This is a genomic window from Microvirga flocculans ATCC BAA-817 (assembly GCF_000518665.1).
GTDB classification, from domain to species: domain Bacteria; phylum Pseudomonadota; class Alphaproteobacteria; order Rhizobiales; family Beijerinckiaceae; genus Microvirga; species Microvirga flocculans.
The window spans coordinates 169554-227224 of record NZ_JAEA01000009.1 but is presented as its reverse complement, the minus strand read 5'-3'; the positions used below and the strand labels follow the sequence as shown (position 1 = coordinate 227224).

47 protein-coding genes, 2 pseudogenes and 1 riboswitch (2 of these 50 cut by a window edge) are annotated in these 57671 nt (G+C 62.4%); of the genes and pseudogenes, 18 read left to right on the top strand and 31 right to left on the bottom strand.

Features of this window, described 5'->3' with window-relative positions:
• The 11 genes from fliF to flgB all read right to left on the bottom strand — a co-directional run.
• On the bottom strand, nucleotides 1-169 hold the 5' portion of the coding sequence (gene fliF, locus L879_RS0112155) for a flagellar basal-body MS-ring/collar protein FliF (protein ID WP_027316342.1). It extends 1481 nt beyond the left edge of the window; 169 of the gene's 1650 nt are visible here — the first part of the coding sequence; the start codon lies at nucleotides 167-169; its stop codon lies off the left edge, out of view.
• Between the two features lie 124 nt (nucleotides 170-293).
• A complete protein-coding gene (gene fliP, locus L879_RS0112150; RefSeq protein ID WP_027316341.1) occupies nucleotides 294-1031 on the bottom strand; it encodes a flagellar type III secretion system pore protein FliP in 738 nt (245 codons plus the stop codon).
• 60 nt (nucleotides 1032-1091) lie between these two features.
• Nucleotides 1092-1601, bottom strand: coding sequence for a flagellar basal body-associated FliL family protein (locus tag L879_RS0112145; protein ID WP_035459433.1), 510 nt, complete (start codon nucleotides 1599-1601; stop codon nucleotides 1092-1094).
• 23 nt (nucleotides 1602-1624) lie between these two features.
• On the bottom strand, nucleotides 1625-2323 hold the full coding sequence (flgH, locus tag L879_RS0112140) for a flagellar basal body L-ring protein FlgH (protein WP_027316339.1): 699 nt from the start codon (nucleotides 2321-2323) through the stop codon (nucleotides 1625-1627).
• A complete protein-coding gene (locus L879_RS0112135; protein ID WP_210163819.1) occupies nucleotides 2320-2820 on the bottom strand; it encodes a MotE family protein in 501 nt (166 codons plus the stop codon). The genes flgH and L879_RS0112135 overlap by 4 nt, the downstream gene beginning before the upstream one ends.
• Before the next feature lie 11 nt (nucleotides 2821-2831).
• Nucleotides 2832-3929, bottom strand: a complete 1098-nt coding sequence (flgI, locus tag L879_RS0112130) for a flagellar basal body P-ring protein FlgI (protein ID WP_027316337.1) — start codon at nucleotides 3927-3929, stop codon at nucleotides 2832-2834.
• Complete coding sequence (gene flgA / locus L879_RS0112125; RefSeq protein ID WP_027316336.1) at nucleotides 3929-4393, bottom strand: flagellar basal body P-ring formation chaperone FlgA; 465 nt, start codon at nucleotides 4391-4393, stop codon at nucleotides 3929-3931. Before flgA ends, flgI begins: the two co-directional genes overlap by 1 nt.
• A gap of 24 nt (nucleotides 4394-4417) precedes the next feature.
• Entirely contained in the window at nucleotides 4418-5206 is a 789-nt protein-coding gene (flgG, locus tag L879_RS0112120) for a flagellar basal-body rod protein FlgG (protein ID WP_027316335.1), read from the bottom strand.
• A 12-nt stretch (nucleotides 5207-5218) separates the two neighbouring features.
• On the bottom strand, nucleotides 5219-5548 hold the full coding sequence (gene fliE, locus L879_RS0112115; RefSeq protein WP_027316334.1) for a flagellar hook-basal body complex protein FliE: 330 nt from the start codon (nucleotides 5546-5548) through the stop codon (nucleotides 5219-5221).
• A 1-nt stretch (nucleotide 5549) separates the two neighbouring features.
• Nucleotides 5550-5966: a flagellar basal body rod protein FlgC gene (flgC, locus tag L879_RS0112110; RefSeq protein WP_027316333.1), complete on the bottom strand. Its 417-nt coding sequence runs from the start codon at nucleotides 5964-5966 to the stop codon at nucleotides 5550-5552.
• On the bottom strand, nucleotides 5963-6352 hold the full coding sequence (gene flgB, locus L879_RS0112105) for a flagellar basal body rod protein FlgB (RefSeq protein WP_027316332.1): 390 nt from the start codon (nucleotides 6350-6352) through the stop codon (nucleotides 5963-5965). The genes flgC and flgB overlap by 4 nt, the downstream gene beginning before the upstream one ends.
• A gap of 408 nt (nucleotides 6353-6760) precedes the next feature.
• Between flgB and L879_RS24285 the strand changes: the two are divergent.
• The 4 genes and pseudogenes from L879_RS24285 to L879_RS21505 form a co-directional block, all read left to right on the top strand.
• A pseudogene (locus L879_RS24285) lies at nucleotides 6761-7921 on the top strand (PAS domain-containing protein); the annotation flags it as partial.
• 15 nt (nucleotides 7922-7936) lie between these two features.
• On the top strand, nucleotides 7937-9496 hold the full coding sequence (locus L879_RS24280; protein ID WP_035459489.1) for a PAS domain-containing sensor histidine kinase: 1560 nt from the start codon (nucleotides 7937-7939) through the stop codon (nucleotides 9494-9496).
• Entirely contained in the window at nucleotides 9465-10085 is a 621-nt protein-coding gene (gene fixJ / locus L879_RS0112095; RefSeq protein WP_027316331.1) for a response regulator FixJ, read from the top strand. The genes L879_RS24280 and fixJ overlap by 32 nt, the downstream gene beginning before the upstream one ends.
• Before the next feature lie 95 nt (nucleotides 10086-10180).
• Nucleotides 10181-12898 (top strand): heparinase II/III domain-containing protein, encoded by a 2718-nt coding sequence (locus L879_RS21505; protein ID WP_161634663.1) that lies wholly within the window; start codon nucleotides 10181-10183, stop codon nucleotides 12896-12898.
• Between the two features lie 21 nt (nucleotides 12899-12919).
• Here the strand turns inward: L879_RS21505 and L879_RS0112080 are convergent, their stop codons facing one another.
• From L879_RS0112080 to L879_RS0112060, 5 genes are all read right to left on the bottom strand, one after another.
• A complete protein-coding gene (locus L879_RS0112080; RefSeq protein ID WP_035459485.1) occupies nucleotides 12920-13621 on the bottom strand; it encodes a protein phosphatase CheZ in 702 nt (233 codons plus the stop codon).
• A 19-nt stretch (nucleotides 13622-13640) separates the two neighbouring features.
• Entirely contained in the window at nucleotides 13641-14024 is a 384-nt protein-coding gene (locus L879_RS0112075; protein ID WP_027316329.1) for a response regulator, read from the bottom strand.
• A 49-nt stretch (nucleotides 14025-14073) separates the two neighbouring features.
• Complete coding sequence (locus L879_RS0112070) at nucleotides 14074-14562, bottom strand: chemotaxis protein CheW (RefSeq protein WP_027316328.1); 489 nt, start codon at nucleotides 14560-14562, stop codon at nucleotides 14074-14076.
• A gap of 2 nt (nucleotides 14563-14564) precedes the next feature.
• Nucleotides 14565-17366, bottom strand: coding sequence for a hybrid sensor histidine kinase/response regulator (locus L879_RS0112065; protein WP_027316327.1), 2802 nt, complete (start codon nucleotides 17364-17366; stop codon nucleotides 14565-14567).
• Between the two features lie 712 nt (nucleotides 17367-18078).
• A complete protein-coding gene (locus tag L879_RS0112060) occupies nucleotides 18079-18765 on the bottom strand; it encodes a response regulator transcription factor (protein WP_027316326.1) in 687 nt (228 codons plus the stop codon).
• A gap of 904 nt (nucleotides 18766-19669) precedes the next feature.
• Here L879_RS0112060 and L879_RS24485 point away from each other — a divergent pair.
• The 4 genes from L879_RS24485 to L879_RS0112040 all read left to right on the top strand — a co-directional run bounded on the left by L879_RS24485 (nucleotide 19670) and on the right by L879_RS0112040 (nucleotide 25852).
• Nucleotides 19670-22669 carry a bifunctional diguanylate cyclase/phosphodiesterase gene (locus L879_RS24485; RefSeq protein WP_035459431.1) on the top strand — a complete coding sequence of 1000 codons (3000 nt, stop codon included), beginning with the start codon at nucleotides 19670-19672 and terminating at the stop codon, nucleotides 22667-22669.
• Between the two features lie 283 nt (nucleotides 22670-22952).
• Entirely contained in the window at nucleotides 22953-24539 is a 1587-nt protein-coding gene (locus tag L879_RS22830) for a S8 family serine peptidase (RefSeq protein ID WP_084020956.1), read from the top strand.
• 111 nt (nucleotides 24540-24650) lie between these two features.
• Nucleotides 24651-25526, top strand: coding sequence for an aldose 1-epimerase family protein (locus L879_RS0112045; protein WP_027316325.1), 876 nt, complete (start codon nucleotides 24651-24653; stop codon nucleotides 25524-25526).
• An 89-nt stretch (nucleotides 25527-25615) separates the two neighbouring features.
• Nucleotides 25616-25852, top strand: a complete 237-nt coding sequence (locus tag L879_RS0112040) for a hypothetical protein (RefSeq protein WP_027316324.1) — start codon at nucleotides 25616-25618, stop codon at nucleotides 25850-25852.
• A 37-nt stretch (nucleotides 25853-25889) separates the two neighbouring features.
• Here the strand turns inward: L879_RS0112040 and L879_RS0112035 are convergent, their stop codons facing one another.
• Nucleotides 25890-26105, bottom strand: a complete 216-nt coding sequence (locus tag L879_RS0112035) for a hypothetical protein (protein WP_027316323.1) — start codon at nucleotides 26103-26105, stop codon at nucleotides 25890-25892.
• A 206-nt stretch (nucleotides 26106-26311) separates the two neighbouring features.
• Here L879_RS0112035 and L879_RS0112030 point away from each other — a divergent pair, with 206 nt between their 5' ends.
• A complete protein-coding gene (locus L879_RS0112030) occupies nucleotides 26312-27499 on the top strand; it encodes a YihY/virulence factor BrkB family protein (RefSeq protein WP_027316322.1) in 1188 nt (395 codons plus the stop codon).
• Nucleotides 27500-27613: 114 nt separating this feature from the next.
• On the opposite strand, the gene L879_RS0112025 is transcribed toward L879_RS0112030, so the two are convergent.
• The 4 genes from L879_RS0112025 to L879_RS0112010 all read right to left on the bottom strand — a co-directional run bounded on the left by L879_RS0112025 (nucleotide 27614) and on the right by L879_RS0112010 (nucleotide 33001).
• The gene (locus tag L879_RS0112025) at nucleotides 27614-28075 is read right to left on the bottom strand and encodes a hypothetical protein (RefSeq protein ID WP_027316321.1); all 462 of its coding nucleotides are present in this window, start codon (nucleotides 28073-28075) and stop codon (nucleotides 27614-27616) included.
• Nucleotides 28076-28176: 101 nt separating this feature from the next.
• Nucleotides 28177-29721: a SpoVR family protein gene (locus L879_RS0112020; RefSeq protein WP_027316320.1), complete on the bottom strand. Its 1545-nt coding sequence runs from the start codon at nucleotides 29719-29721 to the stop codon at nucleotides 28177-28179.
• Nucleotides 29718-31025, bottom strand: coding sequence for a YeaH/YhbH family protein (locus tag L879_RS0112015; RefSeq protein ID WP_027316319.1), 1308 nt, complete (start codon nucleotides 31023-31025; stop codon nucleotides 29718-29720). The genes L879_RS0112020 and L879_RS0112015 overlap by 4 nt, the downstream gene beginning before the upstream one ends.
• A 29-nt stretch (nucleotides 31026-31054) precedes the next feature.
• The gene (locus L879_RS0112010) at nucleotides 31055-33001 is read right to left on the bottom strand and encodes a PrkA family serine protein kinase (protein ID WP_027316318.1); all 1947 of its coding nucleotides are present in this window, start codon (nucleotides 32999-33001) and stop codon (nucleotides 31055-31057) included.
• 560 nt (nucleotides 33002-33561) lie between these two features.
• Between L879_RS0112010 and L879_RS0112005 the strand changes: the two genes are divergently transcribed.
• Nucleotides 33562-34626 (top strand): NAD(P)-dependent alcohol dehydrogenase, encoded by a 1065-nt coding sequence (locus tag L879_RS0112005; RefSeq protein ID WP_027316317.1) that lies wholly within the window; start codon nucleotides 33562-33564, stop codon nucleotides 34624-34626.
• Nucleotides 34627-34722: 96 nt separating this feature from the next.
• Here L879_RS0112005 and L879_RS0112000 read toward each other — a convergent pair whose 3' ends face one another.
• Nucleotides 34723-36438 (bottom strand): catalase, encoded by a 1716-nt coding sequence (locus tag L879_RS0112000; protein ID WP_027316316.1) that lies wholly within the window; start codon nucleotides 36436-36438, stop codon nucleotides 34723-34725.
• A gap of 484 nt (nucleotides 36439-36922) precedes the next feature.
• Here L879_RS0112000 and L879_RS0111995 point away from each other — a divergent pair, with 484 nt between their 5' ends.
• Nucleotides 36923-37744 carry a class I SAM-dependent methyltransferase gene (locus tag L879_RS0111995; RefSeq protein ID WP_027316315.1) on the top strand — a complete coding sequence of 274 codons (822 nt, stop codon included), beginning with the start codon at nucleotides 36923-36925 and terminating at the stop codon, nucleotides 37742-37744.
• Nucleotides 37745-37879: 135 nt separating this feature from the next.
• Here L879_RS0111995 and L879_RS0111990 read toward each other — a convergent pair whose 3' ends face one another.
• Nucleotides 37880-38179, bottom strand: coding sequence for an HlyU family transcriptional regulator (locus L879_RS0111990; RefSeq protein ID WP_027316314.1), 300 nt, complete (start codon nucleotides 38177-38179; stop codon nucleotides 37880-37882).
• Nucleotides 38180-38398: 219 nt separating this feature from the next.
• Between L879_RS0111990 and L879_RS0111985 the strand changes: the two genes are divergently transcribed.
• Complete coding sequence (locus tag L879_RS0111985; protein ID WP_027316313.1) at nucleotides 38399-39247, top strand: lytic transglycosylase domain-containing protein; 849 nt, start codon at nucleotides 38399-38401, stop codon at nucleotides 39245-39247.
• A gap of 218 nt (nucleotides 39248-39465) precedes the next feature.
• Here L879_RS0111985 and L879_RS21485 read toward each other — a convergent pair whose 3' ends face one another.
• The 3 genes from L879_RS21485 to L879_RS0111970 form a co-directional block, all read right to left on the bottom strand.
• The gene (locus L879_RS21485) at nucleotides 39466-40182 is read right to left on the bottom strand and encodes a CYTH domain-containing protein (RefSeq protein ID WP_051435264.1); all 717 of its coding nucleotides are present in this window, start codon (nucleotides 40180-40182) and stop codon (nucleotides 39466-39468) included.
• A 466-nt stretch (nucleotides 40183-40648) separates the two neighbouring features.
• Nucleotides 40649-42097, bottom strand: a complete 1449-nt coding sequence (locus L879_RS0111975) for an aldehyde dehydrogenase family protein (RefSeq protein WP_027316312.1) — start codon at nucleotides 42095-42097, stop codon at nucleotides 40649-40651.
• 2 nt (nucleotides 42098-42099) lie between these two features.
• Nucleotides 42100-43296: a fumarylacetoacetate hydrolase family protein gene (locus L879_RS0111970; protein WP_027316311.1), complete on the bottom strand. Its 1197-nt coding sequence runs from the start codon at nucleotides 43294-43296 to the stop codon at nucleotides 42100-42102.
• A gap of 315 nt (nucleotides 43297-43611) precedes the next feature.
• Between L879_RS0111970 and L879_RS24000 the strand changes: the two genes are divergently transcribed.
• Genes L879_RS24000 through chrA form a run of 3 tightly spaced genes read left to right on the top strand, consistent with a single transcriptional unit; the run spans nucleotide 43612 to nucleotide 46080 of the window.
• On the top strand, nucleotides 43612-43842 hold the full coding sequence (locus tag L879_RS24000) for a hypothetical protein (RefSeq protein ID WP_154664194.1): 231 nt from the start codon (nucleotides 43612-43614) through the stop codon (nucleotides 43840-43842).
• A 53-nt stretch (nucleotides 43843-43895) separates the two neighbouring features.
• Nucleotides 43896-44684, top strand: coding sequence for an LOG family protein (locus L879_RS0111965; protein ID WP_027316310.1), 789 nt, complete (start codon nucleotides 43896-43898; stop codon nucleotides 44682-44684).
• A 4-nt stretch (nucleotides 44685-44688) separates the two neighbouring features.
• Nucleotides 44689-46080, top strand: a complete 1392-nt coding sequence (chrA, locus tag L879_RS0111960) for a chromate efflux transporter (protein ID WP_027316309.1) — start codon at nucleotides 44689-44691, stop codon at nucleotides 46078-46080.
• 43 nt (nucleotides 46081-46123) lie between these two features.
• On the opposite strand, the gene L879_RS0111955 is transcribed toward chrA, so the two are convergent.
• The 5 genes and pseudogenes from L879_RS0111955 to L879_RS0111935 form a co-directional block, all read right to left on the bottom strand.
• A complete protein-coding gene (locus tag L879_RS0111955; protein ID WP_027316308.1) occupies nucleotides 46124-46903 on the bottom strand; it encodes an SDR family oxidoreductase in 780 nt (259 codons plus the stop codon).
• Nucleotides 46904-46920: 17 nt separating this feature from the next.
• On the bottom strand, nucleotides 46921-47844 hold the full coding sequence (locus L879_RS0111950; RefSeq protein WP_035459429.1) for a dihydrodipicolinate synthase family protein: 924 nt from the start codon (nucleotides 47842-47844) through the stop codon (nucleotides 46921-46923).
• Nucleotides 47845-47988: 144 nt separating this feature from the next.
• Nucleotides 47989-48159: pseudogene (locus tag L879_RS23995) on the bottom strand (plasmid stabilization protein); the annotation flags it as partial.
• Nucleotides 48160-48263: 104 nt separating this feature from the next.
• A complete protein-coding gene (gene ppc / locus L879_RS0111940) occupies nucleotides 48264-51050 on the bottom strand; it encodes a phosphoenolpyruvate carboxylase (RefSeq protein WP_027316305.1) in 2787 nt (928 codons plus the stop codon).
• Between the two features lie 92 nt (nucleotides 51051-51142).
• Nucleotides 51143-52453: an Hsp70 family protein gene (locus tag L879_RS0111935; RefSeq protein ID WP_027316304.1), complete on the bottom strand. Its 1311-nt coding sequence runs from the start codon at nucleotides 52451-52453 to the stop codon at nucleotides 51143-51145.
• A 184-nt stretch (nucleotides 52454-52637) separates the two neighbouring features.
• Here L879_RS0111935 and L879_RS0111930 point away from each other — a divergent pair, with 184 nt between their 5' ends.
• The 3 genes from L879_RS0111930 to L879_RS21480 all read left to right on the top strand — a co-directional run.
• Nucleotides 52638-54986: a Tex family protein gene (locus tag L879_RS0111930; RefSeq protein ID WP_027316303.1), complete on the top strand. Its 2349-nt coding sequence runs from the start codon at nucleotides 52638-52640 to the stop codon at nucleotides 54984-54986.
• A gap of 78 nt (nucleotides 54987-55064) precedes the next feature.
• Nucleotides 55065-55171, top strand: a riboswitch (TPP riboswitch).
• Between the two features lie 70 nt (nucleotides 55172-55241).
• Nucleotides 55242-56246 (top strand): thiamine ABC transporter substrate binding subunit, encoded by a 1005-nt coding sequence (thiB, locus tag L879_RS0111925; protein ID WP_027316302.1) that lies wholly within the window; start codon nucleotides 55242-55244, stop codon nucleotides 56244-56246.
• Nucleotides 56247-56252: 6 nt separating this feature from the next.
• Nucleotides 56253-57671, top strand: the 5' portion of a protein-coding gene (locus tag L879_RS21480) for an ABC transporter permease subunit (protein WP_035459427.1). 159 nt of this gene lie beyond the right edge of the window; 1419 of the gene's 1578 nt are visible here — the first part of the coding sequence; the start codon lies at nucleotides 56253-56255; its stop codon lies beyond the right edge, outside the window.

Sequence of the window (57671 nt, the reverse complement as noted above, 5' to 3'; positions counted from 1 at the left end):
GGTCGAGGCCCGTATAGAGGGTCTCCTGGGCGGGCCTGCTGAGGTAATAGGCGCCGATGCCGACCGACAGGAACACGGCAAGGCCGATCGCGGCCAGGGCCGCCAGGCGGCGAGCGCCCAGGAGCATCAGGCTATTCCACAGTCTTTCGGCATGTTGACGACCAGGCATAGGGAATCTCGATACTGGTGAGTGTTGTCGAGATCACTTTTGCGTCGTCAACCTTGTGCGAAGGTTGCTGCCTCCTCGCGGGAGGCGCAAATTCCTGCGCCGGGCCTTCCCGCCCGAGCCGGGCTCAGAAGTAGGAGCGCACGAGGCCGCTCACCAGGATGTTCCAGCCGTCGATCAGGACGAAGAAGAGAATCTTGAAGGGCAAGGCCAGGACGGTGGGCGGCATCATCATCATGCCCATCGACATCACCAGCGTCGCCACGATCATGTCGATAACGAGGAACGGCAGCGCGATGAGGAAACCGATTTCGAATCCGCGCCTCAGCTCGGAGATCATGAAGGCCGGGATCAGGATCCGCAGGTCGATCTTCTCGCCTTCGGCAGGCTTCGGATAGTTCACGGCGGCCAGATCGCTGAACATCTGCAGATCCTTGGGCCTCACATGGGTGAGCATGAATTCGCGGAACGGCTCCGTCGTCTTGGTGAAGGCCTCGGCCTCCGAGATGCGGTTCTCGGTCAGGGGCCGGACGCCCTCGTTCCAGGCCCGGTCGAAGGTCGGCCCCATGACGAAGAACGTCATGAACAGGGACAGGCTGATGAGGAAGAGGTTGGCGGGCGTGCTCTGAAGCCCCAGTCCCGAACGCAGGAAGGAGAAGGCCACGACGAATCGGGTGAAGCTCGTCACCATGATCAGGAGGCCCGGCGCCAGCGACAGGACGGTCAGAAGAACGACGAGCTGGATCATCCGGCCGCTGACGGCTCCGTCTCCCGGCGGCAGCAGGGCGTCGAGGCTCGGCACCTGGGCATGGGCGGCCGACGCCAGAAGGAGAAATGCACCGGAAAGAATGAGACGAAGACGCATCGATGAAAAGCTTTCGGACGATAAAGAGGCAAGGATCCCGTTGGTGCGTGAAATGTCCGCCTACTGAACGACCAGCGTTTCGAGGACCAGTTCCTGGATAACGCCGTTCGAGCGCAGCCTGACACGCTCGTTGAGATCCTCGCGCAGGTGAAGCAGGCCGCTCGGCCCCTGGATCTGCGCGAGCGACATGGTGCGGATATAGGCCAGGATGTCCTGCCGCGTCTCCCCGGCCATGACATCCGCGTTCTGGTCGTCGCCCCGCTTGTAGACGATGGAGGCTTCCACCCTGACCCAGTCGCTTTCGGAGCCTGCCAGATTGGTCACCACCGGAGCGAGCTTCTTGATCGCCAGATTTCCCGTATAGGGGCTGGCGGTCTCGGTCTTCTCGTTGGCAGCCTTATACTTCTCCTCGACGCGCTTCTCGATTCCGGAGACCATCACGAGACCGAATCCTCCGCCGATCGCGGCGGAGAGCATCGTCAGGACGCCGAGGGTCATAAGCCAGCGCCATGATCCTTCACGGTTCGAGCCACGCTCGGAGGGAGCCGGCAATTCCAGAGCCTTGGCCATGACTCGTCATCCATCTCATGCGCCTAGAAAGGCGTGATCACGTCATAAATCTGCTGCCCGTAGGCAGGCTGCTGAACTTCCATGAGACGGCCGCGGCCGCCATAGGAAACCCTAGCCTCGGCGATCTTGTCGTAGCTGATCGTGTTTCTCGGCGAGATGTCGCGGGGGCGCACGATGCCGGCGATGTTGAGCACGCGCAGCTCGTAGTTCACGCGCACCTCCTGCGAGCCGCTGATCACCACGTTGCCGTTGGGCAGGACCTCGTTGACGACCGCCGCCACCGAGAGGCGCAGCTTCTCCGAACGGTCGATCGTTCCCTGCCCCGCCGACGAGGAGGACGAGGAGAGACCTGCATCGCCCGTGCCGTCGGCATCCCATCCCTGGAAGGAGAAGGCATAATCGAGGGCGCCGCGAATGGACGACTTCCTGGACCGGTCGCTCGCATTGTCAAACTCGGCCTTGTCGTCGATCTGGATATTGACCGTCACGATGTCCCCGACCTGCCGGGCGCGGGGGCTCGTGAAGAGATCTGCGCTGGCATTGCTCCAGGTGGAGTTCGCCGCGGCATAGTGCGTGCCCTTGAACAGATGAGGAAGCGGCTCGCGCTCCACGGCGACGCCCGCACCGACGGGCGTCATGACCGGCTCGCGGCCGATTTCCTCGGGCCTTGTCGCGCAGGCCGCCAGGAAGCCAACACAGGCAATCGCGATGAGGTGCTTCAATTTTGCCTCACAGGGTTCTTCTCGCGCCTGGGCGCATCGGTAATGACATTGGCGAGCTGGGCCGCCCTCGCGGGTTCCATCTCGTTCAGCACGGCGCTGGCGATCCGGGGATTGAGCTTGGCGATGACGGCCGCGGCGATCTCGTCGTCCATGTTGGTGAGCTGGAGCGCCGCCGCATCCGGACGCATGCGCGAGTAGATCAGCACGATGGTCTCGTCCGCCTTCTCGAGCACCTCGTTGCGGCGACGGAGCCACTCTTCGTATTCGGCCCGCTTGGCTTCCAGGACCTTCAGGCGGCTCTCGATTTCCTTCTCCATGTCGGCGAGCGCCTGCTTCTGCAAGGCGAAGCGGGCATCGGAGGCCGCATCGGCGATATTGGCGCAGAACTGGTTGCCTTTCGCAGCGGCTCCGTTCTCCTGCGCCTGAGCGGGAACATGGAACATGGCCGCCAGGAGCAGGCCCGCAGCGCCTGCGCTGCGCCGAATATCCTTGGTCACGAGACGATGGATCATTGGATCACCAGTTCGGCTTGGAGGGCTCCCGCCGTCTTCACCGCCTGCAGGATGGCGATGACGTCGGACGGCTTGAGGCCCATCTGGTTCAGCCCCTTCACGAGCGTCTGCAGATCGGCGCCCCTGACGATGGCGAGAGGCACTCTTTCCTCGGCGGCCGTCACCTGCGTGCGGGGCACGACGACGGTCTGGCCGAAAGAGAACGGATCGGGTTGGGAAACTTCCGGCGTCTCGGTCACGCGGATCGTGAGGGCGCCGTGCGTGATGGCCACCGTCGAGATCTGCACGTTCTTGCCGATGACGACCGTGCCGGTTCGCTGGTCGATGACGATGCGGGCCGGCGTATCCGGCCGTATTTCGAGATCGCCGAGCTCCGCGATGAACCGGGTCGCCGCAATGTTCTTCGGCTTTTGCAGCACCACCGTGCGGTAGTCGCGGGGAGAAGCGACGCGCACGCCGTATCTCTGCTGGGCATACTGATTGATGGCATCCGTGATCAGCGTCGCGGTCTTGTAATCCGGGTTCTTGAGCTCGAAGGCCAGCGGGCCGACGGCGCCGAAGCCGCCCTGGACTTCGCGTTCGATGAGGGCACCGTTCGGAATGCGGCCCGCCGTCGCGACGCCGGACGTCAGCGTCTCGGCTTGTCCTTGCGCGGAAAAGCCGGAGACGACGATGGCGCCCTGCGCGACCGCGTAAACCTGACCGTCGCCGCCCTGCAGGGCGGTCAGCATCAGCGTTCCGCCTTTGAGCGAGGTCGCGTCGCCCATGGACGTCACGGTCACGTCGATGCGCGATCCCGTGCCGACGAAGGGAGGAAGATCGGCCGTCACGATGACGGCCGCGACGTTGCGCGTGCGCAGGTTGATGTCGCGCACGTTCACGCCCATGCGGTCGAGCATGGATTGCAGCGACTGTTCCGTAAATTGGGAGTTGCGCAGCGTGTCGCCGGTTCCCTGGAGACCCATGACGAGGCCGTAGCCGATGAGCTGGTTGTCGCGCACGCCCTGCACGGCGGCGACGTCCTTGATCCGGGTCGCGGCCTGCGCCTGCGCGGCGAAGATGACGGAGAGGAGAAGAACGACGATGCGCAGCATTAATAGACCCCGATCCGGATCCGCCCATCGGCCTGAACGCGACCCGTGATGATCCGGCCGCTGTCGACGTTCTTGACCTGGACCGTCTCTCCCATGGTGCCGGACTGGAGAGGAATGCCGACACCCATGATCGACAGGCCGCCCTCCTCGAACAGGATCTGCGTCTGAACGCCGCGCGTAACGAGCTTGGGATCGTCGACGGCGTTGAGCGGAATCGGCTCGCCGGGAAGCAGGGTGCGGCGCGCCATCTTTCCCGCAAGAACCCGGGGCGATTCCACGACCGCGGTGCGATAGCGGTAGTTCTCGGGGAACGCCCTGTCCTTGAGCATCGATTCGGTGATGGTATCGCCTGGATAGATCGTGACGGACGGAACCGGGAGAATGCGCTCCTCGGCCGCGGCATCCCGCAGGAATGCCCCGGAGACGAGCAAAGCCGTCAGAGCGATGTGAAAGATGGTCTTCATGAAATCTTCGCCCGGTTCCCAGATTTAGCGGATACCCTTGGAGACGGTTCCCGCCATGTCGTCCGCCGCCTGGATCACCTTGGAGTTCATCTCGAAGGCGCGCTGCGCGGAGATCAGGTTCGTGATCTCCTTGATCGGATCGACGTTGGATGCTTCGAGATATCCCTGATGGATCTTGCCGTAGCCCGGATCGGACGGCATGCCGACAGCGGGAGCGCCGGAAGCCAGGGTCTCGCGATAATAGTTGCCGCCGATCGGCTCGAGCCCCGCATCGTTGGCGAAGTTCGCAAGGGTCAGCTGCCCCAGATTCTGCGGCTGGGCTTGGCCGTCGATCTTGGCGAAGACCTCGCCCGATTCGTTGATCGTCACATCGATGGTATTCGGCGGGATGATGATCGGCGGCGTGAGCGTATAGCCGTCGAGGGTGACGAGCTGCCCGTCGCCGTTCTTGTTGAAGGAACCCGCGCGCGTATAGACGATCTCGCCGCTCGGCGCGTTCACCTGGAACCATCCGCGGCCGTTGAGTGCGAGATCGAACTGATTCGAGGTACTCGCAAGCGACCCCTGCCGGTGCAGATTGCGGATTGCGGCCGTGCGAACGCCGAGACCCAGCATCGCGCCCTCCGGAACCGGGCTGGAGCCCGCCTGGTTGGGAATGGCCTGAGAACGCTCGGTCTGATAGAGAAGATCCGTGAACTCGGCCCGCGCGCCCTTGAAAGCGGTGGTGTTCACGTTCGAGATGTTGTTGGCAATCACTTCGACGTTCAGCTGCTGGGCATTCATGCCGGTAGCAGCAATCGCAAGCGCTCTCATCGTTCGTCCCCTTTAAATCGCCATCCGGGCGATTTCCTGATAGGCCGCAACCACCTTGTCGCGGATCGCAATGGCCGTCTGGAGCGTCTGCTCGGCGGACATGACGGCTTCGACGACCTGCTGCACCGAGGCCCTGCCTTGAATTCCGGCAATCGACGCCGCTTCGCCGGCCTTCAGCGTGTCGACAGCGCTCGTCGCCATCTGAGCCATCATGTCGGTGAAGCTCGTCTGGGTGACACCCGTTACGCCGACACCTCCCGGCTGGACGCCGAATGCCGGAGCGGCGGCGACCGCCGCGGGGCGGTCGATCATCGAGGTGATGGAGGAGACTGCACTGACCATATCAGGTCCTCATGAGGTCGATGGTTGCGGAGATCATGGCCCTGGCCTGCTTCATCATCTGCAGGTTGGCCTGATAGGAACGGTTGGCCTCGCGCATGTCGGCCATTTCAATCAGCATGTTGACGTTCGGCTTCTTGACCATGCCGTTCTCGTCGGCCGCAGGATTGCCTGGATCGAACTCGACGGGGAAGGGAACCTCATCCTGCCCCACATCCTTGACGGAAACCGAGGCTGCGCCGAGAGCGCGGTCGAGCTCTGCCTTGAACGTGATCGTCTTGCGCGTGTAGGGATCCGATCCGGGCGTGCGCCCTGTCGAATTCGCGTTGGCGACGTTCTCGGAGATGATTCGCAGGCGCGCGGACTGAGCCTCCAGGCCTGCACTCGAAAGCTTGCCGGAAGCAATGAGGGGGTCGATCATGACGAGGTCCTTACGCTGGCCAGCAGCATGCGGTGGAAGGTCTTGACGATGCTCGTGTTGAGCGAATGCTGCCGGTTGACTTCACCGGCCTTGATGAGTTCCTGCTCGAGGCTGACCGAGTTCTTCGAGTAGACCGTGTCCCAGCTGTCGGCCTTCTTAACCTTCGAGGCCTCGGCGCGGCTGGGCGATAACCCGATGTGACCGCTATTTGTGGCGGTCATGGTCAGCTTCGTCTTGTCGAGAACGTCGGCGAAGGGCTCAACGTCCCTGGCGCGGTAGCCGGGCGTGTTGGCATTGGCGACGTTTCCGGAAATCGTGGTTTGACGAGCGGCAAGCCATTGCGCCTGTCGCGATGCCAGGTCGAACAGATAGACGGGAGCCGTCACAGGTGCCTCCGAGCAAACATGGTAAAGAGGCATTTAACCCTCCAACCTTGCACGAGGCTGACGTGCCTGTCGTCCGCTGGGTATCGCGCAGCGGGCCCCAAGAACTCCACGCTGCTTCAGCGGGAGGCATTCGATCCTCGCGAGAGGCGTTTCATCCTAACGGCCGGAGAACCTGAAACGACGTTCCTCGGCTGCGCTTCGTTTTATGAATCAATATATCGTTTATAGAAGAGAGCTGCTTTGTCGAAGCGCGATCCAGTGCCGCTGTATCGCAGCCGTTCGACTAAGTTTCATCTCCCCTTTGCGGCATTTATTGTTACTGAGGAGCCAATCGGTATTGCGGGCAGCCGCATTCCTTTGTCATTACATGAAATCCTGCAGACGACGCAGCTTTTTGGGTTGGGGGCAATGACTCATTCTTCTGCGTTCGGGAATCGATGTGACAGTCCCGGCATTCCTTCCGGTGTCGAGGCAGATCGCATTCTCCACGCCGTTTCCGACTTTGCGCTGGTGACGCTCGACCCGGCTGGAAACATTGTATCCTGGAATGTCGGGGCGAGCCTCATCTACGGCTGGCGCGAGGACGAAGTCATCGGCCGCCATTTCTCACTGCTTTATTCCCTCGATTCACGCCCCGTCGAGAAAACCCGGCAGCATCTGATCGCCGCATCCGAAAGCGACCACGTCGAAGATCAGGTTCACTGCGCCACCCGCAATGGGAATTCTCTCTTGTGCCGTGTGACGATTGACGCGGTGCGCAACGAATCGGGAGCACTGAGCAGCTTTATCCTCGCCGCCCGCGACATCAGCCGCTTCATCGCAGCGGAGGCGGCGCTGCGGACCCAGGAGTCACGGTACCGGGCACTGATCGAAGCGAGCGCGGCCACGGTCTGGCGCGCGTCGCCTGACGGCTCCATCATCGAGGGATCCTCGACATGGGAGAAGTTCTGCAGTCAGGCCTTGGGCAGCTTCAAGGACGCCGACTGGCTGGAGGCAGTCCATCCCGACGACCGCGAGCGCGTGACATCCGACTGGCTAGAGACGCTGGCCTCCGAGCGGCCCAGCACGAGCGAATACCGCGTCCGCGCACCGAACGGCGATTACCGATGGGTTCTGGAAAGGGCAGTTCCTTTTCGTGGCCAGGACGGCACGATGCAGGAATGGGTCGGCACCGTCACCGACATCCACGAGCAGAAGTCGGCTGCCGAGCGGCTGCGCCGCAGCGAGGAGCAATACCGCGCGCTGATCGAGGCCAGCGCCGCCATCGTCTGGCGCGCGCGCGCGGACGGGTTCATCACGAAGGTCTGGGGCTGGGAATCCTTCAGCGGCCATTCCGCGACGACCTATATCGGCTTCAGCTTCCTGGACTCCGTCCATCCGGAAGACCGCGAGCAGGTCATCGCGCAATGGCAGCTCATCCGCGCCTCCGAAGAAACGGGCATGTTCGAGTACCGGATCCGGCGTGCAGATGGTCGCTATCGCTGGGTGCTGGCCCGCGCGGTACCCCTTCTGAACGAGAGCGGCGCGGTCCAGGAATGGGTCGGAACCATCACGGATATTCACGATCAGCGGCAGGCGGAGATCATGCTCCGCGACAGCGAGGAGCGCCTGCGCCTCGCCATCGAAACGACCGCTCTCGGCATCTGGGATCAGGATCTCGTCAGCGGGCATCGCCAATGGATGCCCGAAGCCCGCGAGATTCTGGGGCTCCAAGGCGATGTTCCCGTAACGCAGGAACTCGTTCTCAGCCGCGTCCATCCTGACGACCGCAAACGGGTGGCGCTGACATTCTATGCCGACGAGCCGGGCGGGAACCTGACCTACAGTTGCACCTTCCGGGTCGTCCGCCCCGATACCGGCGACGAGCGTTGGGTCACGGCTATCGGCCGAACCATGCTCGACGAGCGTGGACAGCCCATCCGCAAGATCGGAACCGTTCAGGATATCACGCAGAGGAAGCTGGCGGAGAACGCCCTGCGCTCCAGCGAGGAGCGCCTGCGCACGAGCGAGGCGCATCTGCGGTCGATCCTGGAAACCGTGCCGGACGCGATGATCGTGGCCGATGAGAACGGCATCGTGCGCTATTTCAGCGCCACGGCCGTGCGGATGTTCGGCTACGATCCCGAGGAGATCATCGGCTCGAACGTCGTGGTCCTGATGCCCCTGCCTTACCAGGAGCAGCACGACGACTACATCCGGCGCTATCGGGATACGGGCGAGCGGCGCATCATCGGCTCGGGCCGCGTCGCCATGGCCCAGCGCAAGGACGGCTCGACCTTTCCGATGGAAGTGCAGGTCGGCGAAATGGAATCCGACGGCGAACGCTTCTTCACGGCCTTCATCCGCGATCTGACCGAACGCCAGCGCACGGAAACGCGGATGCAGGAGCTGCAATCCGAGCTCACCTACATGTCGCGCTTCACGGCTTTGGGCGAGATGGGATCGGCCCTCGCCCATGAAATCAACCAGCCGCTGACGGCGATCACAAGCTACCTCAAGGGCTGCAACATGATTCTCACGCATATGAACGATGAGAATCTTTCCCTCGTCCGGCATGCGGTCAACGAAGCGGCAGAGGAGGCTTTGCGCGCGGGCGAGGTCATCCGGCAATTGCGGGAATTCGTAGCCCGCGGCGGGAGCGAACCGCAGATCGAAGGCCTTCAGCGGCTCATCGAAGAGGCCAGCGCCCTGGCCCTTGTCGGCGCCAAGGAGAAGGACGTCAAGGTCGAGTTCAATTTTCCCTCTGACTGCCCGTTCGTTCTCGTCAACCGCGTCCAGATCCAGCAGGTGCTGCTCAATCTGATCCGGAATGCGGTCGAAGCCATGCAGGACGCGAGCCGACGCGATCTGACGATCCGCGCGAATGTCATCGACGAGGATGGCATGGTTGAGGTGAGCGTTCAGGATACCGGATCGGGGATTCATCCGGAGGTCTTGAAGAACCTTTTCAAGCCGTTTACCACGACGAAACAGAGCGGGATGGGAGTTGGTCTATCGATCTGCCGGACGATTGTTGAATCGCACGGCGGCAAGATCTGGGCGGAATCTATTCCCGGCGAAGGAACAACGTTCCATTTCACCCTCAGAATTGTCGATAAAGAGGACATGGCCAGTGTCGAACACGCCGATCGTGCATGTGGTTGATGATGATCTCGGAGTGCGAAAGGCCCTCTCCTTTCTTCTTGTGTCGGCTGGACTGAACGTTCGTCTCTATGACTCCGCAAAAGCCTTTCTCGACGAGGTGAGCGATCCCGGCAGATGTTGTATCGTAACGGATGTGCGCATGCCCGGCATCGACGGGCTGGAGTTCATCCGTCGCCTGCATGCGCGTGGGTTCAACGTTCCCGTCATCGTCATGACCGGGCATGCGGACATTCCCCTCGCAGTGGAGGCGATGAAGGCCGGCGCGATCGACTTCCTCGAAAAGCCGTTTCGGGAGGACCGTTTTCTCGAAGTGGTGCGCTTCGCCCTGGTCTGCGATGAGAAAAGTGTCCTCAAGAACCAGGAATTGCTGCGCACGCAGGCGCGTCTGCAATCGCTCTCTCAACGCGAGCGCCAGGTTCTCGACGGTCTCGTGGCCGGCAAGGCCAACAAGGTAATCGCCCATGAGCTGAACATCAGCATCAGAACCGTGGAGATCCACCGCTCCAACGTCATGGCCAAGATGGAAGCAAAAAGCCTCTCGGAATTGATCCGCATGGCGTTGTTCCTCGAAGTCGTCAGCGGCAGCTGATCGGCACCTTGACGGACAAGACCGAAGAGATGGGGCACAGGGCCTTCTCGGACGCAGCCCCCTCGCACTTCCTTTCCACAATCCCCGGTAACTCCATGGCCGATGTCAGACTCATTCTTCCGGTTCCCGCCGAACAGGGCGCCGAGACATTGCCCGAGACCGCTCAGCGGCACTATGCCGTGTCGAACCAGAACCGGTGGTCGCGCACATCCTTCACGTTCAGGGATCTGACCGGCGACACATGGTGCGAGTTGACTTTCCAGCTTTCATGGAACCCGGAGGAGAAGAGCAGGCTTGTGCACGACTTCGCCGTCATCGGCGTCGATTTCATGACCGAGGACGGATCGAGCATCGACTTCAGCCATGTCCCGGGACTGTCGAAGACCGCCATCGATCCCCACAGCATCCCTGTTCCCGGTCCCGGCTCCTTCGATACGGGACGCGACCTTCACTGCGCCGTCGTTCGCTGCAGTTTTCTGGTTCCGTCTCCGGCGCGGCAGATCGGGGTGACGATCCGAAGCTGGCGCAATTCGCATCCTTTCACGGTCATCGATCCGCAGCTGAAGCAGCGTGCCGCAGGCCAACTGCACCCGACCTTGGAAGAGCCGGATGCCGCGCACGCCGGTTCACGGCGGGCCTGGTTGCCCTTGAACACCGAGCCTGCCTGGTTCCGTTATGGCGTCGTTCCCGGCCAGCCTCTTCTCGTCAGAGGGCAATTGATCAATGCCGGCTCGGAAGGCGGCGCGTTCGCGCGCGTTCTCTTCCGCGATGCCAAGGGCGCGCTTCTTCCCCCGCCCGATGGAATTCCCGTCTCGCCCGCGCTTGGCGCTTTCATCGATATTCCCGTGCACCGGCAGACCCGGCGCTTCACGCTCGAACTTCCCGCGCCTTCGCAAGCCGCAACGGTCGAGGTCGGATTTCAGGTCTGGCGGGACGAGAGCTTCTTGGAACTGGTGACGCCGCTCGAAGTGTCCCTCGGCGCGGATCTTCTGCTCGAGAACATTTTGGGCGAGCATCTCATGGGCGCCCGCGATTTCCTGAGCGAAGCGCTCGCTCGCCTCGAGGAAAGTCCAAGCGCAACCGTGCGCCAGCCGAAAGACCTGATCGATGATGGATCCCTCGCCGCGCTGTTTACCTATCACGACAAGCTGAGGGCTCTGCAGCGCGGCGATGCCTCGGCGATTGCCGGCAGCGCGCTGATCCTCGGCGGCCAACGGCCATGGACCTTGCCCGAAGCGCCCGAATGGACGGAAGATCCGTTTCGCTCCACGGCGTGGCGCATGGAGTACCAATCGCTTTGCTGGCTTATGGATCTTGCCGGCAGCGTGGAATCCGGCGGTCTTCAACGTGCGACGGAGCTTGCGGTTTCCTGGTCACGGGCGAACCCTTGGGGCCAGCCCAGGGACGCTCTCAGCGCCTATCCATCGCTGACGGCAGCACGCGCGGAGGTGTTCCTGAATCTCCTCGCCCTCAACGTGTCACAGAAGGGCGGAGCTGATATCGGAAAGCAGGAGACGCTCCTTGCCGAGGCCGTTCGCCATGGCTTCGCGCTGGCGGAAATTCTTGGCCAGAATCTCTTCTCGCTTTCCATCATCCAGATCCGCACCGCCTGCGCCCTGCTATCCCTGGCCCGCGCCGTTCCGCTCTTCCCGCTTGCGGGACATTGGGAATCCGTCGCGCTCCATCAGCTCCGCAATGCCTTCGAGCAGTCGATCGCAGCCGATGGTTCTTCGACAGAGCCATCCTTTCATGTCCGTCTCGAGATCGTGTCGCTCGGAATCATCCTGGCTCAACACCTTGAAAGCACGGAAGAGGCGCAGGAGTTGAGAAATCTCCTCATTCCGCGCCTCACCCAATGCCTCCGGCTCGCCGTCGCCGTCACGGATCCGGCGGGCATGCTGCCCGCCTTCGGCGACACGCTTCACCTGCACCATGCATCGTGGCTGCGGCGGCTCATATCGATTCATGGCCGGTGGCTGTTGGCCGACCGTGCCCTTGCGGAGGAACTGTCCTACCCGACAGGCCCGCGGATGTTTGTGTCCGGGAGCGCAGGGGTCGCCGCTTTCCGCAATTACGAGCGCAAGCCCGGCTGGAGCTATCTCTGCACCTCATTCCATGAGCAAGGCTTTGAAAACGGTCACCGTGACTGCACATCGTTCGTGTACACGGCTCAAGGCGTGGAATGGATCGTTGACGCAGGAGGCTCAAGCCTGCATGAGGCCGGTCCCGTGCGACACTATCTTCTCTCGTCGCGGGCGCACAATGCCGCCCTGCCGGATGGCAGGGAGCAATCGGCGGGCCAAGGATGGATCGAGGCCAGTCTTTCCCTCGACGAGGCGAGCATTGTCCGCATCGGGACGAATGTTCACGGCCCGGACTACGATCACGCCCGGATCTTCGTGTGCCTGAAGGATCTGAGCGCCATCGGCGTCTTCGACAGTTTCAAGTCACACCGTCCGGAACTGACGGTGGAAGGATTGCTGCATTTCAAGGACGATATTGCCGTCGCCCTGGCCAATGCGCAGCTCGCGGTCGGCTTCCATAAACGGGAGCGGCTGCGCATGGCCCCCTATGCGCTCGCCGGCCAGTTCAACGGGCTGGAGCTGCAGAACGGCCACAGCGACCGCCCCGGAGCCCTGGACGGCTTTGTTTTCGACCGCGCGGACGAGCTTCACCCCGCCAATGTCCTGCGCTATCGATTTTCCGGCTCAGGCCATGTTTGCGGCGGGATCATCCTCGGCCTCACCCTGCAAGCGCAGAACCGGATCCTCGAGCTCATCGCCTCGCAGGAAGTCAAGGATCTCCTCGTCTGACGTCGTTGCCGTCATCGGCGCTCAACCGAAGAGCGCATCGATGTCGGCCTGCGAGGTTACGCCTGAATCCGAGGCGAGTGCCGGGCCATTGAGCAGCGCCTCCTCTCCCTTCGGTTTCGCCGCGTCGAGGGTATCGATATCCTTGAAGCTCTCAAGCCCGCCCCAGATATCGATCATGTGATGAACGCGCTCTTCCACGAAGCGCATGGCGTTCACCACCTTGCTGATCCGCTGACCTGTAATATCCTGGAAATTGCAGGCCTCGAAGATGCAGATGACCTGATCCAGAATCTCACGTGCGATTTCCTGGTCGCCCCCGGACAAGCGCGAGGAGAGATTGCTCGACAACTCGTCGACCTTCTCAGCCGCCGCCAGGATGGCATTGGTCGCACTTTCCGTTCCGATGACGATAGCGCCGAGCTCGTCCGTCACGCGGGTCAGCTCCTGCCCCTGAGCGCCCGCATAGCGGAGGGTCGCAATTTCCTTCTTAGTCCGTTCGATGGCTTCGTAGATGGAATCGAGCTCCACCTTGAGGCGGAGAGCCTCCTGCATGTCGCGCCGGTGCTCTTCGAGCAGTGAGGTCGACAGTTCCCGTGCCGGAACGATGGATTCCTTGATGGCTCCGAGCATGTTCATGATCTCGGAATGCCGCTCAAGCACTCCATCGTCATCCAGAGGAGAACCTAGGCTTGCCTCGATGCGATAATTCTTGCGTGGCTGCATGGCCTGCACTCGTATTCCGTCACGCGCCGATGACGGCGCTGATCTTCGACCGCAAGGTCTCGGCGTTGAAGGGCTTCACGATGTAGTTGTTGACGCCCGCCTGCTTGGCGGCGACCACGTTCTCGGTCTTCGCCTCGGCCGTTACCATGATGAAAGGCAATGCGCTCAGCTCCGCGTCCGCGCGCACATGCTGAAGGAGCTCGAAGCCGGTCATCGGGGCCATGTTCCAATCGGAGATCACGAGCCCGTACTTCCTGTTGCGCAGCTTCTCCAGGGCCGCCTGCCCGTCGGAGGCGTCGTCCACATCGGTGAATCCGATCTGCTTCAGGAGGTTTCGGAGAATCCTGATCATCGTCTGATAATCATCGACGACGAGAACAGGGATGGAGAGATCTAAGCTCACAGGATCATATCCTCATCAACCGCGGGAGATTGTCTTCGCCGAACCGGAATTAGGCCGCCTCACGGCCGCTCTCGAAGGCGAGAACCGCATCGACGTCGAGCACGATCAGAAGCTTGTCCCGCAGCTGATGAACACCCTGGGACAGGCCGACCCATCCGCGATCCATGTGGACCGGATTGGGCTGCATCTCATCGGGGTCGAGTTTCAGCACTTCTCCGACCTCGTCCACGAGAAGGCCATAAGCCTCGCCGTGGTTCTCGAGGCCCACCGCCATTCTCCGCTCCGAATCCCGCAGGTCTTCCAGCCCCAATCTCCGGCGAAGCGAGACAGCCGTCACCACCCGACCGCGCAGGTTCAGGAGACCTGCGATCTCGGGCGGCGCGAGTGGGACGGTCGTCATCTCGCTGACGACGAAGACATCGTGCACGCGGTTGATGGGGAGCCCCAGCAACTGCCCCGCCACAGTGACGGTCACGAATTCCATTTGCCTGGACACGGTCTTTGCCGTTGCTGGCGCATTCGTATCGAGCATCTTCATGATTATGCAGCCTCCTCCAACGAGCCGCTCAACTCAGCCAGTGCAGAGAGCAGGCCACGACGGTCGATCTTGGACACGACTTCCGCAATCTGCAGCTTTCTCGCCAAGGCCATCTGCTGCTGGTCCAGCTTCACGGTCATCCCGATGACGGGGGTTGCGCTGTGCTGGGGATCGGCCCGCAGGGACGCGACGAGCGCAAAGCCGGAATGGCCGGAGAGTTCGAGATCGGTGATCACGATGTCGACCTGCAGGCCGTTGGACAGGAGACGGACGGCGTCCTGCGCGGTCGTGGCCGTATGGACGCGGTAGCCCGATGCCTTGAGAACCGGAACCAGCATGTCCCGGAAGAAGGCGGAGCTGTCGACGAGAAGCAGGGTCTTCTCCTGCCTTCCCTTATGGTCCTTGCGGGACCATGTCTCGAGAACCATCGGCAGGTAATGCGCGACGTTGACGATCTCCGTCGTCCGCCCGCGCACGACGGCCGAGCCGACCAGGTCCGAGCGCTCGGCCAGGAGCTCGACATCCAGCTTGTCCTCGACGATGTCGACGATTTCCGCCACGGCGAGTCCCATGGAGACATCACCATCGGAGAAGACCAGCAGCGATTGCATACCCTGGCGCTTGATCGCCAGCTCATCGTCGCAGGAGACCAGCGGCATGAGGCGTCCGCGATACTGGACGACCGGCCGACCGCTCGACCACTCGATCGTCGAAGCATCTATCTCCTCAAGGCGCGTGACGAGGGACAGCGGAACGGCCTTCAGGCTTTCGCCGCCGCCGCGGAAGACGAGAAGGCTGGTCATCTCGTCCGCCGCCACGAATGCCTGCTCCTGTCCCGAATCGGTCTGGAACTCGTTGCTGTCCGCGCCCGAGCCGACCATGCGCGCAAGCCCGTTCGGATCGACGATCAACACGACGGCGCCGTCGCCCAAGATCGTGTTTCCCGAAAAGAGTTGAATATGCTTCAGCTTGGAGGACATCGGCTTGACGACGATTTCCTCCGTATGGAAGACGCCATCCACCAGGATACCGAACCGTTGATGCGCAACCTGGGTCACGACGACGAAACCGTGATCGACATCCTCGTCCCTGCTCAGGCCCATGACCTTCGACAGGGGCACGATCGGCAGCAGCCGGTCGCGCAGACGCAGGATCGGCGTTCCATTGATGCGCTCGATGGAATGCTCGGAGGACGGCGCCACCCTCACGAGTTCGGAGACGGCCACCTGCGGGATCGCAAATCGCTGATCCTTGGAGGAGACGATCAGCGCTGCGACGATGGCCAGGGTAAGCGGAATCTTGATCGTGAACGTGGTGCCGCGCCCCTGCTCGGAACGGATATCGACGGTTCCGCCGATCAATTCGATATTCGTCTTGACGACGTCCATTCCGACGCCGCGGCCGGAGACGGAGGTGACCTTGGCCGCGGTCGAGAAACCGGGATGGAAGATGAACTTCGCCACCTGAGCGTCGCTCATCTTGTCCACCTCCGCATCGCTGGCGACGCCGCGCTCGACGGCCTTCTTGCGGATGGCCGCGAGGTTCAGGCCCTTGCCGTCATCGGCGATCTCGATGGTGATCGAGCCGCCCTCGTGATAGGCGTTGAGACGGATCGTTCCCTTCTCGGGCTTTCCGGCCGCCTTCCGCTCGGCCGGGCTTTCGATGCCGTGGTCGGCCGAGTTCCGGACCATGTGGGTGAGAGGATCCTTGATGACCTCCAGCACCTGCCGGTCTAGCTCCGTGTCGGCGCCCTGCATCACGAGCTCGATCTTCTTGGAGAGCTCGTTGGACAGATCGCGCACCACGCGAGGCAATTTCTGCCATGCGTTGCCGATGGGCTGCATGCGGGTCTTCATGACCCCGTCCTGCAGCTCCGCGGTCACCTGCGACAGGCGCTGCAGCGGAACCTTGTAACCGTGATCCTCGGAGCTTCTGCGAGCGATTTCGAGCAGCTGGTTCCGGGTCAGCACGAGTTCGGACACCATCGTCATCAGGTGTTCGAGCGTGTCGACATTGACGCGAATGGTCTGCACCTTGCCGGCGATTCCCTCTCCATTCTCTTGTGTCTCGGAGGACTCGGCGCTTTTCTTGGCAGGCGCAGCGCTGACCGCAGGTGGAGGCGCGCTTGCTTTGGCAGGAGCGGCCGCAGGTTTCTCGATGACGAGGGGGGCAGGCCCTGGCGCCTCGCGAAAGGCGCGCTCCAGCTCGTCGAGGGAAACCTCTCCGGGCTTCAAGGGTCGCTCGAGAACCTGATAGGTCAATGTGCCCATGGTGGAAGCCTTCTCAGGCCCCGGAGCTTCCTGGAACGCACGCTCTAGCTCATCGAGGGAAACTTCGCCCGGTCTCAGCTCGCGCTCCAGAACCTGATAAACCACGGTGCCCGAGGTTTGCGGCTGCGGCGCGGGCGCGGCCGCTTCAGGGGCCGGCGCCTCCTGAGACGCCATGCGCTCGAGCATCGCGATGAGGTCGGTGTCGGAGCCTTCGGGCTCGGCGCCCTGGCGCTCGAGCTCGCCGAGGATCTCCTTGATCCGGTCGAGGGTCGACAGAATCAGGGAGACCGCAGGGGTCGTGACCGGCATCCCATCGCGGAATTTGCCCATCAGGGTTTCCGCAGCATGGGCGAGCGCCTCGAGACGCGGCAGGCCGAGAAAGCCGCAGGTTCCCTTGATAGTGTGCACCAAGCGGAAGATGTTGCTGAGGATCGCCTCGTTATTAGGGTCCTGCTCGAAGCGGACCATTTCCACGTCGACCGTTTCGAGATGCTCGTTGGTCTCAGTCAGAAACTCAAGAAGAAGGTCGTCCATTGCCGTAACTCAACACTCACTTGGGGGCCGCCCCAAGGCGTCCGCGATGGGACACCTCGAGTTAGGTGACTCATGCGGCCTTCATGCCGGCAGTTAAGCGCTGAACCTCATGTCCATGCTTGAGAATCGTGGAGCGGCGTTGCGTTCGGCTTTCGATGCCCGGGCTGATCCTTTCGGCTTCACCGCTCCGCAGCCTACAGCCGTCGGACCGGTAGCCTCTGACCTTTTCCCGATACGTCTCGCTCGCTTCGTCGAACTTGCCTGGACTGCAAGAGCGACTTGCCCCTCGATATCTCAACAGGTTGAAAGCGCGAAATGACGGGGTCAGCCCCCTCGCCTTCAGCGGCTTCAACTCTGACTTCATAGAAGCTTACGTTACGGTTCCCTGCAATAAAGTTAACGCGCAGGGAGATTCGGGATCCATTTCTTTGCGTGGGGGCTTTGAACCGGAAGTCTTCGTCGCAACATTGCTGCATCGAGAAGAAGGCCGTCAGGACGGTCGGCGTCGTGCTGTCGCTGAATGTTTTTTGCTTGTCTTCTCGCCGCGACGAAAAGCGGCATCCTGCTTGCAATCTCGAACCGGGCATCTCTGTTCGGAAAGCCGCATCGGATCGACAGTTGACGGCCGGGACCTTTCACGATCCCGGCTATCGCGCATGGACGATGATGCCGACGCTGCGGAGCGACCAACGATCATGCTCCTCGTCAGAGGTCAGGACGTTGCGCCCACATAGGAGTAGCCGATATATCTTTTCGCATCGATCGGGTCATATCCGAGACGCTGCCGCAGCTTCTTGCGCAACTTGCTGATATGTCCTTCGACGACGCTGTCCTCGACATCCTCGCTGTAGATTCCATAGACCGCATCGAAGATCTGCTTCTTCGTCAGGCGATGTCCTCTCTTGCGGACAAGATATTCGAGGATATGCCGCTCACGGCGCGGAAGCGAGAGAGGAAGGCCGTCGATCTCGGGATCGCGGCCATCGAAGAAGACCTTGAGCCTGTCGGTGTCGTTCTGGATCTTCTTGCCTGAATTTGCATTCACACGCCGCCAGATCGCCTGCGAGCGAGCCAGGATCTCCCGCACATGGACCGGCTTGCGAACCACATCGTCGAACTTCGCGGTGAAGAGTTCCAGCGTTTCCTCAAGCGACCGAACATCGCTCAAGGCAATGATGGGCGCCTTGGAATAACGCCGGATGCTCTCGGCGGAATGAACCCGTTCTTCGAAGCTGCCCAGCACGAACCCCTGCACCGCCTCGAGATCCGATTCCGAGGCCGTCTCAAGCCACTCGTTGAATTCATCAGCATACAAGCCAAGGGAGGATATGCCTTCACGCTTGAAACTCGCAACATATCCGGACGTAACCATCTGCCGGTCATCGACGACGATATACATTTATTCTGCCCCGCCTTAGTAATTAAGCGCGTTTTGTAATTTATTGCTTGCCGCTTTCATTACTTTACTTAACTCGAACTCTTTTTTGCGGCTGAATCAAAAGCTATATTTCGCTGCCGCTTCGGACAATACGTAAATAAAGGGAGTCCGTTGCTGCTTATGGTTAATGGGCTTTAACGAAGCTTAACCAAACGTTTCAGGATCAAAGTAGGATCTTACCGCGGGGATCTGGGGAGCGGTGGCGCCGCCTAACACACTGACAGGGAAAGCGTCTTTCGGCCGCCCTCGCCAAGATCGGTCCGCCGCGTGAGACGGCATCGGACGATCGAAACGAAGTTACTACGTAGTTCCCGCAATCGACGCGATACGTAGAACCACTTACGGCGCGAGAAAGGTTTCGTTCATCAGCCGGATCCACGGCGGGAGAATCGCTCATGAGGCTTGGCGCTAGCTGGCGTGCCATTTTCGAGAAGCGCAGCAGATGATCCTTCCTTTCGATTCCACTTCCGAAGCCGATCGACTGCAAAGAAACCGGAAGGCATGGTCCCGCACGACGGCAGCTCAAGCGCGGACACCGTTGTCAGCGCAACGGCGCTCTTCCCGGCATCCGCTCTGCAATTAACCGGGGACTCACCGTGAGCGTCCGGCGCGTCTTGACCGACGGGACACTCGCCAGTACCTCAACGGGCGATTATGGTTCAAGACATTGCGGACAATAGGCCGTTGAGCATTATGGCGCGCCCTTCATGGGGCTTGCATGACGCATTGCCATTTTTCCGGTTTGAGCCCGGATACATCACCCACAACGGATCGCGCCATCGTCGAGACATGACGTTCCTCCATGAGGCGCTTCACATCCGTCGCTTTCCCACCTGATGCGCGCTTCCACAGAGGCAATTCCTGCATGAGAGAGAATCCTGGCCACGGCAATCTCCCGGAATGGAAGGAGATTGATCGCCTCGCAGCGCTCGAGACTTTCGGGATTCTGGATACGGAACCGGAGATCGAGTTCGATAATATTGCGGAAATCGCCGCCCAGATCTGCCACACGCCGATAGCCTTCATCTCGTTCATCGACGAGAACCGGCAATGGCTCAAGGCGAAGATCGGCTTGGAAGAAACGGAAAGGCCGCGCAGCGCTTCGATCTGCAATCACGCCATCCAGCAATCCGACCTGTTCGTCATCCCCGATCTCAACAAGGATCATCGCTTCCAGGAGATCATGCGCGACGAGACCATGTCATCCCTGTCATTCTACGCAGGGGCTCCCTTGAAAACCAAGGATGGGCTTCCTCTCGGAATGCTTTGCGTGCTCGACCATCATCACCGGCCGGAGGGCTTGAGCGAACAGCAGAAAAAAGCGCTCGCGGCCCTGGCTCGAACCGTCATGTGCCAGCTTGAGCTGAAGCTCGCCAACAGAACCGTTGCGGAAAGCGAGGAATTCACGCGGCGCCTGCTTGCGAGCTCGGACGACTGCATTCAGGTTTTCGACCTCAAGGGCCGCCTTCGCTTCATGAGCCAGGGCGGCATTCGCGCCCTTGAAATCCCAGACTTCAGCACGCTGGAAGGATGTCATTGGTCCGGGATCTGGAGCGACATAGCGGAACCGGATATCCGCGAGGCGATCGAAATCGCCAAATCCGGAGGCACGGGGCGCTTTCAGGGACCATGCACAACCGTCACCGGCAAACGAAAATGGTGGGACACCATCGTCACGCCGATCATGAACCGGGATGGAACGCCGCAAGGCCTTCTGTGCATCTCGCGCGACATCACGGAGCTTCGCCAGGCGGAGGATGACCTGCGCAACAGTGAAAAGCGCCTGCGCACGCTCATCGATGCCATGCCCCTCTCGATCCAGGCGCCGCAGATCGTCTGGTTCAGCGATGCAAGCGGTCGGCTCACATACTGCAACGATGTCTGGTACGAGTATATAGGCCTCCGCTCGGGCGACAATCTGTCAGAAGGCTGGGAAGCCGTCATCCATCCGCTTCATCGGGAGCGGACTTTGACGCTCTGGACTCAGTCCCTCGAAGCCGGCCGCTCGTTCGAGATCGAGATCCCGCTGCGCCGGGCCTCCGACGGAATGTATCGTTGGTTCATTCTGCGCGGCCAGCCCATCAAGAACGAGCACGGCAAGATCGACCAGTGGTTCGGTATCGCCGTCGACATTCATGAGCGCAAGCAATCCGAGCAGGCCTTGCGAGAGAGTGAGGAGCGGCTTCAGCTCGCGTTGAAGGCCGCCCACATGATCGCCTGGGAATTCAATCCGCAAACGGGAACGACCACGCGCTCCGCGAATGCCCTCGCGCTCCTCGGCATCACGCCCGGATGCGATGAAAGCTTCATGACGGGTATCCATCCTGACGACCATCGGAAGGTCGAGAATTTTCTGCAGCGGATCCGGACGGATGGAGCCGATTCCGTGGAGTGCCGTTATGTCCTGCCAAGCGGTGAAGTGCGCTGGCTGCGCGCCCGCGCGGAGCAGGCCGGCCCCGACAGGATCGTGGGCGTCACCTTCGACATCAGCGAGCAGAAGGAGGCCGAGGAAGAAATCTGGCGCTCGGCCAATCACGATGCCCTGACAGGACTTCCCAACCGGAACCTCTTTCAGCGCCGACTTGAGGCGGCTCTTGAGAAGGCTGAGCAAGACGGGACGAGCGTCAGCCTTCTTTCCATCGACCTGGACGATTTCAAGGACATCAACGACACCTTGGGTCATGATGCAGGCGATGCCGTGCTGCAGGAAACGGCGCGCCGCCTTTCCAAGCTCGTCCGCGACTGCGACACCGTGGCCCGCATCGGCGGCGATGAATTCGCTGTGCTCGTCATCGACCCCATGAAGCTGGAAGATGCCGCTCATCTCGGTTCGCTCATCGCAGAATCCCTGCGTCAACCCTTGACGCATCGAAGGCGCACGCTCATCAGCCGTGTGAGCATCGGCATCGCTGCCTTTCCCAATCATGACAGAAAGCCGGCCGAACTGGTCAAGGACGCCGATATCGCGATGTATCAGGCGAAAGCAGAGGGCCGGAACCGGGTGGTCACCTACTCGCCTGAAATGCGCAAGCCCATCGAACATCGCGTATCCTTGAGCAGGGGCATCCGCGAGGCTATTGCCAAGGGCGAAATCGTCCCCTTCTACCAACCGAAGGTGAGCCTCGCGACAGGAGAGGTTATCGGCCTCGAAGCTTTGGCGCGCTGGATTCACCCGAGCAAGGGAATCCTGACGCCTGGTTTCTTCGGCGCCGTCTTCGAGGACCATGAAGTCGCAGCATCGATCGGAAAGCTCTTGACGTCAAAGGTCGCGGCCGATGTCCGCCAATGGATCGACCAAGGCCTTTCCATAGGACGCATCGCGCTGAATCTGTCCCCTGCCGAATTCAGCCAGGAAGGAATCGTCGACAACATGTTGTCGGCCTTCGACAGGTTCACGGTTCCATCGGCGCTCTTCGAGGTCGAGGTCACTGAAACCGTTCTTCTCGGGAAGAACTCCGATAACGTTTCCTCCGCTCTCGCGGCGCTCAGGAATCATGGCGTTCAGATCGCCCTTGACGATTTCGGGACAGGTTATGCTTCGCTGACTCATTTGAAGCAATTTCCCGTCGATCACATCAAAATCGATCAGAGTTTCGTCAGCGATCTCGAGCACGACCCGGATGACGAGGCGATCATCGCAACCGTGATCCGGCTCGGAAAGAGCCTGAACCTTCAGGTGACGGCGGAGGGGGTCGAAACCCATGGGCAAGCGCGCCGTCTTCGCGAATTGGGCTGCGATCATGCCCAAGGCTATCTCTATGCGAGGCCCATGGCAGCATCGCAGGTCTCGGAACTGCTGAGCCGTTGGAATGCCATGCTCGTCAAGCCTCGGACTGAGCGAAGCTCGAAGGCCAGAGCCGGGTAGTTCCTCGGAGCCGATTCCGTTGAGCGGAATCGGCTCCTTGTCTTCATGATTCCGCATGTCTTACGGCGCTCTAGCGAATCTTTGCCGAGGAATGTTCCGCGCTTGGTTTCATCTCTGTCCGCGCCGCCTCCTTGAGAGAGCATTTCCTGTGACACAGACATTCTTACGTTGAGCAAATTTTCCCGCTCTCTGAAGTATAGTTGACAGATCGAAAGCGTCGTTCACTATCAACCATCCCATCATTGTTGCGTATCTTCAGCGCGACCCGTCGGCAGGACACGTCATGACGCATGGGATTCAATTGAACGACATCAATTTTTCATCCGGCATTCCAACCAGCAAAGTCATTACACAGCAATCCTGGTCGACATGGAGCGCAGTCGCGCGAGGAACGGGAGCGAACCCGTCAAGCAGCTCTGCTGCGCATGATCTGATCCGTCTCGACTCGGTTCGCGGCAATCCGCTTTATGCCGGCATCGATGGAGCTGGAACGACGGTGGTCGTGATCGATACCGGAGCGGATCTCGACCACCCGGCCTACGGTCCCGATGCGGATGGAAACGGCATCGCCGACCGTATTCTGTTTCAGTATGATTTCAACGAAGAAAACGATGCGGATGCCAGCGACGGGCACGGACACGGCACCCATGTCATGGGCATCGTAGGATCGCAAAATCCCACTTATCCAGGCATCGCGCCGGGGGTCAATTTCATCGTTCTGAAGATCGGAAGCGACACTGACGGCAGCGCTCCGATCGTGGACATGGAAGAGGCTTGGCAGTGGGTCGTCGAGAACGGTTCCGCCTATAACATCGTTGCCGTGAACATGTCCTTCGGCATCAGCAACACATACTATGACAGCGAGGTTTTTAATGAGCTGTCGGATGAAATCCAAACTCTCGCCGAAGCAGGGATCGCTTCGGTCATCGCGGCGGGCAACGACTACGACCATGCGCCAGGCGTAAACTACCTGTCGGCCTCTCCTTATGCATGGTCCATTGCATCGACGCTCAGCACCGAGAATGCATTCTCGGCCTTCAGCCAGCGGTCGACAACAATGTCCGATCTTGCCGCGCCTGGATCGAACATCATGTCATCGACGCTCGACGGTAACTACGGTATGATGAGCGGAACGAGCATGGCAACACCCATGGTCAGCGGCCTCGTCGCCCTGGCTCAGGATCTGTCGCAGGAAATCACAGGGGGGCAAAAGATACCGGTGATGGTCCTGCTGGACCTGATGCGTGCAGCCGGCGTTCCGATTGTGGACGATATCGCCGCCGTGCCCCGGATCGATGCCTTGAACACCCTCGACGCGATCGTGGCCTTTTACCGGAAAAGCACGAACGGCGACGATACGATTTGGGGCTGGCGCGGAAACGATGTCCTGTTCGGCTTGAACGGTCAGGATATCATCAGAGGGCATGACGGCAACGATACGCTCAATGGCGGCACAGGCATCGACGTTCTGGAGGGCGATGCAGGTGCCGACAGGATTTTCGGCGGCACGGGAAAGGACATTCTGCGAGGCGATCAGGGGAAGGATGCCTTCGTCTTCAACACGAGCCTGAACCGCACCAGCAATGTCGACCGGATCGTCGATTTCAGTGTCGCCGACGATTCGCTCTATCTGGACAATGCGGTCTTCAGGAAAACGGGCACCGGGAGCATGTCTCATCCCAAGCCCATCGCCAGCGACATGTTCACCAGCGGCAAGAACGCTCGCGATGCCGAGGACAGGATCGTCTACGACAAGGCCAAAGGCGCTCTCTATTACGATGCGGACGGGACGGGATCGTCCCGGCAGGTTCTGTTCGCGACGGTCTCGAAAAACCTCAAGATGTCCTACCACGATGTCTTCATCGTCTGAATCCGGATCGCCGAATATGTCCGGAGGCTTCCTGTCGATAATGGCCACGTTTCCATCTGGTGCGGCCGGATCCACGTGCTAGGGTCGGGGCTTCAGGCAAGGAAACGATCCATGACGATTGCCATCGCCGGCCCGCGCCTGCAGGCCGAGATCTCGGAGAACGGTGCCGAGCTCGTTCGACTGCGGGACGCGCAGGGCCGGGATCTGCTCTGGGACGGCGACCCTGCCTTCTGGACAGGGCGGTCGCCGCTCCTCTTTCCCATTGTGGGTCAGGTGAGAAACAACCGGATCCGCGTAGGGGGCTCCGAGTACGAATTGTTCCGGCACGGCTTTGCCAGGACATCGCGTTTCGAGGCGGTCGAAGCCGGTCCCTCGCAATGCCGCCTGCGTCTGATCTCCGATGAAGCGACGCTCAGGCGCTACCCGTTTCCGTTCAGGCTCGATGTCGCCTATCGCATCGCGGAGGAGACCCTGACGATGACGGCCTCGGTGACCAATACGGGTAACACCGACATGCCCGTCTCATTCGGCTTTCACCCGGCCTTCCGCTGGCCCCTGCCCTATGGCGCCGCGCGCGAGGCGCACGAGATCCGGTTCGAGCGGGAGGAAGGGGCCCCCATCCGGCGGCCCCTGGAGGGCTTGATCGGCAGACAACCTCTTCCCAGTCCGGTGCAGGGAAGAGCGCTTCGCCTGAATGACAGCCTGTTCGCAGCCGACGCTCTCGTTTTCGACCGTCTCGAAAGCCGCTCGGTGACTTATGGCGCTCCCGGCAGCGGTTCCATCCGCGTCGATTTTCCGTGCATGACTCATCTCGGAATATGGACGAAGCCAGGGGCCGGCTTCATCTGCATCGAACCTTGGCAGGGTTATGCGGATCCGGAGGACTTCGACGGCGAGTTTTCCGAAAAGCCCGGCCTCGTACTGATCCAACCCGGCATCGAACGGGACTTCGGCATGAGCGTAACCGTGAACGGCGCAGCCCTTTAAGACCGCGCCCTGCCTCAAACAACGTGGAACGAAACCAGCTCAAGCTGGTTCCTCCTGCTCAGTTCGCCTTTGCTGAATGGAGCAGAGCCATGACGTCGCACAAATTCAAGATCGGGGACCGCGTTTGCCTGACCGGCCCGGCGAATACGAACACCGTCGAGGTTTTTCTCAACAGGATGACGCCCTTCGGCGCCACGAGGCCACAGGACATTTGGGAAGTCACACGCCTGCTTCCCGCCGACATTCACGGCTTTCAGTATCACATTCGGGGCAGCCAGCCAGGCCCGGCGCGCCTTGCCCGGGAAGAGCAGCTCCAGCCCGCCTGAGGCCCATCCGGCCTCGACCGGCAATTCGGGCAGCCGGTCAGCCTGCCTTGCGCATGAGCTCTTCGGAGTGCAGCCCGGCTTGGACGGAATCTGACTGCCTGCGACGGAAATCATGCAGCTCCTGCCTCACCGTCTCGAGAACCGGATTGAAAGTGGGCCCGTGCTCCTTCGCAATCTCGACGAGAACATCGATCGCGCGAAGCAAGCGCTCCTCGGTCACCGGTTCCCACTTGCGCCCTGCCCATTCGTTCATCTCAGATCCTCTCCGAAGGTAGAGGCCGAAGACTGATCCAACATCCTTGCTTCCCGGTTAAGGTGAATGGTTAACGATTTCCAACCATGGGACCAAGCCCTTGCGGCATCGGCCTTCCGGCAACGGGAACCGCTACCTTATCCGCTTGTTGACGGATGAGCCGCGCCTTTCCGGCGGGCGCACGAACCATGAGGACAGGTCTGAACATGGCGAACAACCCTGCTGTGCCGCGATCCGGAGCGCCGCAATCCCCCTCGGTCGCAACGACCATGTGGGCCGTCGTGCTGGGCTGGGCGCTCGTGCGGCTCGTGGCGGGAGGCGAGCGCCCCACGAACCCGCATGCGGGTCGCCGGACCGTGCCGAGCCCGTCCCATGGAGCTGAACGGCCCGGCGAGACCGGACCGGGCTTTTCCGAGAAACAGCACGCGCCGCCCGAAGCCGCCGCCGAGAAAGGACGCGGACGAAGCGCCAATACTCCCGCCGAGATTCCCGCGAGGGGATGGAAGGACATTCTCTGGCGCACTTATGAGGAATTCGGCAAAGATCGCATCATGTCGGTCGCCGCCGGCGTGACCTATTATGCGCTGCTCGCAGTTTTTCCCGCTATCGCCGCGCTCGTTTCCATCTACGGCCTCTTTGCCGATCCCGCCGCGATCCAGGATCATCTCGTCACCCTTTCCGGCGTGTTGCCGGGTGGCGCGCTCGATATCATCCGCGAGCAGATCGTCCGCATCGCCTCACAGGGAAGAGGCGCTCTCGGCTTCGGCTTCATCTTCGGTCTAGGCCTGTCGCTCTGGAGCGCCAATGCCGGCATCAAGGCCGTCTTCGATGCGCTCAACATCGTCTATGACGAGGAGGAGAAGAGAAGCTTCGTCATGTTGAACCTGCTGTCTCTCTCCTTCACCCTGGGCGCGATCCTCTTCATTCTGTCCGCGCTTGCAGCGATCATCGTTCTTCCGATTCTCTTCACCTTCATCGGCCTGGGGACTGGAACCGAACGGATGCTCGCCATCCTCCGCTGGCCGGTTCTGCTGATCGGCGTGGTGCTCGGACTTTCCCTGGTTTACCGCTTCGGTCCGAGCCGCGACAAAGCCGAATGGCGCTGGGTCACCCCGGGCGGCATCGTGGCTGCCCTTCTGTGGCTCGCCGTCTCGATGCTCTTCTCATGGTATGTCGGGAATTTCGGCAGCTACAACGAGACCTATGGTTCTCTTGGCGCCGTGATCGGCTTCATGACCTGGATCTGGCTTTCATCCATCATCGTTCTTCTGGGAGCCGAGATCAACGCCGAGATGGAACACCAGACGGCCAAGGATACGACGGAAGGTCCCCATCAGCCGATGGGCGCACGCGGCGCCCGGATGGCGGATACGATCGGCGTTGCGAAGGGCTAGAAAGGTCTGGCGAACCGGATCCGGTTCGCGACATTCCGACGGGTGCGTGACAATGGGCATGCGAGCTCTTCTGTCCACCTGATGGGCAGAAGAGCCCAACATCGAGGTTTCCGCTCAGCTCAGCAGGTAAAATACGGCCGGCGCGGCCATGAGCAAGCCTGCGGTCGTCATCATCATGAGCCGATGGTCCGGGTTTGCGATCCGGTGAACTTTCCGGGCGGTCGTCCCGGCCTCCATGCTCCAGCCGTTCATGCAGGAGCAGAGAAGGCGGTGAGAGGCTCCCTCGGAGAGCTCGAAGAACTCCATGGCATCCCCGAGCGTATCCCCTTTGAGTCCTGCGGACCGCAGGACCGGGTCCTCGAAAGCGACCGTGATCGGCGATTCATCGGACCTCAATTCCGGGCGCTTGTCCTTCGGAACGAACTCGATCTCGCCCAGAGAGCGCAGGCGCCGTTTCGGCTGGCGCTCCAACACTTCGGCCCAGCGCTCGAGGCGTTCACGGCGGGACAGGAAACCTTGCTTGAACTCATGCACCTCAGCGACGCTACGCAGCTTCTCTACAGGCTTGTGTTCCATAGGTATTCTCCTGCAAGGGAGCCGACCCTGACATCCAGGGCCGAGCCCAGGGAAACCTATGATCGCCTGAGTCCCTGGCTTTTTTGCGTCAAACCGTCCCGTCAGAAAAGAGTTTCATGCGGGTGGGCGACGTGCTCCTGGAAGATCGCGCCGGTTGCGGGATCGACCTCCTTGAGCACCACTGCATAGCCCCAGAGATTGGCGACCATCTGAAGAACGCGCTGGGCGTCGTCCTTGTGGAGCATGGTCCGGTTGAGCACATGGTGATGAAGAATCAGACGCCGGTCTCCGGCAAGATCGACATCGATTACCTGAATATCAGGATCGCTCCAGCCGACATCGTAATGCCGGGACAGCGAACGCCGCAGGCGACGATAGCCACGTTCATCATGAATGGCCTCGACCATGAGCTCCGGCCTGTCCGGATCGTCCACGAGATGGAACATGCGCCATTGCCGGATCAGGTGCGGGCTTAAGTATTGCGAGATGAAGCTCTCGTCACGGTAGTTCGCCCACACGTCGCGCAGCACCGCCATGGCATCGCCGCTTCCTGCGATGGCGGGAAACCACTCCCGGTCCTCATCCGTCGGCCTCGTGCAGATGCGCTCGATATCCTGCATCATTCCGAATCCGAGCGCGTAGGGATTGATGCCGCCGTAATGCGGATCGTCGAATTCCGGCTGCCGGGTCACATTGGTGTGGGACTGCAGGAACTCGAGGAAAGCACCGTCGCTGATCTGCCCCTTCTCGTGCAGCCGGGTCATGATGCGGTAATGGCAATAGGTGGCGCAGCCCTCGTTCATGACTTTCGTCTGGCGCTGGGGATAGAAATACTGCGCGATCTGACGGACGATGCGCAGGATTTCGCGCTGCCAGGGCTGAAGGCGCGGCGCCGACTTCTCGAGAAAGTAAAGGATGTTCTCCTGCGGCAGCTCCAGGAGGGCGCGGCGGCGTTCCTCACTCAGCTGCGGCTTCGCGGCGGTTCCCTTGGTCGGTACCGTGCGCCAAAGATCATTGAAGGTCTGCTCCTGGTGGCGATGGCGCTCCTGCTCGCGGCGCTCCTCCGAGCGCAGGTCGGGGCGCTTCTTGCGCGGATAGCGGTGCACTCCGTGCGACATCATGGCATGCGCCGCATCGAGCACGCGCTCCACGGCGGCATGGCCATAGCGCTCCTCGCAGCGTGTGACATAGCCCTTCGCGAATTCGAGATAATCCAGGATCCCGTCCGCGTCGGTCCATTCCTTGAAGAGGTAGTTGTTCTTGAAGAAATGGTTATGACCGAAAGCCGCGTGCGCGATCACGAGCGTCTGCATCGTCGCCGTGTTTTCCTCCATGATATAGGAGATGCACGGGTTGGAATTGATGACGATCTCGTAGGCCAGGCCCATGAGCCCCTGCCGGTAGCTCGACTCGTGCAGGGCGAAGTGCTTGCCGAAGGACCAGTGCTTGTAGAACAGCGGCATGCCGATGGACGCATAGGCATCGAGCATCTGCTCGGCAGTGATGACCTCGATCTGGTTCGGATAAACATCGAGCCCCAGCTCGCCTACGGCAATGGCCTCGACGGCATCGTAGACGCGCTGGATGGTGCCGAAGTCCCAGTCGGCGCCGTGGAAGATCAGATTGTCCTGTTCGATCGCGCTCATGGCACCCTTGCAATTGCCTCCGCATCGCGCCGGCGGAAAAGCTCACGGAAGACGGGATAGATTTCCCTTCGGTGGTTGACCTTGCGCATGGCGAGGTTGGCGCCGTGTTCGATCAGGCTTTCGTAGGTCTGCCAGAGAGATGTCTTGTGATTGATGAAGCCCGTCTGCATGCGGTCGCTGTCGCTGCCGACTTCGAGATAGGCATAGTACTGGCAGATCGGCAGGATTACATCCCGCAGCAGAGCGGCGCTGGTGGTTCCGTCATTCGGGGAATTGTCGCCGTCGGAAGCCTGCGCGGCATAGATGTTCCAGCTGTCGGGCGAATAGCGCTCCCCGACGATCCGCTGCATCTCCCGCAAGGCCGATGAGACGACCGTGCCGCCGGTTTCCGGGCTGTTGAAGAAGGTCTCCTCGTCCACCTCCTTCGCCTCATGCGTGTGGCGGATGAAGACGATCTCCACATGCTTGTAGCGCCGCGTCAGGAAGATGTAGAGCAGCATGTAGAAACGCTTGGCGAGATCCTTCATGTGCTCCGTCATGGATCCCGACACATCCATCAGGCAGAACATGACCGCCTGGGCGACGGGCCGGGACACGGGCTCGAAGCGGCGATAGCGCAGGTCGATGGGATCGATATAGGGAAAGCGCCTGGTTCTGTGCTTCAGCCGGTCGAGCTCCTCGCGCAGGGCGGCGAGACGCCCGGATTCTCCACCCCTCTCCTCGAGGCGATCGATCTCCTCCTGGAGGCGCAGCAGCTCCTGCGGTTTCGGACGCCGCAGGGCGATGCGCCGTGACAGGGCGTTCCTCATGGAGCGCAGCAGAGCGAGGTTCACGGGCGATCCGGTGACAGTGTAGCCCGCTCGGCGCATGCCCTGCGTCTCGACCGTCGCGACGCGCCTTTTGGCGAGGTCAGGGAGTTCCAGATCGTCCAGAAAGAGATCGAGAAACTCGTCGCGGGTCAGGGCGAAGCGGAAATCGTCCTCCCCCTCCCCGCTGTCGCCCCCGGAGGAGCCGGAGCCTGCGCCGCCAGGAGGCCTGTCGATGGTGTCTCCCTCCACAAAGCGCTTGTTGCCGGGGAGAATGTGGTCATGTACGCCGCCCTCGCCGGAGCGGCGGAAGCTGGGCTCGCGAACACCGTCGGCCGGGATCGAGACCTCTCCGCCTCTGTCGAGATCGGTGATGTCCCGGTCTCCTGCCGTCTGGCGCACGGCCCGCTGAATCTGCGCCTTGGCGCGGCGCAGAAAACGTTGGCGGTTGGCCAGACTCTTGCCTCCTGGATTGAGGCGCCGGTCGATGATGTACATAGGAACGCCTGATCTGCCTCCGTCTTCTGTCAGCCCGCCTGCTTCACCCGCATGTACCATTCCACGAGGCGCCGAACCTGGCGCTCGGTATAACCGCGCTCCATCATCCGTGCCACGAACTCGCCGTGCTTCTTCTCGGTCTCGCTGTCCTTCTTGGAGCCGAAGCTGATGACGGGCAGAAGCTCCTCGACCTGGGAGAACATCCGGCGCTCGATCACGTCGCGGATCTTCTCGTAACTCGTCCAGGACGGGTTGCGACCGTTGTTGCCGGCCCGCGCGCGCAGGGAGAACTTGACCACTTCGTTGCGGAAGTCCTTCGGGTTCGCGATGCCCGCCGGCTTCTCGATCTTGGTGAGCTCCTGGTTCAGGAGTTCGCGGTTGAGGAGCTGTCCGGTATCGGGGTCCTTGAAATCCTGATCCTCGATCCAGGCATCCGCATAGGCCACATATCGGTCGAAAAGGTTCTGCCCGTAGTCGTGGTAGGATTCAAGATAGGCCTTCTGGATCTCATGGCCGATGAAGTCCGCATAGCGGGGCGCAAGCTCCGCCTTGATGAATTCCAGATAGCGCCGCTCCACGTCCGGCGGCAGCTGCTCACGCCTCAAGGACTGCTCGAGGACATACATGAGATGAACCGGGTCGGCCGCCACCTCGATGGTGTCGTGGTTGAAGGTGGCAGAGAGGACCTTGAAGGCGAAGCGGGTCGAAATGCCGTCCATGCCCTCGTCGACGCCCGCCGCGTCCCGGTACTCCTGAAGGCTGCGGGCGCGCGGATCGACCTCGCGCAGGCTCTCGCCGTCATAGACCCGCATCTTCGAGTAGAAGTTGGAATTCTCGTGCGGGCGAAGGCGCGACAGCACCGAGAACCGCGCCAGCATCTCAAGCGTCGCCGGCGCGCAGGGAGCACCCGCCAGCTCGGAACTGCGGATCAGCTTCTCATAGATCTTCTGCTCCTCCGTGACCCGCAGGCAATAGGGGACCTTGATCACGTAGATGCGGTCGATGAACGCCTCGTTGTTCTTGTTGGAGCGGAAGCTCTGCCATTCCGCCTCGTTGGAATGGGCCAGGATGATGCCGTTGAACGGAATGGAGCCGATATTCTCCGTGCCGACGTAGTTGCTCTCCTGCGTCGCCGTGAGTAGGGGATGCAGCATCTTGATCGGCGCCTTGAACATCTCGACGAATTCGAGGATGCCCTGGTTGGCGCGGTTGAGGCCGCCGGAATAGCTGTAGGCATCCGGATCGGCCTGGGAGAGCGTCTCGAGCTTGCGGATATCCACCTTGCCGACGAGGGAAGAGATGTCCTGGTTGTTCTCGTCGCCCGGCTCCGTCTTGGCGATTGCGATCTGGCGCAGGCGGGACGGGTTGATCTTGACGACGCGGAATTTTGAGATGTCGCCCTTGAACTCGTCGAGACGCTTGATCGCCCACGGACTCAGGAGGTTCGTCAGCCGCCGCCGCGGAATGCCGTAACGCTCCTCCAGAAGCGGTCCCATCTGCTCCGGGTCGAAGAGCCCGAGCGGGCTCTCGAAGACGGGACTGATCTCGTCGCCAGCCTTCAGCACGTAGATGGGATTGACCTCCATCAGCGCCTTCAGCCGCTCGGCGAGAGAGGATTTGCCGCCGCCGACGGGGCCGAGCAGGTAAAGGATCTGCTTGCGCTCCTCCAGCCCTTGCGCGGCGTGGCGGAAGAAGCTCACGATCATCTCGATCGTCTCTTCCATGCCGTAGAACTCGGAGAAGGCGGGATAGACCCGGATCGTCCGGTTCATGAAGATGCGGCCAAGCCGCGCATCTTTCGAGGTATCGACAAGCTGGGGCTCGCCGATGGCTGCCAGGATGCGCTCGGGAGCGCTCGCATACATCATGGGGTTGTCGCGGCACCCTTCCAGGTATTCCGCAAGGGACATTTCCGCCTCGCGGCGGGTCTCGTAGGATTTCAGAAAACTCGAGAACAGGTCGTCGGAATGAAGCATGGCGCCACCGAAATCAGATCCCTCTCACAGACAACGACTGTGCACCGCTAAGGTTGCCCAAACCCTGCAACAACTGCGATGCGGTCAAATGATGCGGCTACCCCTTTCGTTGCAGCGGGATGACGGCCGGTCACGGCAAGCCCATCGTTCTTGGAATTCGCCCTTAGGCCCTGAAGATTGCCCGCCCAGCAGATCCAGGGTCGCGGATTGCGGACCGGACGGCAAGTTAAAGTTTCTTGTCCGTCATCGAAATCGACCATGCCGCTTCGCTGCCGCACAAGAATGCGGCAGCCTGCCACATGCCAGGGCACTGCCCTGGCTTTCATGTGGGGGCGCCAGCACGGGAGCGCCAGATGCGGCACATATTCAAACGGCCGTGACAGCGCGAAAGGAACCTCCGCTGGAGCAACGAGCTCCTCATATAACCGTGAGCCATGCCGCGCGATCCGGCCTTCCTGACGATCCTGTCGGCAAATCTCGGACCGGTCTGTTGACGCTGGCACAATCCAGCCTATCGTCTTGCCTGCCGCCATGGCTCGTTCAATCCGGAGAACTGCCCTGTGATCAAAGCTTTCGGCTATGCCGCCCAGGATGCAACTACCCCTCTTGCTCCCTTCAGCTTCGAGCGCCGCGATCCCAGGGAACGCGACGTTCAGATCGAGATTCTCTATTGCGGCGTCTGCCATTCCGATCTGCACACGGTCCGCGCCGAATGGGGCGGCACGCTCTATCCATGCCTGCCCGGGCACGAGATCGTCGGCCGCGTCACCCGCGTCGGCAGCCATGTGCAGAAGTTCAAGACAGGGGATCTGGTCGGCGTCGGGTGCATGGTCGATTCCTGCCGCACGTGCCGCAGCTGCCGCGAGGGGCTCGAGCAATACTGCGAAGTCGGCTTCACGGGCACCTATAACGGCCCGGAACAGGACACCGGCGGCAATACCTATGGCGGCTATTCCGACGTCATCGTGGTCGACGAGAGCTTCGTCCTGCGGGTGCCGGACGGGCTCGACCCCGCCGCTGCGGCTCCCCTGCTCTGCGCGGGCATCACCACCTATTCGCCCCTGCGGCGCTGGCGCGTTCAACCGGGACAGAAGGTCGGCGTCGTGGGCCTTGGCGGGCTCGGTCACATGGCCGTGAAGCTTGCCCGGGCCATGGGCGCGCACGTGGTGCTGTTCACCACCTCTCCCAACAAGCGGGAGGATGCCCTGGCCCTCGGCGCGCATGAGGTGGTCGTCTCGCGGGATTCCGACGCCATGAAGGTGCACCGGAACAGCTTCGACTTCATCCTCGACACTGTCGCCGCCCCGCACGACCTCGACAGTTACCTCGTGCTGCTGGCCCGCGACGGCGCCATGGTGCTCGTAGGCGCTCCCGCCGAACCGCATCCCGCCACCACGGTGTTCAACCTGATCATGAAGCGTCGCCAGCTCGCGGGATCCCTGATCGGCGGCATCGCCGAAACGCAGGAGATGCTCGACTTCTGCGCCGAGCACGGGATCACCGCCGAGATCGAGGTCATTCCGATCCAGAAGGTCAACGAGGCCTATGAGCGGATGCTGAAAAGCGACGTCAAATACCGCTTCGTGATCGACATGGCCTCCCTGAAACAGGAATCTGCCGCCTGAACGGTTCCAGGCTCTTTCGGCAAGGCGGGTGTCCAAGCGCGAACGGGCGGGAAAATCCCGCCCGTTCCTCTCTGAGGCTGCAGCTTCGCAGCTTGTCTATTCGGCCGCCTGCCGCCGCGCCGGCGCTGTGGGAATTTTGCGAAGACCGCTCAAGACTTCATCGGCGGAAGCCTTGTAGTCTTTCACGGACCCCGTCCATTGGCCCCAGGCCTGCGGGTCGATCCTGTCGCCGTTCCTGCCGAGATTCTGCAGCCGCCGCCTGTCCTCGTCGGTGAGAACCTGCTTCGGCAGCGGAGGAAGCTGGTGCACGTCGTCAGCCCCGATTCCGATCATTTCGCCGACCCGCTTGCCGTAATCGTCATGAACCAGGAACAGGTGCCATATCATGCGCTCCTGCACATCGCGCTCGCATTGCCCCAGCAGGGTGCCCAGATTGAAGACGAGATCGTCCCGTTCCCAATCCATCATCGTGCAGTAGCGGCCACGCGCATGGGCGTAGTCGTTACGGCGCTCGATGATGCTGCGGGTCAGGCGGCCTCTTATCTCCGGCGGGTTGTTCGGCTCCTCCCGCAGGGCCTCGTGCAGGCCGTCGTGAATCGAGGGCTCGTAATTCACGTGCGCGTTCTGGCCCGGCGCAAGATCGCGGCGGTATGACATTTGCCCGCCGTTGAGATTGGTCGCGACCTTTGCGTTCTTGGTCTGGTTGACAGGGAGCTGAAGGTAGTTCGTTCCCACACGGTAGCGTTGCGTGTCGGAATAGGAAAAAGTGCGGCCCACGAGCATCTTGTCGTCGGAAAAGTCGAGCCCGTCCACGAGCACGCCGGTGCCCATGGCGATCTGCTCGTTCTCGTTGAAGTGATCCTGAGCGTTCCGGTTCAGGGTCATCACGCCGATATGCCGCAGCGGGAAATCCTTTTCCGGCCAGATCTTGGTGTCGTCCAGAGGATCCCAGTCGAGTTCAGGATGATCGTGATCCTCCATGATCTGCACGTACATATCCCATTGCGGATGATCGCCGCGCTCGATGGCTTCGTAGAGATCCTTCGAAGCGGAGCCGAGATCCTGGCCCTGAACCTTAGCCGCCTCCTCCGCCGTGAGGCTGGCGACGCCGCAGCGCGGATGGAAATGGTACTTCACCAGGACCGTATCGCCCTGGGCATTGACCATCTTGTAGGTGTTGACGCCGAAGCCCTCCATGTGGCGATACCCTGCCGGGATGCCGCGCGGACTGAACAGATGCGTGAGCATATGCATGGATTCCGGCGTCTGGCTCATGAAGTCGAAGATGCGGTTCGGCTCCTGGCGGAAGGTGACCGGATCCGGCTTCAGGGAATGGATCACATCGGGGAACTTGATGGCATCGCGGATGAAGAAGACGGGCAGATTATTGCCGACGAGATCCCAATTGCCGTCCTCCGTGTAGAACTTCACGGCAAAGCCGCGCGGATCGCGAGCGACCTCCGAGGAGTCGCGGCCTCCGATGACGGTCGAGAAGCGGATGGCGAGCGGCGTCTTCTTGCCGGCCTTCTGGAACAACTTGGCCCGGGTGTATTTGGAAGCGGGCTCGTCTCCGATCTTACCGGTCGCCTCGAACTCGCCGTAGCAGACGAAGCCTCGAGCATGGACCACGCGCTCCGGGATGCGCTCACGGTCGAAATGGGTAATCTTCTCCAGGAACTGATAGTTTTCGAGCGTGGCGGGTCCCCGGCTGCCCACGGTGCGCTGCGACTGGTTATTCGCGATCGGATGCCCTTGCCTGTTCGTCAGAACACGCTCGGACGTACCGGACGGTGCCTTGGGGTTCTTGCCCATCGATTATCTCCCTTGATCGATCAGCCATGGCTCGATTGCTCGAAGCCGATCCTCCGGCGCGTAATCATGAATGCGCGTGCACCCGCAGAGGTGGCGTCAGGGAATACCTGATGCAGGAACCGGGAAAGGGAATAGAAGGAGCCAGAATGCCGCTGCATGACATTCTGCGTGGCCGGAAGGCTCTCTCGCCTCCATGAGCCCCGACGGTTCGGAAGCCGAGCGTCATTGGGCCAAGCCCAATGATCCGATTCACGTCAACCAGCAAAGCGCGAATACAGATATCGGCGGACAGGCAGCCTGCCCCTTATGAGTGACAAGCGAACATGGCTCCGCCTGCAATACTACATTCAAGCTACTATCTAATGCGAGTTGACGGGTGCAACTTGTTTCGTGTGATCTAGGCGTTTGAAACACTTACTTATCTTTTTTGAACCGGCAGCCAGAAAAGCTTCAGGAAAGATTTTTTGTAAACGCGGAGGCCCTTATGAAAGGTGATGTAAGGACTTTGGATCGCATCAGATTTCACTACGAAGTCGAGAGATCGCTCTCCGATCAACTCCGTCATGCACCTGCGTCGGAAAGAGGCAAATTATACCACTCGCTCTACAATGAATTGTTCACGAGGGTCACCGATCACGAACAGTTCCAGATGAAGAGCAATGAGGAGGCCACGGAAAGAGAAACGGCTCTGCAGCTTGGCAGGATCAAGCCATTGCTAAGAAAAAGCGACATCTATTGCGAGATCGGCGCCGGCGACTGCGCATTAGCGATTAAAGTATCGAAATACGTTAAGAAGGCTTACGCGATAGACGTTTCTGAAATTATTTCAGATAATGTTAAATTCCCAGAAAATTTAGAATTCATCTTGTCCGATGGAATCAGCATTCCGATTCCTGAAAATACAGTTGACCTAGCTTACAGCAATCAACTTATGGAACACCTTCACCCTGAAGACAGCATATCGCAACTCAACAATATCTATAAAATCTTAAAGCCTGGCGGCAAGTATGTCTGCATAACGCCCAACAGACTCTCCGGTCCGCATGACATATCCCGCTACTTCGATGACGTGGCAACCGGATTCCACCTTAAGGAATACACCAATTACGACTTGAAGGACGTCTTCGCAAAAGCCGGCTTCCGCAAGTTCAGGGCGATACTGAGCTGGCAGCATTTGGTCGTTCCATGGCTCATGCCGTTGGCGCCGTTCATTCCGATTGAAAGAGCGTTGGAAAATTTGCCGAGAACACCCAGGCGTCGTGCATCCGCTGCCTTGGGAGCCATAAAATTTGTGGCGATCAAGTGAGGCTGTCCCTGAACCATGGCTTTGCCATGTTACCGGCCGGTCCTAGGAGAGATCGAGGCGAGAGCATTTTTCGGCGAAGTGGATCCGGTGCGCCGTCAAGAATGCGGCTTGGCACAGACGAGAGCCGATTCCAAGTCAGCGGAAAAGGCTGTCGCCCTGCTCGTCGATGATCTGCCGGGCCTTCACGATGGCAAAGGAGGCAGCCTCGTCCTTGCTGGGATGCGTCTCGGCGCGCACGAAGCGGTGCTCTTTGAGGCCGGTCTCGAAATCCTTCTCGATGATTCCGGCGGTCTGATAGCCGCCCCTGGCAGAATAGGGCGCGGGGCGAATGCGAAAGCCCTTGTATTCGACAGCCTCGGCCGCAGGCTCCTCGCGCTGCGCTGCGCCGCTTTTGCCCGACAAACGGTTCCAGAGGTCTTTCAGAAAGGAGGCCATCGCTGTCACTGGGTAGAGGGTGATTCGTGCCGGTGCAGCATAGCCGTGCTGCAGCGGGGGAGCGAATCGCGGCAAGCCTCGGCTTGAGAAGTGCAGAGGCCGCTCTCGAGCCGAATTCTCCGTTCGGACCGGATCTCCTTGGTAGGACGGATGATTGCCTATTTGTAACTTGAGCCTGGCCTGCGACGCCGGTTTGCGCCATTGCGAGAAAGGTCTTCCATGCGCTTGCGCCTGGCGCTCTGCGGGATCGTCCTTGGCTGCGGCGCGGCCTGGGCCGATCCCGGCGCGTCCGGAGAAACGGTCGAGCAGGCCCTGTGCCGGCTCATCGAAGGCGCCGCGCAATCCTATCGGATTCCGCATGAGCTTCTCACCAAGCTGATCTGGCAGGAAAGCTCTTTCCGTGCGCATGTGGTCAGCCCTGCGGGCGCACAGGGCATCGCCCAGTTCATGCCTGGAACGGCCAGGGAGCGCGGATTGATCGATCCCTTCGACCCGGAGCAGGCGATCCCCAAGGCCGCCGAGCTCATCGCGCATCTCGCCGATCGGTTCGGCAATCTGGGCCTTGCGGCCGCGGCCTATAACGGCGGCCCCAGCCGTGTCGCATCGTGGCTCGCAGGAGAGGCGGAGCTGCCTGCCGAGACGCAACGCTACGTAGTCGCCATCACAGGCCGCACGGCGCAGGACTGGGCTGCGGATTCCGGGGAAGCCAAAAGCGCAAACCGGCAGGATCCGGACGGCACGGAGCAGCCGACATGCCAGCAGATCGTCGCATCCCTGCGCCTGCCCGGCCGCGAGGAGGCGACCGAGGCGCCCTTTGCGCCCTGGGGCGTCCAGCTGGCGGGCAACTTTTCGAAGGAGCGGGCCCTCGCCGGTTTCAGGCGCGCGAGTCAGGCCTATGCTTCGCTCCTGAAGGACGTTCAGCCGATGATCATCGGGACAAGGCTGCGCTATCGCGGCACGCGCACCTTCTATCGCGTGCGGGCTCCCGCCGAAACCCGGCAGGCGGCGGAGCAATTGTGCCGCAACATCCGCACGGCCGGGGGAAGCTGCATCGTTCTGCCGAGCTGATCGGAGGATCGACGAAACCGAAGACACGGATCAGGGGGCAGAGGCATCCCTTCCCGCTCCATGCAGAGAAAAGGCCTGCGTCCCGGATCGACGCAGGCCTCGTTCCGTCAACTCTCGTTCGAGCGATGAAAGCCGATTCCACTGATGTGGAATCGGCTTTCGTCTTTCCCGTGTCGCATTCTTGAACGGCGCAGCAGATCCACTTCGCCGAAAATGCTCTACCGGCGCTGCGGCCGAAGCGAGCGGGCCAGCTCGCGGATCACATTGTCCTCGATGTTGAGGTTCAGATCGTTCTCGTCATGAGATTCTTCGTCGCCCATGTCGGCATCGACCGGAGCCGCAGGCCTGGACAGGACGCCTCTCTGACCCGGCGCAGCTCTCTCTCCGGACGATGGAGCGGATGCCGCAGGCGGCGCATGGCGCGGAGCGGGAGCGGCTTCGGCGGGGCTGCGCGTCGGAGCGGATGGCGTATAACCACGGGGAGCCACGTAACGGTTCTCGAGGGCGTCGAGCAGGCTGTTGAGCGCCGCGTTGGACATGGGAACGTCCGGCGCCTGAGGCGCTCCGTTCAGGGCGATAGAGCGGTTCTGATAAGCCACTTCCGCCGTCACATCCGGCCCGAACCAGGAAAGCGGCCGGAAGTCGCGGGCCTCTTCGTCGCTCTCGAACGAGACGGAGATCAGGTCCAGCGGACCCGGAGTGACGAAGCGGACGATCTGGATGTCGCGCGTGCCGACGGTCAGATGGGTGAGCAGATAATCGAGCTTGCCGGGGGTGACATCGAGCAGGGCTTCGGCGTGAGCGCGCGGAACCTCGGTGCGCTCCTCGACCGGCCCGCCCGGACCTGCGTGGAGCAAAACGAGGCTGCCCTTGTCTCCCTCGACCACCACGAAGGAACTGCGGTCGGCCTGGTTGGGGAAGTGGCCTTCCGTCACACGATTGCCCCCTCTCTCCTTGCGAATCAAACGCGCAAGAGAGGAAGCAATGAGATAACGCCGGGAAGTAACCATATTAAGTTCTCTATTATTCGCTGAGTGCCACTCACCAACTCATGAAACCAACAGCCTACGAATCTGAAGCAGCGATGCTGCGCGCCCTATCGTCGAGGTGAAAGATTCGACATCGGCATGCAACAACGTTTGCAATCGCAGACGTTTTGAGCGTGTAAGCTGGAAGCTTCCTGAAATGCTATGATGGCGTTCGCGTGGCAAAGTTCAATGGAAGAGCCCGAAAGCTGCCTGGGTTTTGTCGATAAAGTTAATGCTGCGTGCAACAAGGTTCACGCAGCATCTTGAGCCATCATATACGATCAATGGCCCCGGCATCCAAGAGAAACGATGCCGGGGCCATCGCTGTCATGCGGAGAGAAAGAAATTATTCGCTCGCTTTGGTCTTCAGGCCTTAAGCGGCATTTCCATCGAAGGTGTAGGCGGTCTTGACCGTAGTGTAGAATTCCTGCGCGTAGCGTCCCTGCTCGCGCGGTCCGTAGGACGAGCCCTTCCGCCCACCGAAAGGCACGTGATAATCCACGCCCGCCGTCGGCAGGTTCACCATCACCATGCCCGCTTCGGCATTGCGCTTGAAATGCGAGGCGTATTTCAAGCTCGTGGTGCAGATACCCGACGACAGGCCGAACGGCGTGTCGTTGGCGATCTCCAGCGCCTCGTCGTAATCCTTCGCCCGGATCACCGTGGCCACCGGCCCGAAGATCTCTTCGCGCGCCACGCGCATCCAGTTGCTCACCTCCGTGAACAGGGCGGGCGCCAGATAGAATCCGGGCGACTCTCGATTCAGCAGTTCGCCGCCGGCGACGAGCCTGGCGCCCTCTTCCTGTCCGATCCGGATGTATTTCAGATCCTGGTCGAGTTGGCTCTGATCCACCACCGGGCCGATATGGGTGCCGGCCTTCAAGGCATCGCCGACGACAAGATTCTGCATGCGCTCCTGCATGGCCGCCACGAACCTGTCATGGATGCCTTCCGTCACGATGAGGCGCGACGAGGCCGTGCAGCGCTGGCCTGTGGAGAAGAAAGCGCTGTTGACCGCGCATTCGACGGCGACCTTCAGATCGGCATCGTCGAGAACCACCATCGGGTTCTTGCCGCCCATCTCCAGCTGCACCTTCTTCATCGGATCGGCGGCGATGCAGGACTGCGCCACTCGGCGGCCCGTGGGCACGGAGCCGGTGAACGAGATGGCGGCCACCTTGGGGCTCTGCAGCATGGCCTCACCCACGATGGAGCCCTTGCCCATCACGAGGTTGAACACGCCCGCCGGCACACCGGCGCGAACGATGATCTCGGAGAGCGCATGGGCCGAGCCCGGGACGAGTTCGGCAGGCTTGAACACCACCGTGTTGCCGTAGGCGAGCGCCGGAGCGATCTTCCAGGCCGGAATGGCGATGGGGAAATTCCAGGGCGTGATCAGGCCGACCACGCCCACCGGCTCACGGGTGATCTCCACATCGATGGCGGGCCGCACCGACGGCACCTTCTCGCCAGCCATGCGCAGGCACTCGCCCGCGAAGAAGTGGAAGATCTGGCCGGCGCGCGTCACCTCGCCGATGCCCTCAGGCAGGGTCTTGCCCTCTTCCCGGGAGAGCAGGCGTCCGAGCTCCTCCTTGCGGGCGAGAATTTCGTCGCCCACCGCCTTGAGGATGTCATGACGGGTCTGGATCGACGAGCGGGACCAGGCCGGGAAGGCATCGTAGGCGGCCGCGATGGCGGCTTCGGCATCCGCCGCGGAGGCGCGGGCATAGTCGCCGATCACATCGTTGGTGTTGGACGGATTGACGTTCGGCGCCGCCTCGGACGAGACGCGCCACTCGCCCGCAATGTAGTTCTTCGTCATCGTTAACCTGCCATTCTGGTATGGATGAGGCCGCGTCGGGCCAGGTTGGACATGAACGCGCCGATCCCGAAGGTCCAGGGCTCGCACTCGGAACTCGGCTTCATGCGGTTGATCAGGGCGCCGAGCTTCGGGGCCGCGATGGTGACGATATCGCCGCGCTTATGGGTGAAGCCCATGCCCGGCTCGCCACGATCCTGCGTCGGAGCGAACATCGTTCCCAGGAAGAGCGCAAATCCATCCGGGTACTGATGGTGCGATCCGACCGTCTGCGCGACGAGATCTTCGGGATCGCGGCTGATCTTGGTGATGGAGGACGAGCCTTCGAGCCTAAAGCCGTCCTCGCCTTCGACCGTGAGCGTCACCGTGGTCCGGCGCACGTCGTCGAGGGAGAAGGTCCCGTCGAAGAACCGGATGAAGGGACCGACCGCGCAGGACGCATTGTTGTCCTTCGCCTTCGAGAGCAGCAGCGCGGAGCGCCCCTCGAAATCGCGCAGGTTGACATCGTTGCCCAGCGTAGCGCCGACGATCTTTCCCTCCGCCGTGACGATCACCACCACTTCGGGTTCCGGATTGTTCCAGGTGGATTTCGGATGCAGTCCCGCATCCATGAAGGCGCCGACGGCGGACAGGGTCGGCGCCTTGGTGAAGATTTCCGCATCCGGGCCGATCCCAACCTCCAGATACTGGCTCCAGGCCCCCTGGGCGACGAGAACCTCCTTCAGGGCCATGGCCTCGGGCGAGCCTGGCTTGAGGCGGCTCAGGTCATCCCCCACGAGCCGGAGAACCTCGGCCCGGATCGCGGCCGCGGCGCTGGCGTCGCCCCGGGCGCGCTCCTCGATGACGCGCTCCAGCATGGAAACCGCGAAGGTGACGCCGGCGGCCTTGATGACCTGCAGGTCGATGGGCGCGAGAAGCCATGGCTTTGCGGGATCCCGGCGGTCGGGCGCCGTGTTTCCGGCGATCTCTTCGAGCGATCCGATCCTCTCGCCCTTCGCGGCCTTCGCCACCGCCGCCGGGTTCTCCAGGGCGGCAAGCCCGCTGACCGTGGAGGCGGTCTCGGACATGTCGAAGAGGCCGTCCTCTCTCACCGCGACGACGGAGGGTCCGAGGCCCGGACGCCAGACGCGCCCGACGAGTGCCCCCTGAAACCCGTCGGCCGGCAGGATTCTGGCGATGTTCGCTGGAGATAGGTGGTCCATCGGCTGGCGCTCGCTTCCTCTTGGGCTGTTGCCGCCCTCTTTCCTCGGCGCTCTTGATATAGCCGCGATGAAGCTGGCGGGCATAGCGAAAACGACGCCCGCTCCCTCAACGGGGGAAAGCACGGAACAAACCCGGTTTCTCCGCCGTTCCGCAGCGTGGCTGCGCTGAAGCTCTTGTGTTGTGGAACGGATCCGTTCCGCCGCTCAAAATGCGGCAGAGCAACATGATGAGCCGATTCCCCGACCTGAAATCGGCTCTAAGATCGATTCTGTGGAACGCCGGCCCGGCGTTGCGAAAGGAAGGGATGCAGGTTCATGTCCGATACACTAGCGCCGACTCCGCCCTCTCCCACGCCGCAGCCCGATGTGCCCAATCCCGCCCCGCAGCCCGTGCATCCCGATCCGGGTCCGCCCGGCATTCCCGGTCCTCGGGAGCCCGTGGGCGTTCCTCCAGAGGGACCCAGCGAGACGCCCAGCCCCTCGGAACCGGTGGGTATCCCGCCCTCGGGGCCGCAGGAACTTTCCATGGGCCCCCTGGGGAATTAACGAAGCGTCGAAAGTGTGCTTTGTGCAGGGTCGGGTCAGAGGAGCCCCAGCCCATGGATGACAGCATGCCTTCGAACACCCCCCAGATCGCCTCGCCGTCCTACCGGCTGGCCGCCTTGGACCAGGATTTCCTCCTGGGCGATTCCATGCGCGGCGTCCGGTTCCAGCTGGAATATGCCAAGGCCGAGGAGCACCTGCGCAACTGGGGTGTGCGCTCCACCCTTGTTGTGTTCGGCAGCGCCCGCGTCCGCGAGACCGGCCCCGGACGGCACCCCTTCTGGTACCAGGAGGCGCGCTCCTTCGGCGCCATCGCCTCGCAGCGCGGCGGCGCGCTGACATCCAATGGCGGAGTTCGGGACAACGTGATCGCCACGGGCGGAGGCCCCGGCATCATGGAGGCCGCGAACAGAGGAGCGGCGGATGTGGGCGCGCCTTCGATCGGCTTCAACATCACCCTCCCGCACGAGCAGGAGCCCAACGCCTATTCGACGCCGGACCTGACCTTTCGCTTTCATTATTTCGCGATGCGCAAGATGCATCTCGCGATGCGCGCCAATGCCCTCGTGGTCTTCCCCGGCGGTTTCGGCACCCTGGATGAGCTGTTCGAAATCCTGACGCTCCGCCAGACAGGAAAGGCTCCGCCGATTCCCATCGTCCTCTTCGACAGGGCCTATTGGCGCTCGGTCATCGACTTCGACGCGCTGCTTCACCACGGCATGGTGAGCGAGCACGACCGCAAACTCGCGCATTTCGCGGAAACGGCCGAGGATGTCTGGAAGACCCTGATCGAGAACGGCCTCGTGGTGCAGACGCTGGAGCGCGATTCCAATCAGGAAGTCTGACGGGATGGCGCAGATCTCCGACCGGCCTTCTCCCCAGGGCGTTCCCCATCATGGCGTCTCGCGCGGAGAGGCTTTCCGCGTCTGGCTGCGCGTGGCCGCCCTGAGCTTCGGCGGGCCTGCGGGGCAGATCGCGGTCATGCATCGCATCCTGGTCGAGGAGAAGCGCTGGATCTCCGAAAGCCGGTTCCTGCACGCCCTCAATTACTGCATGCTGCTGCCCGGGCCGGAAGCGCAGCAGCTCGCGACCTATATGGGCTGGCTCATGCATCGCACGCCTGGCGGCATCATGGCGGGCGGGCTGTTCATTCTGCCTGGCGTCGTCGCCATCATGGGGCTGAGCTGGGTCTATGCCCTCTACGGTCATGTGGGCCTCGTCTCCGCCCTCTTCTTCGGCCTCAAGGCCGCCGTGCTCGCCATCGTGCTCGAAGCCGTCATGCGGATTGGAAAGCGCGCCCTCCGGAGCCGGATCATGATCGGAATCGCGGCCGCGGCTTTCGTGGCAATCTTCTTTCTCGATGCGCCGTTTCCCCTGATCGTTCTTGCGGCGGGCCTGACCGGCTTTCTCGGCGCTCGTGCCGGACTGCAGCCGTTCCAATCTGGCGGAGGCAGCGATGACAGCGCGGACGAGGCCGGCGATCTTTTCGGCGCGGACACGCCGGCTCATGCAAGGCCGGAGCTGAAACGCAGCCTGCGCGTCGCGGCTTTGTGGCTGGCGCTCTGGCTCGTGCCCGTCCTGGGTCTCGTGCTGGGCCTCGGCACAGGCCATGTCTTCAGCCAGATCGCAGTCTTCTTTTCCAAGATGGCGATGGTCACCTTCGGCGGGGCCTATGCGGCGCTCGCCTATATCGCGCAACAGGCGGTCGACACCTATGGCTGGCTCAAGCCCGGAGAGATGCTCGACGGGCTCGGCATGGCCGAGACGACTCCCGGCCCCCTGATCATGGTGCTGCAATTCGTGGGCTTCATGGCGGCCTACCGGGATCCGGGAACGCTGAACCCGCTCCTGGCGGGCACCCTGGGCGGGCTTCTCACCACATGGGTGACGTTCGCTCCCTGCTTTCTCTGGATCTTTCTCGGCGCGCCCTACATCGAGGTTCTGCGCGGCAACCGGGCCCTGAGCGGGGCCTTGTCCGCCATCACGGCGGCCGTGGTGGGCGTGATCCTGAATCTCTCGATCTGGTTCGCCATCCACACGATCTTCAAAGAGGTCAGACCCGTCGCATGGGGACCCTTCAGCCTCGACGTGCCCTTATGGGCGAGCATCGACCTTTGGGCGCTGCTGCTCTCAGGCGCAGCGATCCTCGCCATGTTCCGCTTCCGGGTCGGCATGCTGCCGACACTGGCGGCGACATCCGCTGCGGGTATCCTTATCTATCTGGCAGGCATCATCGCCTGAAAGGGGATGAGACGGCGGCCGCCTCATCCCGCATCATGAGAGATCAGGTCACGGACGAGATCTGCCCGCCATCGACACGCAGGATCGAGCCCGTCATGAACGAGGCCTTCTCGCTGGCGAGGAACACGGCAGCCGCCGCGAACTCCTCGATCTCGCCGTAGCGACCTGCCGGAATGCCCGCGCGGGCAGCCGCTGCGACGTCCTCCACGGAACGGCCCGTGCGCTCCGCATTGGCCGCATCGAGCTGCTTCAGGCGATCGGTCGCGATGCGGCCCGGCGCGATGGCGTTCACCGTGACGCCGGAAGACGCGACCTCGCTCGCCAGGGTCTTGCCCCAGCCCACGAGGGCGGGACGGATCGCGTTGGAAATGGCGAGGTTCGGAATGGGCTGGATCACGCCGGACGAGATGACCGAGATGATGCGGCCCCACCGGCGCTCGATCATGCCGGGCAGAAGCTGATCGGCGATGCGCACCAGATTGACGAACATGGCATCGAACGATTGCCGCCACTGATCCGACGACACGCCCTGCGCCTTGCCGGGAGGCGGGCCGCCGCTGTTGAGCACGAGAATGTCCACGCCGCCGAGCGCTGCCACCACGTCCCTGGCCAGGGCATCGACCTGGTCGGCCTTGCCCGTGTCGCACGTGAAGGGGAGCGCGCCTGCGCCGATCCTGTCGGCAGCGGCTTTCGATCCCTCCATCGTGCGGCTCGCGATGGCGACGCGCGCGCCTTCTTCGGCCAGGCCCTGCGCGATGCCGAAGCCCAGCCCCTTGCTCGCGCCGAGAACCAGCGCGCGCTTTCCTTCCAATCCTGTCTTCATGAAGACCCCCCCTTGTCTTACGAGCGCTCGATGCGCTCCATCAGCCATTCGATTTCGGCAATCGTTTCCGGGCTCAGCTTCGGCCCGGGCTTGCGCAGCGTATCGGATGCGATGATGCCGCGCCGCTTCAGAACGTATTTGCGCACCGCCAGGCCAACGCCCGGCTGCGTCTCATAGCGCACCAGCGGCAGGTGGCGGTCGAAGAGATCGTGCGCTTCCTTCCGCTTGCCCCGGTTGATGAGATCGACAACGCCCACCAGCATTTCGGGATAGGCATAGCCCGTCATGGCGCCGTCGGCTCCCCGTTCCATCTCGAAGGGCAGGAACATGCCGCCGTTGCCGCAGAGAATGGAGACGCGGCGCACCTGCCCGGCGTCGCTCGCGCGCCGCAGCGCGGTGATCTTGTCAAGACCCGGCCAGTCCTCGTGCTTGAGCATGACGCAGGAAGGGCTCTGCTCGATGATGCGCATGATCACCTTGGGCGTCATGACCACATTGGTGGTGAGCGGATAATCCTGGATCACGAATGGCACGTCCGCCCCGATGGCCTCCACCGCATCGGCGTAATAGGACACGATCTGATCGTCGGTCTTCAGGGTCGAGGGCGGTGCGATCATGACGCCAGCCGCTCCCGCATCCATGACCTTGGCGGAAAGACCGGACATGGCCGCGAAGCCCGCGGCCGAGACGCCGACGATGACGGGAACGCGGCCCGCCACGGTGGCGATCACCTGCCGGGCGAAGGCCAGCGCCTCGTCCGCCGCCAGCTTGGGCGCCTCGCCCATGATGCCGAGAATGGTCAGCCCGGTCGCCCCGGCCTTCAGATAGGCCTCGACCATGCGGTCGGTCGAAGCGACGTCCACCCGCCCGTCCGCCTCGAAGGGCGTGGGACAGATGACATAGACGCCGGCGGCAGAACTCGTGAGCAAGGCTTCCTCCATGGCAGAGCTTCTTGAAGCTCCTCATACACCTGCTCGCTGCCTTGCGCACTAGCCTTGCACGGTGGACGCACGCGGTCTTCACGCCGCTCCGACCGGAAGACCGGGGCTCGCGGAAAAGAACTTGGGTGTCCGTGCGGTGGTTCAGCCGCGCCCGGAGCCGCCCTTCTTGCCGCCGCTATCCTGCTTGTTGACGGTGGCCCAGGCCCGCCGCTCCGCTTCCTTATCGGAAACGCCGCGGTTCTCGTAAGATTCCTCGATATGCTCGGCCTTGCGCTTCTGCTTGTCCGTATAGGCGGATTTGTCACCACGGGCCATGACGCCCTCCTTGTCCTGTCGGTTCCTTGTGATGAGCCCGGACCGGGCCGCATCTTTCGCAGATTCAACCGAATAGGCGAAGCGCGGTTCCGCAACCTTATCCTCTACCCGCTGTTGCGCAGTCCCGCCGCGATGCCGTTGATGGACAGGTGGATGCCCTGCACCACCTGCTCGTCCGCGTCGCCCGAACGGTGACGCTTGAGCAGCTCGATCTGCAGATGGTTCAGTGGATCGAGATAGGGAAAGCGGTTGCGGATGGAGCGGGCGAGGAGCGGATTCCCGTCGAGCAGCGCCTGCTGCTGCATGATGGCGAGCAAATGCCTGATGGAATCTTCCCACTCGCGCCGCAGGCGCGGGAAGATGGCATCGCGCAAGGCCTCATCCTCCACGAGCTTCGCGTAGCGCGAGGCGATCGCGATGTTGCTCTTGGCGAGCACCATGTCCATGTTGGAGAGAAGCGCCTGGAAGAAGGGCCACTCGCGATACATTTCCTGCAGCAACGCCAGTCCGTTCTCCGGATGCGCTTCGAGCCAGGCGTTGACGGCGGAGCCGAACCCGTACCATCCCGGCAGCATGAGACGGCACTGCGCCCAGCCGAACACCCAGGGGATGGCGCGCAGATCCTCGATCCTCCGCGAATTCGTCCGCGAAGCCGGCCTGCTGCCGATGTTGAGATGAGCGATCTCGCCGATCACCGTCGATTCCCAGAAATAGCGCTCGAACCCTTCCGTCTCGTAGACGAGGGCGCGATAGACCTTGAAAGCGCTCTCGGACAGCTCCTCCATGGCTCTCAGATAATCCTCGCGCGGCGCGGATTCGCCCGAATGCAGCAGAGAGGCCTCGAGCGTCGCCGCCGCGAGAATTTCGAGATTGCGGCGGCCGAGATCGGGATTCGAATATTTGCCCGCGATCACCTCGCCTTGCTCGGTGATGCGGATGGCGCCCTGCACGGCGCCGCCCGGCTGCGCCAGGATGGCCTGATAGCTCGGCCCGCCACCCCGGCCCACGGATCCGCCGCGGCCGTGAAAGAGGCGCAAGCCGACGCCGTGACGCGCGAACACCTCGACCAGGGCGATTTCCGCCTTGTAGAGTTCCCAGCCGGAGGTAAGAAACCCGCCATCCTTGTTGCTGTCGGAATAGCCGAGCATGACCTCCTGCGCCTGCCCGCGGCTGCGCAAAAGGCGCACGTAATCGGGCAGCGCAAAGAGCGCGTCCATGACTTTACCGCAATGGCGGAGATCCGCGATGGTCTCGAAGAGCGGGACGATGTTGACATGCATCTCTCCCTCGCGCGGGCGCAACAACCCCGCTTCCTTCAGGAGCAGCGCAGCTTCCAGAATGTCCGATGGATCGCTCGCCTTGGAGATCACGTAGTTCGGCACGGCGGCGCGGCCGTAACGACGATGGGCCTCGGCGGCCTCGTGAACGATGGCGAGTTCCGATGCGGTTTCCGGCGAATAGTCGAGATAGGGCGATGTGAGAAGGCGCGGCGTCCTGAGCTCCTCCAGAAGCAAGGCGACGCGCCTCTCTTCCGAAAGCTTCTCGTAACCCGTGCCGGGCATCGCCTTCTCGAACAGCTCGGTCACGACGCGCTGGTGGACGTCGGAGTTCTGGCGCATGTCGAGGCTCGCCAGATGGAAGCCGAACACATCGACGGCGCGGCGCAGCCTGCGCAGGCGGCCGCGCGCGAGAGCGCCGGAGCCGTTCGCGCGCAGGGAGCGATGCAGGCTCGACAGGTCGCCGACGAAATCCTCCACATTCTCATAGGCCGGCGCCTCGCCCACCGCGTGACGCGCCACGTCCTCATGGCCGAGGGAAGCGGCGGTAGCGGCCAGCCGCGCATAGAGACCCGTGATGGCGCGGCGATAGGGCTCGTCCTGGCGGTGGGGCGATGAGTCCGGCGAGGATCTGGCGAGATCCCGCACCTCGTCGGATACGTTCACGTAGCGCTCGTCTAGAGAGAGTTCGCCGCCCAGGCGATGCAGCTCCTCCAGGTAGAAGCCGAGAGCGTGCTTGCTCTGGAGCAGCAGGGCCTGGCGCAGCGCGTCCGCCGTGACGAAGGGATTGCCGTCGCGGTCGCCGCCGATCCAGCTGCCCATGCGCAGGAAGGAGGGAAGCTCCACCGTCTCCCAGGCAGGATCCATGGCGGCGAGCTGATCCTCCAGCGACGCATACACGCGGGGTAGTTCCTGGAAGAAGGTGTAGTCGTAATAGGACAGGCCGTTATTGACCTCGTCGATCACTTTCAGCCTTGTCCGCCGCAGGATGCTCGTCTGCCACAAGGTCAGAATCGCGCGGCGAAGGCTCTCCTGGCACGCGCTCTCCTCCTCGGGCGTCAGGTGCTGACGGTCGCGCTGCGCGAGAATCTGCGCGATTTCCATCTCGCGGTCGATGGTGCTCTTGCGGCGCACTTCCGTCGGATGCGCGGTCAGGACGGGGCAGACCAGGGCGGAGGCAAAGAAAGCCTGCAGGGCGGCCTGACTGACGCCGGCCTCCTGCACAAGCTTGAGAGCCCGCGCCAGCGTTCCCTCCCGCGGCGCGGAGGCCGTCATGGCGTGAGCGCCGGCCATGGCATGGGCGCGCGAGCGCCGCACATGGTGCTGATCCTCGGCGATGTTCGCCAGATGCGAGAAATAGGTATAGGCGCGGATGATCTGGTTCGTGCGGCCGCGCGAAAGAGAGTTCAGGATCGTCTCGAGCTCGCGGCGCGCACCTTCGTCCTCGTCCCGGTGGAAGCGGATCGAGGTCTGGCGGATGCGCTCCACGATGTCGAAAGCCGCCTCCCCCTCCTGCTCGCGGATCGTGTCGCCCAGGATGCGTCCGAGGAGCCGGATGTCGTCGCGAAGCGGGAGATCCTTGTCAGGGGTCGCGTCGGGATTGATCTGGGACATGGGAGGTTTCCGCCTCGGGTGCTTTTGTTGCACTGCGAGGTAAAACCCTTTCCGTCCCGCCCGCAAGCGCAATCAACGGTCAAGCACCGCCTTCAGCCTGCGACCGCCCAGCGGCCCGGTTCCTCCGTCTGGCCGATGAGGGCCAGCCCGTAGGCGATCGATTCGAACTGGTCGGCGGACATCAGGCGGCTCTCGCCGAATCGCTCCACGAACAGGCGGCGGATCGCGGGCACGAAGGACGTGCCGCCGGTGAGGAAGACGCGCTCGATCTGCTCCGGCCTCACGCCGGCCTTGGAGAGCGCCTCGTCCACCGTGCCCGCGATCTTCTCCACATCCTCTGCGATCCAGCTCTCGAAATCGGCGCGGGTGATCCGCGCCTGAATGTCCACGCCCTCGCCCTGGAAGCGGAAATCCGTCTCCTCCTGGCTCGATAGCGCCACCTTCGCCGAGGACACGGCGCGGTAGAGGGCAAAGCCCAGGTCGTATTCGATGATGTCGATGAAGCGTTCGAGCGGCTCGGGTTCGAGAGCGGCGCGGGCCAGCTCCCGCAGCTCCTTCAGGTCCCCGCTGCCCTTCATCATCGCCAGCTGGTTCCAGCGGGCGAAGTTGGCGTAGTAGTGATTCGGGATCGAGAGGATCTTTCCCATCGAGCGGTAGAGCCCGCCCTTGCCGAGGCGGGGCGACACGACCCGGTCGACCATGCGGTAGTCGAAGGCGTCCCCGGCCAGGCCGATGCCCGCATGCCCCAGGGGCTCGGCCCGCAGCACGCCTCCGGTCTTCGAGAAGCGCATGACCGAGAAGTCGCTGGTGCCGCCGCCGAAATCCGCCACGAGCACGGTGGCGTCGTGATCGAGCTGCTTCGCATAGAAGAACGCCGCGCCTACCGGCTCATAGACGTAGCGGGCCTGCTCCGCCCCGAGCCGTCCGAAGGCCGCCCGGTAGCGCTGCATGGCGAGCGCGTCGTCCGGGTTGTAGCCGGCGAACTGGACCGGCCGGCCGATGATCACGTTGCGGGCGCCCCAATCCAGGCGGGAACCGCCATGGCGTGCAAGGGTGCGCAGAAAGGCGCTCAGAAGATCCTCGAAGCCGTAGCGCTCCCGGAAAATGCGCGTTTCCTTGAAGGTCGGGCTCGCCGCGAAGGTCTTGAAGGACTGGATGAACCGGTGGGCATGGAGCCCTTCCAGGAACTGCTCGATGGCCCAGGGACCGCCCTCGACCTCGGTGCGCAAGCCGTTGCCGTGACGCTCGTCCCAGAAGCAGAGCGCGGTCACATAGACCTTGAGGCGCTCACCCCCATGCTCGAAGGTCAGGGCTTCCACATGCCCGTCCGGGCCCGCAATGGCGACGACCGTGTTGCTGGTCCCGAAATCGATGCCGATGGAAAAATCGTGGGATGGGGGCATGGAGACCTCGGGAACGGGCGGGAAGGGCCGGACGGTCTATACGCCAAGGCTTCCCGCGCCAAGACCCTCCGGCGAAAAAGATCCTTCCGCACCGGCACTGCGACCCCGGCGGTGTGGACGGGTCGTTGACCTGGGGGCTTTGCGCGCCGTAGAAGCCGCGCATTGGCTTTTTCCGGAGATTTTCATGCTATCCATCGGTCAGCGCATTGCGAACGAACTGAATGTTCAGGAATGGCAGGTCAAGGCAGCCGTCGAATTGCTCGACGGCGGCGCGACCGTTCCCTTCATCGCGCGCTACCGCAAGGAAGTCACCGGAACCCTCGACGATGCCCAGCTGCGCACCCTCGAGGAGCGCCTGCGCTACCTGCGCGAGCTGGAGGACCGGCGCAAGACGATTCTCGACAGCATCCGCGAGCAGGGCAAGCTCACGGACGAACTGGCGCTGCAGATCAACACCGCCGACACCAAGGCGCGGCTCGAAGACCTCTACCTGCCCTACAAGCCCAAGCGCCGCACCAAGGCGCAGATCGCCAAGGAAGCGGGCCTCGAGCCGCTGGCGGACCTGCTTCTGGGCGAACCCACCCGCGAGCCGAAGGAGGCCGCCGCCGCTTTCGTGAATCCGGAGAAGGAAGTGGCGACGCCGGAGGCTGCGCTGGAAGGCGCCCGCTCGATTCTCGTCGAGCGCTTCGCGGAGAATGCGGAACTTCTCGGCGCCTTGCGCGAAATCTATTGGGAGCGCGGCAGCCTGACTTCGAAGGTACGTGACGGCAAGCAGAATGACGGCGCGAAATTCTCTGACTATTTCGACTTCGCCGAACCGCTGCCGAAGCTCCCCTCCCATCGCATCCTCGCGCTCTTCCGCGGCGAGAAGGAGGAAATTCTCGATCTGCGCATGGAGGAGGACAAGGAGAGCGCCGAGCCCGGTTATGCCAGTCGCTACGAAGGCCGCATCGCGCTGGCCTTCCATATCGCCGATCGGGGCCGCGCGGCCGACAAATGGCTTCTCGAGACCGTGCGCTGGGCCTGGCGGACGAAGTTGCGCTTCTCCATCGAACTCGACATGAAGATGAAACTCTGGCAGCTCGCCGAGGACGAGGCCGTGAAGGTCTTCGCCGGAAACCTGCGCGACCTGCTGCTGGCGGCTCCCGCGGGAACGCGCCCGACGCTCGGCCTCGATCCGGGTTACCGCACCGGCGTGAAGGTGGCGGTGGTGGACGCCACCGGCAAGGTCGTTGCAACGGACACCATCTATCCACACGAGCCGAAGCGCCAGTGGGATGAATCCATCGCGACGCTCGCGCGACTCTGCCGCGTCCACAAAGTCGAGCTCATCGCCATCGGCAACGGCACGGCCTCCCGCGAGACCGACAAGCTCGCGGGCGAGCTGGTCTCGAAGCACCCGGACCTGAAGCTCACCAAGATCATGGTCTCGGAAGCGGGCGCTTCCGTCTATTCCGCTTCGGCCTATGCGAGCCAGGAGCTGCCGGACCTCGACGTCTCGCTGCGCGGGGCGGTCTCCATCGCACGCCGCCTGCAGGACCCGCTGGCGGAACTCGTGAAGATCGACCCGAAATCCATCGGCGTCGGGCAGTACCAGCACGATCTCGCGGAGTACAAGCTTTCCCGCTCCCTCGACGCGGTGGTGGAGGATTGCGTGAACGCGGTCGGCGTCGATCTCAACACGGCCTCCGCTCCGCTGCTGGCGCGTGTCTCGGGCCTCGGCGAGTGGGTGGCGCAGAACATCGTCGCCCATCGCAATGCCAACGGCCCGTTCCGGACACGCAAGGCGCTCACCGCCGTCTCCGGTCTCGGACCGAAGACCTTCGAACAGGCGGCGGGCTTCCTGCGCATCCCGAACGGGGACGATCCGCTCGACGCATCGGGCGTGCACCCGGAGGCCTATCCGGTCGTGCGCCGCATTCTCGAAGCCACGAAGAGCGACATCAAGGTGCTGATCGGCAATGGCGGCGTGCTGAAGAAGCTCGACCCCAAGAGCTTCACGGACGAGAAGTTCGGCATTCCGACCGTCAAGGACATCCTGAGCGAACTTGAGAAGCCCGGCCGCGACCCGCGCCCCGAGTTCAAGACCGCCACCTTCATGGACGGCGTGGAGAAGATCGGCGACCTGAAGCCTGGCATGATGCTGGAGGGCGTCGTCACCAATGTGGCGGCTTTCGGGGCCTTCGTGGATATCGGCGTGCACCAGGACGGGCTCGTGCATATCTCCGCGCTCGCCGACACCTTCGTGAAGGATCCGCGCAGCGTGGTGAAGCCGGGCGACATCGTGAAGGTGAAGGTGCTCGAGGTCGATATTCCCCGCAAGCGCATCTCGCTCACCATGCGCATGAGCGACCCGGCGGAAAAGCGCCCCTCCGGCCGGCAGGACGACAACCGGGCGGCGTTCCAGAAGCACCGGGCCCAAGCGGACAGGAAACCGGCCTCTTCGTCCTCTTCGGGCGGCGCGCTCGCCGATGCCCTGCGCCGCGCCGCGCTGGCGAACGGCTCGGGAAAGGACAAGGGCGGCGGCCGCTGAAGGCTGTGCCGGCCATCCGGCCCGGAAGGGATCGTGACAGGGGTGGCTTGTAGCCGCCCCTGAACTGTTCTAGAAGCAAGGCGTCTCACGGGGGGCCTCAACCGAGGCTGAGAGGCGGTCAGGCCGCCGACCCGTCGAACCTGATCCGGGTCATGCCGGCGGAGGGAATGAGCATGCGACATCGCCAGACAAGCTGTGCCCCGTGCAATCTGCGCCGCCCACCCGGCCTGCCTCATGCATGGGAGCGCCCTTAAGATGCTACGCCGATTGCTTCTCACCCTCGTTTCGCTCGGGCTCGCCAGCGGCTTCGCCCAGGCCCAGACGAAGCCGACCCTGACCGTCTACACCTATAGTTCGTTCTCCGGGAAATACGGCCCCGGCAAACCGGTGAAGGAACGTTTCGAGGCCGTCTGCGGCTGCGAGCTCAACTGGGTTTCCGCGGAAGATGCTGGCAGCATGCTCGGCCGCCTGCGCCTGGAAGGCGAGAACACCAAGGCCGATGCGGTCGTCGGCCTCGACATGAACCTCGTCGCGGAGGCGAGAGCCCTCAACCTCTTCGCACCGCACGGCGTTGAAGTGAAGGATCTCTCGCTTCCCATCGCCTGGAAGGACGACACCTTCATTCCCTTCGACTGGGGCTATTACGCATTCGTCTACGATTCCAACAAGCTCCCGCAGCCACCGAAGAGCCTGAAGGAACTCGTCGACAACCCCAACGGCCCGAAGGTCGTTCTGCAGGATCCCCGCACCAGCGCGCCGGGCCTCGGGCTCATGCTCTGGATGCAGAAGGTCTATGGCGACAAGGCGGGCGAGGCGTGGAGCAAGCTCAAGCCCCGCATCGTCACCTTCACCAAAGGCTGGTCGGAAGCCTATGGCCTCTTCCTGAAGGGCGAAGCCGACATGGTGATGTCGTACACTACGTCTCCCGCCTATCACATCGTCGCGGAGAAGAAGGACAACTACAAGGCCGCCGCTTTCACGGAAGGGCATTACCTTCACGTCGAGCTTGCGGGCATGACCCGCACGACGAAGCAGCCCGAACTCGCGAAGAAGTTCATGGCCTTCATTCTCAGCGACGCCTTCCAGACGGCGATTCCCGAAACCAACTGGATGTATCCCGCGAAGAACCCGCCGTCAGGCCCGCCCGCGATCTTCAAGGACATGATCCAGCCGGGGACGGCGCTCCTCTTCAGCCCTGAAGAGGTTCAGCGGAACCGGCGCGCCTTCACCGATACCTGGCTCAACGCCACGGCGCGCTGATCGCTCATGACGACATTGAAGCTGCCCCATCCCGGAAGCCTCGTGGCCTTCGCCATCCTGGCTCTGGTTGCGGGCGGCTTCATCGCTCTTCTCACGTTCGATGGAGGAGCGCCCTCGCTCTTCTCCATCAGCCCCTATCTCGGCCGCGTGCTGGCTTTCTCCATTGCGCAGGCCGCGCTCTCGACGCTTCTGTCGCTCGCGCTGGGCGTCGCCCTCGCCCTCGCCCTCGCGCGCCGCAGCTTCATGGGCCGGGAGATCGTTCTGGCCCTTCTGAGCACGACGATGGTGATGCCGACCATCGTGGCCGTCTTCGCGGTCTTCGCCGTCTACGGCCGGAGCGGCTGGCTCGCCGAGCTGCTCGCCTTCCTCGGATGGCGGGAGAGCTTCAGCGTTTTCGGCTATCCGGGCATTCTCATCGCCCATGTCTTTCTCAACGCGCCCTTCGTGGCGCGGATCACGCTCGACGGCCTGACCCGGATTCCCGCCGAGCACTGGCGTCTCGCCATGGCCTTCGGCTTCACGCCGGCCCAGGTCTTCCGTCATCTCGACTGGCCGGTGCTGCGCGCGGAACTCGCCGGAATCGCGGGTCTCGTCTTTCTCATGTGCTTCAAGAGCTTCGCCATCGTGCTGGCGCTCGGCGGCGGGCCGAGCCGCTCTACACTCGAAGTGGCGATCTACGAGGCACTCAAAATCGATCTCGATTTCGGCCGCGTCGCCTGGCTCGCCCTGATCCAGCTCGCGATCTGCCTGTCGATGACGGTGCTCCTGCACTGGGCTTTCGCGCGGCCGCCGGCCGGCCACACGATCCGCAGCCTCATCCGCAGGCCCGACGCGAAGGACCGCACCCTCAAGGTTTTCGACGCCGTCATTCTCGGTGCCGGAACGCTCTTCATCGCGCCGCTCGCCTTGAGCGTGCTGATGGGCCTGCGCAGCATGATCGGCATTCTCGATAGGGATCTCCTTCGGGCCTTTGCGACGAGCATCGGCATCGCGCTGGCCGCCGCAACGGTGGCCTGCCTTCTCGCGCTTGCCCTCGCCTCCGCCGCGCGGCGGCAGCGGCTGGTGCTGCGCTCGCCGCGCATTGCCGCCTTCTACGATTTCCTGCCGGATACGCTTCTGGCCGTGCCGCCCTTTGCGCTGACGGCCGGTCTCTTCCTGCTGATCCAGCGATTCGGCGATCCGGCGACAGCCGGATTCGTGCTGCTGCCGCTCATCAACGGGCTCGCGGCGGTGCCCTTCGCCTATCGCTATATTGCGCCTCACCTCCTCACGACGGAGGAACGTTACGGCCGTGTCGCGGCCTCTCTCGGCCTCACGGGCTTGGCGAAGCTCGCCATCATGGACTGGCCCGCGCTCAAGCGGCCGCTCGCGGCAGGCTTCGCTTTGGCGATGGCCCTGTCCTTCGGCGATTTCGGCATCATCGCT

What these genes read in the sequence shown, in the direction of transcription:
- fliP (WP_027316341.1), bottom strand. Translation starts at nt 1,031, where the DNA reads ATGCGTCTTCGTCTCATTCTTTCCGGTGCATTTCTCCTTCTGGCGTCG.
- fliE (WP_027316334.1), bottom strand. Translation starts at nt 5,548, where the DNA reads ATGGTCAGTGCAGTCTCCTCCATCACCTCGATGATCGACCGCCCCGCG.
- L879_RS0112070 (WP_027316328.1), bottom strand. Translation starts at nt 14,562, where the DNA reads ATGAAGATGCTCGATACGAATGCGCCAGCAACGGCAAAGACCGTGTCC.
- L879_RS0112010 (WP_027316318.1), bottom strand. Translation starts at nt 33,001, where the DNA reads ATGCTTCATTCCGACGACCTGTTCTCGAGTTTTCTGAAATCCTACGAG.
- L879_RS0111935 (WP_027316304.1), bottom strand. Translation starts at nt 52,453, where the DNA reads ATGCCCCCATCCCACGATTTTTCCATCGGCATCGATTTCGGGACCAGC.
- L879_RS0111930 (WP_027316303.1), top strand. Translation starts at nt 52,638, where the DNA reads ATGCTATCCATCGGTCAGCGCATTGCGAACGAACTGAATGTTCAGGAA.
- thiB (WP_027316302.1), top strand. Translation starts at nt 55,242, where the DNA reads ATGCTACGCCGATTGCTTCTCACCCTCGTTTCGCTCGGGCTCGCCAGC.
- L879_RS0111950 (WP_035459429.1), bottom strand. Translation starts at nt 47,844, where the DNA reads ATGGAGGAAGCCTTGCTCACGAGTTCTGCCGCCGGCGTCTATGTCATC.
- L879_RS0112145 (WP_035459433.1), bottom strand. Translation starts at nt 1,601, where the DNA reads ATGGCCAAGGCTCTGGAATTGCCGGCTCCCTCCGAGCGTGGCTCGAAC.
- L879_RS0111970 (WP_027316311.1), bottom strand. Translation starts at nt 43,296, where the DNA reads ATGGACCACCTATCTCCAGCGAACATCGCCAGAATCCTGCCGGCCGAC.
- flgI (WP_027316337.1), bottom strand. Translation starts at nt 3,929, where the DNA reads ATGCTGCGCATCGTCGTTCTTCTCCTCTCCGTCATCTTCGCCGCGCAG.
- L879_RS0112015 (WP_027316319.1), bottom strand. Translation starts at nt 31,025, where the DNA reads ATGTACATCATCGACCGGCGCCTCAATCCAGGAGGCAAGAGTCTGGCC.
- flgG (WP_027316335.1), bottom strand. Translation starts at nt 5,206, where the DNA reads ATGAGAGCGCTTGCGATTGCTGCTACCGGCATGAATGCCCAGCAGCTG.
- L879_RS0112065 (WP_027316327.1), bottom strand. Translation starts at nt 17,366, where the DNA reads ATGGACGACCTTCTTCTTGAGTTTCTGACTGAGACCAACGAGCATCTC.
- flgC (WP_027316333.1), bottom strand. Translation starts at nt 5,966, where the DNA reads ATGATCGACCCCCTCATTGCTTCCGGCAAGCTTTCGAGTGCAGGCCTG.
- L879_RS0111990 (WP_027316314.1), bottom strand. Translation starts at nt 38,179, where the DNA reads ATGGCCTCCTTTCTGAAAGACCTCTGGAACCGTTTGTCGGGCAAAAGC.
- L879_RS0112045 (WP_027316325.1), top strand. Translation starts at nt 24,651, where the DNA reads ATGACGATTGCCATCGCCGGCCCGCGCCTGCAGGCCGAGATCTCGGAG.
- L879_RS21505 (WP_161634663.1), top strand. Translation starts at nt 10,181, where the DNA reads ATGGCCGATGTCAGACTCATTCTTCCGGTTCCCGCCGAACAGGGCGCC.
- L879_RS0112060 (WP_027316326.1), bottom strand. Translation starts at nt 18,765, where the DNA reads ATGTATATCGTCGTCGATGACCGGCAGATGGTTACGTCCGGATATGTT.
- L879_RS0112025 (WP_027316321.1), bottom strand. Translation starts at nt 28,075, where the DNA reads ATGGAACACAAGCCTGTAGAGAAGCTGCGTAGCGTCGCTGAGGTGCAT.
- L879_RS0111965 (WP_027316310.1), top strand. Translation starts at nt 43,896, where the DNA reads ATGGATGACAGCATGCCTTCGAACACCCCCCAGATCGCCTCGCCGTCC.
- L879_RS0112020 (WP_027316320.1), bottom strand. Translation starts at nt 29,721, where the DNA reads ATGAGCGCGATCGAACAGGACAATCTGATCTTCCACGGCGCCGACTGG.
- L879_RS0111985 (WP_027316313.1), top strand. Translation starts at nt 38,399, where the DNA reads ATGCGCTTGCGCCTGGCGCTCTGCGGGATCGTCCTTGGCTGCGGCGCG.
- L879_RS0111995 (WP_027316315.1), top strand. Translation starts at nt 36,923, where the DNA reads ATGAAAGGTGATGTAAGGACTTTGGATCGCATCAGATTTCACTACGAA.
- L879_RS0112080 (WP_035459485.1), bottom strand. Translation starts at nt 13,621, where the DNA reads ATGCAGCCACGCAAGAATTATCGCATCGAGGCAAGCCTAGGTTCTCCT.
- L879_RS24485 (WP_035459431.1), top strand. Translation starts at nt 19,670, where the DNA reads ATGAGAGAGAATCCTGGCCACGGCAATCTCCCGGAATGGAAGGAGATT.
- L879_RS0112040 (WP_027316324.1), top strand. Translation starts at nt 25,616, where the DNA reads ATGACGTCGCACAAATTCAAGATCGGGGACCGCGTTTGCCTGACCGGC.
- L879_RS0112000 (WP_027316316.1), bottom strand. Translation starts at nt 36,438, where the DNA reads ATGGGCAAGAACCCCAAGGCACCGTCCGGTACGTCCGAGCGTGTTCTG.
- chrA (WP_027316309.1), top strand. Translation starts at nt 44,689, where the DNA reads ATGGCGCAGATCTCCGACCGGCCTTCTCCCCAGGGCGTTCCCCATCAT.
- L879_RS22830 (WP_084020956.1), top strand. Translation starts at nt 22,953, where the DNA reads ATGACGCATGGGATTCAATTGAACGACATCAATTTTTCATCCGGCATT.
- L879_RS0112030 (WP_027316322.1), top strand. Translation starts at nt 26,312, where the DNA reads ATGGCGAACAACCCTGCTGTGCCGCGATCCGGAGCGCCGCAATCCCCC.
- ppc (WP_027316305.1), bottom strand. Translation starts at nt 51,050, where the DNA reads ATGTCCCAGATCAATCCCGACGCGACCCCTGACAAGGATCTCCCGCTT.
- L879_RS24000 (WP_154664194.1), top strand. Translation starts at nt 43,612, where the DNA reads ATGTCCGATACACTAGCGCCGACTCCGCCCTCTCCCACGCCGCAGCCC.
- L879_RS0112035 (WP_027316323.1), bottom strand. Translation starts at nt 26,105, where the DNA reads ATGAACGAATGGGCAGGGCGCAAGTGGGAACCGGTGACCGAGGAGCGC.
- L879_RS0111955 (WP_027316308.1), bottom strand. Translation starts at nt 46,903, where the DNA reads ATGAAGACAGGATTGGAAGGAAAGCGCGCGCTGGTTCTCGGCGCGAGC.
- flgA (WP_027316336.1), bottom strand. Translation starts at nt 4,393, where the DNA reads ATGAAGACCATCTTTCACATCGCTCTGACGGCTTTGCTCGTCTCCGGG.
- L879_RS0111975 (WP_027316312.1), bottom strand. Translation starts at nt 42,097, where the DNA reads ATGACGAAGAACTACATTGCGGGCGAGTGGCGCGTCTCGTCCGAGGCG.
- L879_RS24280 (WP_035459489.1), top strand. Translation starts at nt 7,937, where the DNA reads ATGCTCCGCGACAGCGAGGAGCGCCTGCGCCTCGCCATCGAAACGACC.